Origin of the sequence: Variovorax sp. WDL1, from assembly GCF_001541225.1 — a bacterium.
In the GTDB taxonomy this organism is placed as follows: Bacteria; Pseudomonadota; Gammaproteobacteria; order Burkholderiales; family Burkholderiaceae_C; genus Variovorax.
The window spans coordinates 110,159-167,264 of sequence record NZ_LMTS01000164.1 but is presented as its reverse complement, the minus strand read 5'-3'; the positions used below and the strand labels follow the sequence as shown (position 1 = coordinate 167,264).

Genomic DNA, 57,106 nt, shown 5'->3' with positions numbered 1-57,106 from the left:
GGGCAGGATGCCGCTGCAGTTCTGCTTGGAGCCGACCTGGCCTGTGTAGTCGCGCGCCCAGTAGCGCGGCGCGCAGGGCGGCGCCTGCGCAGGTTGCAGGCAGTCGATGCCGTTGCCCGCATCGAGCAGGCGCGTGCAGGCCGGCGCGCGCTGGTCCAGGGGCTCCTTGGCGCAAGCCTGCTTCGCGTCGTCCACGATGCGCACCGAGAGCCGGAACTTGGCCATGAAGTTGTCGCGGCCGTCGCGGCACAGCAGGTCGCCGGTGCGCAGCAGCTCGGCCGCCAGTTGCGCCGAAGCGCCGCCCGAGGCGCTCGCCTGCAGGCGGGCCCAGCGCTCGGTGAGTTCCTGGAAGGAGCTGTTCTCGGCCTTCTCGGTCTCGGCACGCTGCGCGCGCCAGCTGTCGATGCCCTGCCACGCCGCTACAGCGAAGGTCGCGGCCGTGCCGATGCCCACCGACGCAGTGACCGCGCCCGCCCGCATCACACGCGCCTGCAGGCGGCTCATCGAGCCCACGGCGGCGGCGGTGGCGGCGGCGCTGTCCTTGGCGGACGCCTCGCCGTCGCCCTGCGCGGCGACCTTCGCCAGCGCCTGCGGCTGGCCGTCGTCCGGCACGAACATGCCGGGGGCGCCCTTCGCCACCTCCGCCAGCATCTCGCCTTCCAGTCGCGTGCCGATCTCGGCACCGAGGCGGAAATAGCTCTCCCATTGCGCCTCGTCGAAGAACTGGTCCGTGGTGGGCTGCTGCGGGAACAGCGGGTTGGCGGCCTTGAAGTTGACCAGGTCCACCGGCAGCGCGGCCGATACGTTGGGCTTGACCAGCACGATCTGCCCGGTCGCGCCGCTGGCGTAGCGCACCTGCGCCAGCGCCAGGCAGGCCTGGCTGTGGGTCGAGGCCAGGTCGTTGAGCGAACCGAAGGCGCCCAGGTGCGCCCAGTCGGCGCCGGGCCGCGGCTTCATGAAGGTGATCTCGGCGTTGAGGTCGATGCGGGCGCGGCGGATCAGGATCTCGAGATCGCAGAAGCGGTAGTCCGGATCGGCGCCGCAATCGGCGATCACGATCAGCGAGGCCTCCTGGCGCAGCAGCGCGTAGGCGCCGGTGTTCTCGAAGTGGCCGCCGTCGCTCAGGTACCAGTTGGCGGAGCTGCTGCCGGGAAAGATGCCGAAGCATTCGAGCAGCATGAAGCGCGTCTTCATCAGCAGCGGACTGCCATGCACCGCGGCGCCGCTCTGCACGACGCCGGCCTCGGCGCTGTTCCACCAGTAGCCCAGGCGCAGGCCCGCGAAGACCGACAGTGCCGCGATGCCGCGCTTGGTCAGGCGGCCGAGGCCGGGCGCGAAGGCGGCGCCCGAGATCGCTGTCCATGCGCCGAGGGTGAGCGCACCGTCGCCGTGCGCCTGCGCCCAGCCGGCGCCGCCGGCCTGCATCCAGCCCTGCGGACCGATGGTGAGCGGCAGGCTGCGCCGATCGCGGTTGAAGAGTTTCTGCTTGGTGTCGTGCGTCTGGTTGATGCAGACGTTGGCCAGGTGCACCGGCCCGCCGTGCAGGTGCGGGGCGTACCGCAATTGGGAAATGTCGTCCTCCGGATCGACCTCCCCCACCGGCACCTGCGGCGGCTCCAGCCCCGAGACCTGCTCGGTCGGGCTCGCGCCAAGGCGCCGCGCATTGGCCGCGCCCAGGTAGCCGCGCACGATCCGCGCCTTGTAGAACATGTGCAGCGAGGAAACGTTGAGGAAGCCGAAGTTGCGCCCCGTCACCAGCGCATAGCTGAAGACGATGACGAAGATGGTGCCCAGCCAGACCCAGCCGCGCGAGAAGTCCAGGCCGGCCGGCGTGAACACCGGCAGCAGCGTCGCCGCATACACCACGCCCACCCACCAGGCCGCGAGGCAGAAGGCCAGCAGCAGGCCTGCCAGGCTGGCAAGGCTGAGCGTCAGCGACTTGCCGATGCCGGGTGCCTGCTGCTTCTGCGACAGCAGCATCGGCAACACGCCGCGCAGCGCCGCGGCCACCAGCAGCAAGGCGGCGCCGTAGGAGGCGCGCAGGTCCTGGCTTTCGGCCGCGATCCACCAGCCCACGCGGTCGAGCAGGCCCAGCATCACGATCAGCAGCGCGGTGTTGATCACCGAGGCGAGTCCGTCGGTGAGGTCGTTGCGCAGCTGCGCGGGGGAGCGCTTCCGGCTGCGCCACAGCACCCACAGCAGCGCCAGCACCCAGCACAGCGCGAAGCCGACGAAGACCGGGGCGAGCCACAGCGGCCCGCTGTAGTGGCGCACCAGTTGCGGCCCGACCCAGCAGGCGCCGGCGGCGAGTGCACACCACATCGCCACCTGCAGCAGCATCGAGCCGATGGACTGCCTGTCGCGCACCGACCAGTAGGCGCACGCCAGCACGATCGAGGCGAGGAAGGGCCCCACCAGCGTGAACCACAACGTGGGCCATTGCGTCGCCCACTGGACCAGCAGGCGCAGCGAATGCACGCTGCCCAGGTCGCTGACGCCGACCACGGAATCGGGCGGCACGCTGTTGAGATCGACCGCGCGGAACACCGAGTCCCACAGCAGCAGGTTGATGGCGGCCAGCACCATGCCGATCAGGCTGGCGGCGATCGCGATCTCGATGTGGGTGCCCAGCAGGTTGCGCAGGTAGAGCGCACCCGCGAAAAGGGTGTCGCGCAGGCCGCCCGGAATCAGGTAGCGGCCGTTGCCGCGCAGCCACCAGCCGAAGCGTGCGCGATCGACATCGCCGAAGGCACGCTCGATCTCGCGCACCTCGGCAGCCGATTTCGCGTTGGAGCACAGCCGCCCCAGCGTGGCGCCGATATAGCCGCCGCCGGAGACGGTGGAGACCAGGTCGAATTCGAGCAACTGCCGGCGCGCGGCCAGCGACTTGAGCAGGCCCAGGCAGAAGGTGGCGCTTCGGATGCCTCCGCCCGACAGCGCCAGGCCCCAGGGCCGCCGCCCGTCATCGGCGCCCGAGAGCGCCTCGCGGCGGGCCGTGACCAGCTTGCGGATCGCTTCGTCCATGCGGCTCCTCGTCGTTCGGCATGGAATATTTCATGCATGGCAAGGGGCGGCAATGCCGCGAATGGTCTATGCCGGATCGCAGGTAAGCTCTCGCCGCAATCGCCCTCCCCCCATCCAAGCCCAGATGCCCAACGCCCTCCTCTGCAAGAGCCTCATCCTGGCTGCGACCTTCAGCCTCGCGGCCGGCTGCGCCACCACCGCGAGCAGCGCCTGTGAAACGCCGTACGCGGCTTCCCCGCAGTTCAAGGACTGCAGCTTCCAGAACCTGCCCAACCCGCAGGCCCTGCCCTCGGCCAACTCGTGGAGGATCTGGTCCCGCTTTTTTGCCGGCACCAAGACCGGGACGGTGCCGATCGATCCCATCCCCGTGCAGGAACTGGACGCGGCGCAGCTCGAAGCGCTGGACCCCGAGGGCAACCACGTGATCCGCCTCGGCCATTCCTCGCACCTGCTCAAGCTGCGCGGCAAGTACTGGCTGATCGATCCGGTCTTCGGCAACCGCGCCTCGCCTTTCTCGTTCGTCGGGCCGAAGCGCTTCCACCAGCCACCGATCACGCTCGAGCAACTGCCGCCCATCGAGGGGCTGATCCTCTCGCACGACCACTACGACCACCTCGACGTTCCGACCATCGAGTACCTGGCGCAGCGCGTGCAGCGCTACTTCGTGCCGCTCGGCGTTCGTGCCCGGCTGCTGGAGATGAGCGTTCCGCCCGAGCGCGTGGCCGAGTTCGACTGGTGGCAGGGCACGGAGCACGACGGCGTGCGGCTCACGGCCACGCCGGCCCAGCATTTCTCGGGCCGCACGCTCAACGACCGCAACAAGACGCTGTGGGCTTCGTGGATCGTCGAGAGTGGCGGCAAGCGCATCTTCTACAGCGGCGACTCGGGCTACTTCCAAGGCTTCCGCCAGATCGGCGAACGCTTCGGCGGCTTCGACCTGGCGCTGATGGAGAACGGCGCCTACGACGCGTACTGGCCCTCGGTGCACATGACGCCCGAAGAGAGCGTGCGCGCCTTCGAGGATCTGCGCGGCAAGGTGCTGTACGTGGTGCACAACAGCACCTTCGACCTTGCCTTCCACACGTGGCGCGATCCGCTGGACCGCATCGCCAAGCTGGCGCAGGCGAAGAAGATCGAGCTGGCGACGCCGGTGATCGGGGAGGTGCTGACGATCGGGCGGCCGCGGAGCAATGCGCTGTGGTGGGAGGGCCTGAGGTAATGCCTGCGGGCTACTCCCCGCCCGAAGCCTTGTTCTTCTTCTCCTCGTGCGTCACGAACCCGATGGGTCGCTTGGGCGAGTCGGGTGGTGCCGTCAGTGCCTTGATCGCATCGAACACCTGGCGCAGTTGATTGCGCATGTTGCGGCTGAAAGAGTCATGTCGCATGTCCAGCAACTCCGTTTTCTCCTCCAGCTCGCTCAGGCGCTTCGCCAAGTCCTGGTGCGTAGTGGCCAGCGCTCGAACCCGCACGAAAGTGCGCATGATCTCGATGTTCACTGCGATGGCGCGTGCACTGTTCAACACCGAGGACAGCATCGCCACGCCCTGCTCGGTGAACACATAGGGCGCGGTACGCCTGCCGCCGCGGCCGGTGTTTGAGGTCACAGTTTGTGACCTCAAACCCGTCCATTCCTCGGGGGACAGTTGAAACATGAAATCGGAAGGGAAGCGTTCGGCATTGCGCTTGACTGCCTGCACCAGCACCTTGGTCTGTACGTCGTAGAGCACGGCCAGATCGGCATCGAGCATCACGCGCTGCTCGCGCAGCGCCAGGATGCGGCTCTCGATATGTGGTTGCAGCGGCGGGCCCGAGCATGCGGCGTTCACGGGGCCGATCATCGATCTCGATTCACCTTCCTGCGCTCACGCGCCCGCCGCACCTGGCGGCTTTGCGAGGCCTCCTCGCTGCGCCGCTCGCGCTCGCGCTTCGAATCGCGCCGCCGCTTCGACAGCCAGCGCGCAAGCAGGAAGCTCGCCGCGCTGGTCACGACGAGGACGAAGATGCCGACCGGCCCGAAATCGATCATGCGCCGTCTTCCTCAGAGCACGCGCACGACATCGGTCGGCTTGAAGCCCAGGTCGGCTGCCTTGCCCTTTCGCGCGCGGCTGCCGCGGGCGTTGTTGAGGCTGCGGATCTCCAGCGTCTCCTCGCGTTCCTTGCCGCCGCGGCCGATGCCCACGATCTTCACGCTGCGCGTGTAGGCCGCGGCGCCCGCAAGCGTGTCCTTGGCATCGAGGTCGATCAGCGTGAGCCCGCGGCCGCCCTTGGGCAGCGCCTTCATCTCGAGGATCTCGAAGGTCAGGATGCGCCCGCCCGTCGAGGCGCAGGCCACGTGGGTCGCCGGCGGCATCGGCTCCGCGCCGCTCGCGCCGCCGACCAGCGAGGGCCGGCACAGCTGCTCGCCTTCACCCACGTCGACGAAGGCCTTGCCGCCGCGCTGCCGCGAGATCATGTTCTCGACCGAGGCGATGAAGCCGTAGCCGCCGGTGCTGGACAGCAGCAGCGCCGCACCCGACGGCCCCGCGAAGTAGTGCGCGACGTGCGTGCCGCTCTCGAGGTCGATCAGCGTGGTGACCGGCTGGCCATCGCCGCGCCCGCCGGGCAACGATGCCACGGCTACGCTGTAGACGCGCACGCTCTTGTCCTTGGCGGTGCCGAAGACCAGCAGCGTGTCGACAGAGCGGCACTCGAAGGCGCCGTAGAGCGCATCGCCGGACTTGAAGCTGTACTCGGGCGCTGCCGCGCCCGCGGCGCGCTCGCTGGCCCAGCCCTTTTGCGTGCGCACCCAGCCCTTCTGGGAAACGATCACCGTGACCGGCTCGTCGACCACCCGCACCTCGGCCACCGCGCGCTTCTCGGCCTGGATCAGCGTGCGGCGCGGATCCTCGAAGCTCTTCGCGTCGGCCTCGATCTCCTTCACCAGCAGGCGGCGCAGCGCGGCCGGGCTGGCGAGGATGTCCTCGAGCTTCTTCTGGTCCTCGCGCAGGCCCTTGAGCTCCTGCTCGATCTTGATGGCCTCCAGACGCGCCAGCTGGCGCAGACGGATCTCGAGGATGTCCTCGGCCTGCCGCTCGCTGAGGCTGAAGCGCGCGATCAGCGCAGCCTTCGGGTCCTCGGCGGCGCGGATGATCGCGATCACCTCGTCGATGTTGAGCAGCACCAGCTGCCGGCCCTCGAGGATGTGGATGCGGTCCTGCACCTTGCCGAGCCGGTGCCGCGAGCGGCGCTCGACGGTGATCTCGCGGAAGGCGATCCACTCGTTGAGCATTTGGCGCAGCGACTTCTGCGTCGGCTTGCCGTCGATGCCCACCATCGTGAGATTGATGGGCGCGGAGTTCTCCAGCGAGGTCTGCGCCAGCAGCGTGGTGATGAACTCCTCCTGGCTGATGCGCGAGGTCTTGGGCTCGAAGACCAGGCGCACCGGCGCGTCCTTGCTGGACTCGTCGCGCACGACGTCGAGCACCGCGAGCACGGCCGCCTTGAGCTGGGTCTGCTCGGCCGTGAGCGCCTTCTTTCCGGCGCGGACCTTGGGGTTGGTGAGCTCCTCGATTTCCTCCAGCACCTTCTGCGTGCTGACGCCGGGGGGCAGCTCGTTGACCACCAGTTGCCACTGGCCGCGCGCGAGTTCCTCGATCTTCCAGCGCGCGCGCACCTTCAGAGAGCCGCGGCCGGTGCGGTAGGCCTCCGCGATCTCGGCCGGGCCGCTGATGATCTGCGCGCCGCCGGGGTAGTCGGGGCCGGGCACGAGCGCGAACAGCTCCTCGTCGGAGAACTTGCCGTTGGACTTGATCAGCGCCACGCAGGCGTCGGCGATCTCGCGCAGGTTGTGGCTCGGGATCTCGGTGGCGAGGCCGACCGCGATGCCGCTGGCGCCGTTCAGAAGCGTGAAGGGCAGCCGCGCGGGCAGCAGGCGGGGCTCCTCCGTGGAGCCGTCGTAGTTGGGGATGAAGTCGACCGTGCCCTCGTCGATTTCATCGAGCAGCAGGCTGGTGATGCGCGACAGCCGCGCCTCGGTATAGCGCATGGCCGCGGCGCCGTCGCCGTCGCGGCTGCCGAAGTTGCCCTGGCCGTCGACCAGCGGGTAGCGCTGCGAGAAGTCCTGCGCCATGCGCACGAGTGCGTCGTACGCGGCCTGGTCGCCATGCGGATGGAAGCGGCCCAGCACGTCGCCGACCACGCGGGCACTCTTGACCGGCTTGGCGCCCACGGTGCCGTTGGCGCCGCCGAAGCCGAGGCCCATGCGCGACATCGAGTAGAGGATGCGCCGCTGCACCGGCTTCTGGCCGTCGCTGACATCGGGCAGCGCGCGGCCCTTGACGACCGAAAGCGCGTATTCGAGGTACGCTGTCTGCGCGTAATCGGCCAGTGTGAGGGCCCCGTCCTCTTCGGGGTTCTGGAAATCGAGGGGCGGTTGGGAATCCATTGCGAGAGAGACTGTGTGAGAGCGGCAAGTGTAGTGGCCGTGCCACGCCCTCCGATCAGCTCCCGCCGCGCGTGACCGCTGCCCTCATGGCTTCGTCGAGATCCGATCGGACAGCTTCAGCGGGGCGGCACTGCCATCCTCGGCGGCCTGCGATGCCTCGGCCAGGTCCGCCAACTTCGGCATCGCACCCGATGCCGGGGGCATGTTCCCGCGACCCAGCGCGCCGCCGCGCGGTGCCGCCAGTTCCATGCGCACGCGGCCCGGCGCGTTGCTGCCCCGGCCGGCAGCCACGGAGGGCTTGAGGTAGGCATAGAGCTGCAGCACCGTCTTCACGTAGTTCTGCGTCTCGCGGTAGTTCGGGATCTTGTTGCCCGCGCGCTGGACCGCGCCCTCGCCCGCGTTGTAGGCCGCGAGCGCGAGCCCGATGTCGCCGGGGAACATCGCGATCAGGTCGCGCAGGTAGCGCGCGCCGGCGGCGATGTTGATGTGCGGATCGAAGAGCTTCTTCTCGATCGAGCCGCGCTTGTCGGCCCCGACGCCGTAGCGCTGCGCGGTGGCCGGCATCAGCTGCATCAGCCCGCGCGCGCCCTTGGGCGAGACGGCCTGCGCATCGAAGCCCGACTCGGTGGCGACCAGGGCCTGCAGCAGTTCGTAGTCGATGTCATGGCGCCGCGCCGCCTCGCGCAGCGCCTTCTGTGCGGGCTTGTAGCTGGGCGAAGCCTCGAACAGCGCGAGCAGCGATTGCGAGGCGCGGGGAACCTTGCCGTCGATGCGGCCCGCGCGGCCGCGCGCCGGCGGGCCGAGGCCCTGGGCAGTATCGAAGGCCTGTCCGCCGCGGAAGAAAAGCTGGTAGCGCTCGTCGACCTTCTCGGAGGCGAAGTGGGCCACTCCCTTGTCGTCGACATAGCCGAAGATGTCGGACGCATGGACGAGCGGCTGCCATGAGCACAGTGCCAGCAGCAGGAGCGGGACCCGCCACCAGCGGGCGGGAGCATGTCGGAAGTTCATCGCGGGGCGGATTGTCGTCCGGCCCGCCGATTTACGTCTGGGAACAAGAATCCGTCCCCCTCCCCGCAATGGACAACCTTCTCAGACGTCGACTTCGACGTCGTCGGCGCGCAGCTCCATGAGCTCGCGCCGCGCGGCGGCCTCGCCCTTGCCCATCAGCTTGGTGATCTCGCCCTGCGTGCCCAGGAGGTCGAAGCGGCCCAGGCGCACCTGCAGCAGGCGGCGGGTGTCGGGGTTGAGCGTGGTCTCCCACAACTGCTCGGCGCTCATCTCGCCCAGGCCCTTGAAGCGGCTGATGCTCCAGGCGTTTTCGCGCACGCCGTCCTTGCGCAGCTTGTCGAGAATGGCGGTGAGCTCGCCCTCGTCGAGCGCGTAGACCTTGGACGCCGGCTTCTTGCCGCGCGCCGGCGCATCGACGCGAAACAGCGGCGGCTTGGCCACGTAGACATGGCCGGTGTCGATCAGCTTGGGGAAGTGCCGGAAGAAGAGCGTGAGCAGCAGCACCTGGATGTGCGAGCCGTCGACGTCGGCGTCCGAGAGGATGCAGATCTTGCCGTAGCGCAGGCCGGAGAGGTCGGGCGTGTCTTCCGGACCGTGCGGGTCGACCCCGATGGCGACCGAGATGTCGTGGATCTCGGTGTTGGCGAACAGGCGGTCGCGCTCCACCTCCCAGGTGTTGAGCACCTTGCCGCGCAGCGGCAGGATGGCCTGGCTTTCCTTGTCGCGTCCCATCTTGGCGCTGCCGCCGGCCGAATCGCCTTCGACCAGGAAGACCTCGTTGTGGGCGATGTCCTTGCTCTCGCAGTCGGTCAGCTTGCCCGGAAGCACCGCCACGCCCGAGCCCTTGCGCTTCTCGACCTTCTGGCCGGCGCGCTGGCGGGTCTGCGCAGCCTTGATGGCCAGTTCGGCGAGCTTCCTGCCGTAGTCGACGTGCTGGTTGAGCCACAGCTCCAGCGCAGGGCGCACGAAGCTGGAGACCAGCCGCACCGCATCGCGCGAGTTGAGCCGCTCCTTGATCTGGCCCTGGAACTGCGGATCGAGCACCTTGGCCGAGAGCACGTACGAGGCGCGCGCGAACACGTCCTCCGGCAGCAGCTTCACGCCCTTGGGCAGGAGCGAATGCAGGTCGACGAAGCTCTTGACCGCGTTGAAAAGGCCGTCGCGCAAGCCGCTCTCGTGGGTGCCGCCGGCGCTGGTGGGGATCAGGTTGACGTAGCTCTCGCGCACCGGCTGGCCGTCCTCGGTGAAGGCGACGCACCACTCGGCGCCTTCGCCTTCGGCAAAGTTGTCGGCGTTCTTGTCGGCATGGCCGGCGCCTTCGAACAGCGGGATCACCGGGTCGGCGTTGAGCGTCTGCATCAGGTAGTCGCGCAGGCCGCCCTTGTAGAGCCACTGCTGGGTCTCCTTGGTCTTCTCGACCACCAGCGTGACGGTCACGCCGGGCATCAGCACCGCCTTGCTGCGCAGCAGGTGGGTCAGCTCGTTGACCGGCAGCGCGCCGGACTCGAAATACTTGGCATCGGGCCACGCGCGCACCGTGGTGCCCTGGCGGCGCTCGCCGGTTTCGACCGGACGAATCTGGAGCGGCTCGACCACATCGCCGCCTGCGAACACGATGCGCGCGGCCGAGCCTTCGCGAAAGGACTGGACCTCGAGCCGCTTCGACAGCGCATTGGTGACCGACACGCCGACTCCGTGCAGGCCGCCCGAGAAGCTGTAGGCGCCGCCGGCGCCCTTGTCGAACTTGCCGCCCGCGTGCAGCCGGGTGAAGACCAGCTCGACCACCGGGGCCTTCTCCTCGGGATGCAGGCCGAAGGGGATGCCCCGGCCGTCGTCCTCGACGCTGACCGACGCGTCGGTGTGCAGCGTGACCTTGATCTTCTTGCCATAGCCGGCGAGCGCCTCGTCGGCGGCGTTGTCCAGCACTTCCTGGATGATGTGCAGCGGGTTGTCGGTGCGGGTGTACATGCCCGGACGCTGCTTGACGGGCTCGAGGCCCTTGAGGACGCGGATGGAGCCTTCTGAATAGGCCGGGGGAGTCTTGGTGAGAGTCGCCATGGGGGCGGATTGTATGCGTGGGCCCGCCAAAAACCTGGATGGACATACAGAGCCGCGTTGATGCGCCCGACGCATCAACGCCGCCGGAAATATCAACAATCCGTGCCGCGGCCGCGGCCCATGCGGCCTTTCCCTTTTGGATACAGTCGCCGGATGCACGCTCAATCCCAGCCGCTGTCGCTCAAGCAGGTCCTGTTCTGCGGCGCGATGATCGTCACGCTTTCGATGGGGATCCGCCACGGCTTCGGGCTGTGGCTCCAGCCGATCACGCAGGAGCAGGGCTGGTCGCGGCAGAGCTTTTCGCTGGCGCTCGCCATCCAGAACCTCGCCTGGGGCGTGATCGGCGTCTTCGCCGGCATGCTGGCCGACAAGCTGGGCGCATTCCGCGTGCTGGTGGCGGGCGCCGTGCTGTACGCGGTCGGCCTGGCGGGGATGGCGCTGTCACCCACGCCGCTCATGTTCGCGCTGACGGCCGGCGTTCTGATCGGCGCGGCGCAGGCCGGCACCACCTACGCCGTGATCTACGGCGTGATCGGCCGGCAGATCCCGGTCGAGCGGCGATCCTGGGCCATGGGCGTGGCGGCCGCGGCCGGCTCCTTCGGGCAGTTCCTGATGGTGCCGGTCGAGGGCCAGCTGATCGCGGGCTTCGGCTGGCATACCGCCCTGCTGGTGCTGGCGGTCATGGTGCTGCTGATCGTGCCGCTCTCCTTCGGCCTGCGCGAGCCGCGCCTCGGCCATGCCGCCGTCGCCCACCGCGACCAGACCATCGTTCAGGCCGTGGGCGAGGCTTTCAAGTACCCCAGCTTCGTGCTGTTGATGGCGGGCTATTTCGTCTGCGGCTTCCAATTGGCCTTCATCGGCGTGCACATGCCGAGCTACCTGCGCGACAAGGGCCTCTCGCCGGAAGTGGCGAGCTATGCGCTGGCGCTGGTCGGCCTGTTCAACGTGTTCGGCACCTATGTCGCCGGCTCGCTGGGCGCGCGGCTGGCCAAGCGCAAGTTGCTGGCTGCAATCTACTTCAGTCGCGCGGCGACCATCGCGATCTTCCTGGCGGCGCCGATCACGCCGCTGTCGGTGTACATCTTCGCGAGCGTGATGGGCTTCCTGTGGCTGTCGACTGTGCCGCTCACCAGCGGCATCGTGGCCCAGATCTTCGGCGTGGCGCATCTCTCGATGCTGGGCGGTTTCGTGTTCCTGAGCCACCAGGTCGGCTCCTTCCTCGGCGTCTGGCTGGGCGGCTATCTCTACGACAGCACCGGCAGCTACGGCATCGTCTGGTACCTCGCGATTGCGCTGGGCGTGTTCGCGGCGCTGGTCAATCTGCCGGTCAAGGAAAGCGCGATTGCGCGCTCCGCACCACAGCCGGCCTGATCCTTCTTCACCATGCGCCCTGCCACCCGCCGCCACCTCGTGCAAGCCGCCTGGCTGGGCGCGGCCACGCTGGCGCTGCTGGGCGTGTTCGTCCTCTACACGCGCCCCGATTTCCTCGTGACGCTGGCGGACCAGCTCTGGGCGTGCTTTTGAGCCACAATCTCCCGCCCTCCCCTTGGGTCGCACGCTGGTCGCACCTGCTCGCCACCGGCGCCACCGTGCTCGACGTGGCCTGCGGCGCTGGCCGGCACATGGGCTGGTTCGCGCAACGCGGGCATGCGGTCACGGGTGTCGACCGCGCTCCCGAAGCGATCGCCTCGGCGGCACGATTCGGCCGCGCCTTGCAGGCTGACATCGAGAACGGCCCATGGCCCTTCGCGGGCGAGCTCTTCGGCGCGGTGGTCGTGACCAACTATCTCTGGCGCGCGCGGCTGCCCGACATCGTGGCGGCAGTAGCGCCCGGCGGCGTGCTGCTCTACGAGACCTTCGCCGCCGGCAACGAGAGCGTGGGCAAGCCCTCGCGGCCGGACTTCCTGCTGCAGCCTGGCGAGCTGCTGGCCGCCTGCGCCGGGCTGCGGGTGGTCGCCTACGAAGACGGATTTCTCGCCGACCCGGAGCGCTTCGTGCAGCGGATCGCAGCCGTGCGGCCGCCGGAAGGCCCGGCTCGCAGTCCTTTGCGTTACGCCCTCTGACGTGGCCGCCAAGCCAGTCAGTAGAATGGCTGCCTTTCCGCAACCCGACAAAGAGACCCCCTTGGAGCAACTGACAGGCAGCATCGTCGCGCTCGTCACGCCGATGCATGACGACGGCAGCGTCGACTATCCCGCTTTGCGCCGGCTGATCGACTGGCACATCGACGAAGGCACCGATTGCCTGGGCGTGGTCGGCACCACCGGCGAGTCGCCGACGGTAAACGTCGAGGAACACTGCGAGATCATCCGCGTGTCGGTCGAGCAGGCCCGGGGCCGCGTGCCCGTGATGGCTGGCTGCGGCGCCAATTCCACGCAGGAGGCGATCGAGCTCGCGCGCTTCGCCAAGGGCGTCGGCGCCGATTCGCAGCTGCAGGTGGTGCCCTACTACAACAAGCCGACGCAGGAAGGCCAGTACCGGCACTTCAAGGCCATCGCCGAGGCGGTCGGCGACCTCCCCATCGTGCTCTACAACGTGCCCGGCCGCACGGTCGCCGATATGGCGCACGACACCGTGCTGCGCCTGGCGCAGGTGCCCGGCATCGTGGGCATCAAGGAAGCCACCGGCAACATCGAGCGTGCGCAATGGCTGATCCGCGAGGTGCCGAAGCATTTCGCCGTGTACTCGGGCGACGACCCGACCGCCGTCGCGCTGATGCTGTGCGGCGGCCAAGGCAACATCAGCGTGACGGCCAACGTGGCGCCGCGAAAGATGCACGAGCTGTGCGCAGCGGCCATCGCCGGCGACGCGAAGCGAGCGATGCAGATCCAGTTCGAGCTGATGCCGCTGCACCGCCACCTGTTCGTCGAACCGAACCCGATTCCTGTGAAGTGGGCCATGGCGCGGCTCGGCCTGTGCGGCGGCGCGCTGCGCCTGCCGCTGACGGAACTCGCCGAGCCCGCGCGGCCCGTCGTCGAATCCGCGCTGCGTGCCACCGGCCTCCTCAAGGACTGATCCATCTTTACCTGCCGCATCTCGACGCCGGCAACCTTTTCCGGGGCCGGCGCTCTGACACAGCGGCGCTGCCGCCTGACCCGCCTGACGATTGCGCTAAACATTCCACAAGGAAGATGACGTTGAATACCCTTTCGCGATTCGCACTGCTGGCCCTGGTCGCCAGCCTCGCCGCCTGCTCGGTCCTCGAGAGCGACAAGATCGACTACAAGAGCGCCGGCAAGGCCCCTTCGCTCGAGGTGCCGCCGGACCTCACGCAGCTGTCGCGCGAGAACCGCTACGCCGTGCCCGGCAACGCGGTCTCGGCCAATGCCTACCAGGCCGGCGCCGCAAACGCGCCCAGCATTCCGACGGCGGTCTCCAATCTCGGCGACGTGCGCATGGAGCGCTCGGGCACGCAGCGCTGGATCGTGGTCAACCGCCCGGCCGACCAGCTCTGGGACCCGCTCAAGGACTTCTGGCAGGAGAGCGGCTTCCTCTTGACCACCGAGCAGCGCAACCTCGGGATCATGGAAACCGACTGGGCGGAAAACCGCGCCAAGCTGCCGCAGGACGTGATCCGCGGCGCACTGGGCAAGCTGGTCGACGCGATCTACTCCACCGGCGAGCTCGACCGCTTCCGCACCCGCATCGAACGCGGCCCCAACGGCACCACCGAGATCTTCGTCAGCCATCGCGGCATGCAGGAGGTCTACACCAACATTAGGCAGGACCAGACCGTCTGGCAGCCGCGCCCCAGCGACCCCGAACTCGAGACCGAATTCCTGCGCCGCCTGATGGTGAAGCTGGGCGTGTCGCAGGAGCAGGCAAAGCTCGTCGCGCAAACCAGCGCGCCGGCACGGACGGCAAGCGTGTCCAACGTCGGCGGCCAGCCCGTGGTGCAGATCAACGAGAACTTCGACCGCGCCTGGCGCCGTGTCGGGCTGGCGCTGGACCGCACCGGCTTCACCGTGGAGGACCGCGACCGCGCCGCCGGCGTGTACTTCGTGCGCTACGTTCCGCCGAACCCCGACAAGAAGGAGCCGGGCTTCTTCTCCAAGATCTTCAGCTCGAGCAAGACCGAGGCGCCGCTCAAGTTCCGCATCCTGGTCAAGGGCCAGGGCGAGACGAGCACGGTGTCGGTGCAGAACGATACCGGCGCAGCCGAAACCTCGGCCAACGCGCAGCGCATCGTCCAGGTCATCGCCGACGACCTCAAGTAAGCCGCATGCTGCGCTTCCGCAGCCTGGGCAGCGGCAGCACGGGCAATGCCACGCTGGTCGAGGCGACCAGCGGCGGGCGCCGCTCGCGGCTGCTGATCGATTGCGGCTTCGGGCTCAAGCACCTCGATGCACGGCTGGCGCGCGCCGGCCTCGGGGCTTGCGACATCGACGCCATCTTCATCACCCACGAGCACGGCGATCACATCGGCTGCGCCCGCGCGCTGTCGAGGCGCGAGCGCATTCCCGTCTGGATGAGCGAGGGCACCTGGCTCGCAGCAGGCGGGCACGACTTCGAGGGCCGCCTGCACCTCGCACGGGACGGCACCGACATCGAGATCGGCGACCTCCTGGTGCAGCCCTTCACGGTGCCGCACGATGCGCGAGAACCGCTGCAACTGCGCTGCAGCGATGGCGCGCGCAGCCTCGGCGTGCTGACCGACCTGGGGCATGCGACGCCGCATGTGCTCGCGCGCCTGGCGGGGATCCACGCGCTGATGCTCGAGTTCAACCACGACAGCGACATGCTGGCCCGCTCGGCTTATCCGCCCTTCCTCAAGCTGCGCGTGGGCGGCAACTACGGCCACCTGTCCAACGCCGCCGCGGCAGCCATCGCGCAGGCGCTGCGCCACGACGGCCTGCAGTACATGCTGGGCGCGCACCTCAGCGAACAGAACAACCGGCCCGAGCTCGTGCGCCGCGCGATGGCCGAGGCACTCGGCGCGAGCGAGCACGAGATGCTGACGGCCAACGCCGCCGAAGGCTCGAGCTGGCTCGAACTCCGCACATGAAAAAAGGCCGCCCTCGGGCGGCCTTCTTGGCGAAGCTGAAGCGCAGCATCACTGCTTGGGTGCTTCTTCCTTCTTCTTGGCGGCCTCGGTGGCTGCATTGGCGGCGTCGAGCGCCGACGACGCGCCGGGCGAAGGTGCCGGTGTCGCCGCCGAAGTATCGGGTGTGGTGGGCGCCGGCATAGGGGCTGGAGCGGGTGCCGGCGTGGTTGCGGCAGGCGGCGGGGTCACGACGGCCGGCGCGGTCTCCTCCTTCTTGCCGCAGGCGGCGAGGGCCACCACGACGGTCAACGAGGCGAGCAGGGCGGACTTTCTCATTACAGGGCTCCTTTGGATGAAGGTCTCGAAGAAAAAATTCTAGACCTGTACCCTCTGTGGGCCGCCTATTGCGCCGCGATTCGCGGCATTGGCTTACAAGCCCAGCGTCGTGGCCGGAAACGCGGGTTTCGCATGACGCAAGCATTCGTCGATGTGCTCGCGCAGTGCGCGCCGGCGCTCGGGATCGCGGCCGCAGACGCCGCGCACGCGCTCCACGTCGATACGCGCCAGGAACCAGCCCGGCGTCCAGATGCCGCTCGGCACCTGCGGCAGGCCGGGTCCATCGCAGGCGCGGCAATCGATGATGTGGCTCCACATGCGCCGCCATGTCACGAAGCGCGCATGCTTGCGCTCGAACACGTCGAAGCGCTGCGCCAGCATCACGAAGCTGCGCCCCGCGGCCGACCAGGCCTGCAGGGCCTCGGCCACCGCACGTCCGCCGAGCGGCCAGTCGATGAAGGCCGGAGCGGCGAAAACGATCTCGCGCCAGTTCTCGCGCGCCGCCGCGGCCAACGCAGCGTGCACGTGCGCCTCGAAGGCGCGGCGGCCGTCGAAGGCGCCTTCGGGCAGTGCGTAGTCGATGGGCATTTCATTCGGCATGCAGCCACCCCGCTTCGCACCACTCTCCCAGCAATGCGCGCGCGTCCTCGCTCGCCCTCGCAAGATCGCGCGGCCCCAGCGCGCGCTGGTCCGCCAGGCGACGCATGAGCCGGGCATCGCGACCGGAGGCACGGAAGCTCTCGCCGTTGATGTAGAGATGGCGCGCGTCGTAAAGCATGCGCGTGCGGCGGTCTAACGACACGCCGCTCAAAGCGGCCGGCGACTTGCCTTGCTCGAACCACACCGTGGGCTTGGGCTCGGTCATCGATTCTCCCAGGGCGCGGTCGATGGCATCGGGATCGCGCAGTGCCGCGAACACGGCCTCTCGCGCGAAGGCCTGCAGCGCTGACGGCATTTCGGCCGGAGCGGGCACCGCGGGCTGGGCGGGGTCCTTGTAGTGGACTGCCGATCCGGCAGGCGCGTCTTGCAGCAGCTCTGCTTGCGCCTCCGCGATGCGGGCCAGGAGGTCGGCGCCCAGCGGCGCGGCCGCCGGTGCGCGCAGCCCGATGGAATAGGTCATGCAATCGCCCCCCTCGGCCACGCCGTCGTGCGCATAGCGCGGCGGCAGGTAGAGCATGTCGCCGGGCTCGAGCACGAAGCTTTGCTCGGGCTCGAAATCCGCCAGGATCTTGAGCGGCAGGCCGGGCTCCAGCCGCAGGTCGCGCTGCCTGCCGATGGACCAGCGGCGGCGTCCGTGCGCCTGCAGGAGGAACACGTCGTAGCTGTCGAAGTGCGCGCCGACGCCCCCGGTGTCGCTCGCATAGCTGATCATCAGGTCGTCGAGTCGCGCGTCGGGCACGAAACGAAACTGCTGCAACAGTTCATGCACGCCCTGGTCGTGCTGGTCCACGCCCTGGACCAGCAGGGTCCACGCGGCCTGCTTCGGCGAAGGCAGCGCGCGGCGCGTGAAAGGGCCGTGCTTGAGCGTCCAGCCACTCTTGCCGTGGCGGATCAGCCGCGACTCGACCTCCTCTCGGCCCGCCAGCGAAAAGAGCGCCTCGCGCCCGATCAGTGGCACCATGCCGGGCATGGCCTGGCGCACGAGCAAGGGCTTCTTCTGCCAGTGGCGCCGCATGAATTGCGAGGCGCTGAGGCCTCCGAGCAGGGCCAGGGGTCGTTCAATCTCCATGGGAGAATTCTCGTATGGAAATCTCTGAACAATGCGTGGTCGGCCTGACCTGGACGCTGAAGGACACCCTCGGCGACGTGCTGGACGTGCTCGAGGAACCGGTGGAGTTCCTGGTCGGCGGCGGCGATCTCTTCGACGCGATCGAGTCCGCGCTGCGCGGCCATGAGCCCGGGGCGCGCGTGCAACTGCAGCTCGAGCCCGAGCAGGCCTTTGGCGACTTCAACGACCAGTTGCTCTTCCTCGAGCCGCGCAGCCTCTTTCCCGAAGGCATCGAGGAAGGCATGACCTTCGATGGCGCAGCGCTGCCGGCCGGCGTGAATCCCGACATCCCCAGGGACGCGATCTACACCGTCAGCGAGATCTACCCCGAGCACCTCGTGCTCGACGGCAACCACCCGCTGGCGGGCATTGCGCTGCGTCTCGACCTGGTCGTGCGCTCCGTGCGCGAAGCCACCGAGGAGGAGATCGGCCGCGGCACTGCCGGCACCGGCTTCTTCAAGGTGTCGCCGATCGCGCCGGGCAACGACACGCTGCACTGACGGAATCCAACAGGCGCAAAAAAAGGCCGGGCATTGCCCGGCTTTTCCTTGTGGCTACGCCGCTCAGAGACGCGAGATCTGCCCGCCGTCGATGCGCACGCGGTCGCCGATGCGCAGGTCGCCGGGGCTCGGCACGTCGAAGGAGCGGTAGCCGCCGTGGTCGGTCTGGATAGAGAGACGGTAGCTCTCGTAGACGCGCGGCGCGTTTGCATTGGCTTCGATGCTGTTGCCGAGCAGGGCGCCGCCGACCAGGCCCAGCGCCGTGGCCGCAGCGCGTCCGCTGCCATGGCCGAACTGGTTGCCCACCACGCCGCCGAGGACACCGCCCGCAATGGCACCACCGCCGCTGGGGCCCGCGCCGGAGCTCTGGCTGCGGATCACCTCGATGTTGGCCACGTGCCCGTACTCGACGTAGGCCGATTGCGCCGCGGGATAGGCGGGCTGATAGGGGTAGCGCGAGGTCTGGTAGACCGGCTGCGGCGCCACGCACGCAGTCAACGCTGCGAGCGCAAGCACGGAGGCGGTGACGGAAACAAGGCGAGTTGGGATTTTCATGGTGTGTACTCCTCGAAACAGATCGGCGCGATGCGCTCTCCATGGTCTCCAACGCATCACGCTTCGGCGCGATGACCGTCAACACATGTTGAAACCTTCGACGCGAACGGCATAGTGCCGGTTCCGTTCTTTACCTGTGAGCAACACGGCCCCGGCACCGCAGGCGCCGGCCTACACGCCCTCGCTCAATGCTTGCCGGTCGATCCGTAGCCGCCTTCGCCGCGCTCGCTGGGCGGGAACTCCGCCACCACCCGGAATTGCGCCTGCACCACCGGCACGATCACCAGTTGCGCCAGCCGCTCCATCGGCTGAAGGACGAAGGCCGTGCCGCTGCGATTCCAGGCGCTGATCTTGAGCTCGCCCTGGTAGTCGCTGTCGATCAGGCCGACCAGGTTGCCCAGCACGATGCCATGCTTGTGGCCCAGGCCCGAGCGCGGCAGGATCAGCGCCGCATAGCCGGGGTCGGCCAGGTGGATCGCGATGCCAGTGCCGACCAGTTGCCAGGCGTTGGGCTCGAGGGTGATGGGCGCCTCCAGGCAGGCGCGCAGGTCCAGCCCGGCGCTGCCGGGGGTGGCGTAGGCAGGCAGTTGGTCCTGCATGCGGGGATCGAGGATTCGGACGTCGACGTTCACTTGGAATCGCGCTTTCGTTGCTGCTGCAGTTGCTGTTGTCGCTTGGCGGCTTCTTCAAGCCATTGCTTCCAATTTTCCACGCCGGGCGGCAGCACGTGGTGCTTGAGCTTGTAGCCCAGCCACAGGCCGGCTGCGAACAGGCCCAGGACGATGCCGAAGGGCGCGTCGGCCGCCAGCAGCACCATCAGGGCCAGCAGCCAGGCAAAGCCCAGCGCCTTGAAGAGGTTGCGTCCCAGGCCGGTGCCGGCGCTCGCCGGGCGCGCCTCCACTTCCGGTCGATGGGCCGGCGACGCGTCGGATCGCTGCGTCATGCCGACATCGAGCCCATGCTCGCCCTCCTGTGGCGGGCGGGGCGGCTGCAAGGCCTGCTCCGCGAGGCGCTCGACGTAGCGTGCGAAATCGCCGTCGGGCGGCGTGTTCCATTGCGGATTCATCGCGGGCTCCCTGGCGGCAGGCGTGCCGCAATCTCGGCCACCAGTTCGCGCGCCAGCACCAGCTTGGGCGCACGCGGCAGCTCGCGCACGCCCTTGTCGTCGACCAGCAGCAGGCTGTTGTGGTCCTGGCCGAAGGTCAGCGGGCCGATGTTGCCCACCAGCAGCGGAATCCCCTTGCGCTCGCGCTTGGCCTTGGCATGCGCGACCAGGTTCTCGCTCTCGGCCGCGAAGCCCACGCAGAAGAGCGTGCCAGTCCTGGCGCGCTCGCCTTGCGCGATCGTCAGCAGGATGTCCGGGTTCTCCACGAACTGCAGCGTTGGCGCGCTGCCGCTGCCGTCCTTCTTGATCTTGTGCTCGCTGTGGGACGCGGGCCGCCAGTCGGCCACGGCCGCGGTGGCGACGAACACCGACGCCTGCTGCGTGGCCTGCCGGCTGGCCTCCAGCATCTCCCGGGCGGAAGTGACGTCGATGCGCGCGACGCCGCGCGGCGTGGGCAGATGCACCGGGCCCGCCACCAGCGTGACCACGGCACCCGCCTCGCGCGCGGCCTGCGCGATCGCGAAGCCCATCTTGCCCGAGGAATGGTTGGTGATGCCGCGGATCGGATCGAGCGCCTCGAAGGTCGGCCCCGCCGTGACCACCACCTGCCGCCCGGCCAGCACCTTCGGCTGGAACTGCGCGACGATCTCCTCGAACAGCTGCTGGGGCTCGAGCATGCGGCCGTCGCCGGTCTCGCCGCAGGCCTGCCAGCCATTGCCCACGCCCAGCACACGGGCGCCGTCGGCATCGACCTGGCGCAGGTTGCGCTGGGTCGCCGGATGGACCCACATCTCGCGGTTCATGGCCGGCGCGATCAGCAGCGGCACGCGGTCCGCGGGGCGCGCGAGGCACAGCAGGCTCAGCAGCTCGTCCGAACGCCCCTGCACCAGCCGCGCGATGAAGTCTGCACTGGCAGGCGCCAGCACGATCGCATCGGCCTCGCGGCTCAGGTTGATGTGCGGCATGTTGTTGGGCTCGCGCGCGTCCCACTGCGAGGTGTAGACCGGCCGCCCCGACAGGGCCTGCATCGTGACCGGCGTCATGAACTGGGTCGCGGCCTCGGTCATCACCACCTGCACGACGGCGCCGGACTTGACCAGCAGCCTGCACAGCTCCGCCGACTTATAACAGGCGATGCCCCCGGTGAGGCCCAGGACGATGTGTTTGCCGGCGAGATCTTGCAGAGCTTGCATAAGCCGGCAATGTAGCAGCCCGGCTACGCGTGTGTTCGCCATGTGTCCCCGTGTCTTCGAGGCCATGAGGCGGCACCTATAATCTGCATTTCCCACTGCCCGGACCTGCACGTTCGGAACTGGCATGACCAAATTCGTCTTCGTCACCGGTGGTGTGGTGTCCTCCCTGGGCAAGGGAATCGCCTCCGCCTCGCTGGCCGCACTCCTCGAGTCCCGCGGCCTCAAAGTCACCCTCATCAAGCTGGACCCCTACATCAACGTCGACCCCGGCACGATGTCGCCCTTCCAGCACGGCGAGGTCTTCGTCACCGACGACGGCGCCGAAACCGACCTCGACCTCGGCCACTACGAGCGCTTCATCACGACGCGCATGCGCAAGGCCAACAACTTCACCACCGGCCAGATCTACAAGTCCGTTCTCGAGAAGGAGCGCCGCGGCGACTATCTCGGCAAGACGGTGCAGGTGATCCCGCACATCACCAACGAGATCCAGGAATACGTCAAGCGCGGTGCCGGCATCGGAACGCCGCACGAGGTCGACGTGGCGATCGTCGAGATCGGCGGCACCGTGGGCGACATCGAGTCCCTCCCCTTCCTCGAAGCGGTGCGCCAGATGAGCCTGCGCATGGGCCCCAACAACTCGGCCTTCGTGCACCTGAGCTATGTGCCGTGGATCGCGGCGGCCGGCGAGCTCAAGACCAAACCCACCCAGCACACGGCGCAGAAGCTGCGCGAGATCGGCATCCAGGCCGATGCCCTGCTGTGCCGCGCAGACCGGCCCATCCCCGACGACGAGCGCGCGAAGATCTCGCTCTTCTCCAACGTGCCCGAGTGGGGCGTGATCTCCATGTGGGACGTGGACACCATCTACAAGGTCCCGCGCATGCTGCACGAGCAAGGCCTCGACGGCCTGATCTGCGACAAGCTGCGCATCAACACCCCGCCGGCCAAGCTCAAGCGCTGGGACGACCTGGTCTACGAGGTCGAGCATCCGCAGAAGGAAGTGAGCATCGCGATGGTCGGCAAGTACGTCGACCTGTCCGACAGCTATAAGTCGCTCAACGAGGCGCTGCGCCACGCCGGCATGAAGAACCATGCGCGGGTGAAGATCGACTACGTCGATTCCGAGACCATCTCGCCGCAGGACGTGGCACGGCTCGGCAAGTACGACGCCATCCTGGTGCCCGGCGGCTTCGGCCAGCGCGGCGTCGAGGGCAAGATCGCCGCGGCCCGCTTCGCCCGCGAGACCAAGATCCCCTACCTCGGCATCTGCCTGGGCATGCAGGTCGCGACCATCGAGTACGCGCGCAACGTGGCGGGCCTGAAGAACGCCAACAGCACCGAGTTCGATCCGGACACCAGCTGCCCCGTGATCGCATTGATCACCGAGTGGAAGGACCGCGACGGCACGATCAAGCTGCGCGACGAGAAGTCCGACCTCGGCGGCACCATGCGCCTGGGCGCGCAGAGTTCCGACGTGGCGCCCGGCACGCTGGCCCACAGCATCTACGGCGACGTGGTGACCGAGCGCCATCGCCACCGCTACGAGGCCAACGTCAATTACCTCGACGAACTGCGCCGCGCCGGCCTGGTGATCTCGGCACTGACACAGCGCGAGCACCTGACCGAGATCGTCGAGCTGCCGAGGGATGTGCACCCCTGGTACATGGGTGTGCAGTTCCACCCCGAGTTCAAGTCCACGCCATGGAGCGGCCATCCCCTGTTCAACGCCTTCATCAAGGCAGCGCTGGAACATCAAGGCGTGGACAAGCAGGCCCTGAAGGTGGTCGCATGAAGCTTTGCGGGTTCGACATCGGGCTCGACAAGCCCTTCTTCCTGATCGCGGGACCCTGCGTGGTCGAATCCGAGCAGCTGCAGATGGACACCGCCGGCACGCTGAAGGAAATCACCGGCTCGCTCGGCATCCCCTTCATCTTCAAGAGCAGCTTCGACAAGGCCAACCGCTCCTCGGGCACCAGCTTCCGCGGCCCTGGCCGCGACAAGGGCCTGGAGATCCTGGCCAAGGTCAAGCGCGAACTGGGCCTGCCGGTGCTGACCGACGTGCACACGGAAGAGGACATCACCGCCGCCGCCCTGGTGGTCGACGTGCTGCAGACCCCGGCCTTCCTGTGCCGCCAGACTGACTTCATCCGCGCCGCGGCACAGTCGGGCAAGCCTGTGAACATCAAGAAGGGCCAGTTCCTCGCGCCGCACGACATGAAGAACGTGATCGACAAGGCGCGCGCGGCAGCCAGGGAAAAAGGCCTGCCCGAGGACAGCTTCATGGCCTGCGAGCGCGGCGCGAGCTTCGGCTATAACAACCTCGTGTCCGACATGCGCTCGCTTGCCATCATGCGTGAGACCGGCGCGCCGGTGGTGTTCGACGCCACGCACTCGGTGCAGTTGCCCGGAGGCCAGGGCACCAGCTCCGGGGGCCAGCGCGAGATGGTGCCGGTGCTGTCGCGCGCCGCGGTGGCAGTGGGCGTCGCGGGCCTGTTCATGGAGACGCACCCCGACCCGGCCAAGGCCCTGAGCGACGGCCCGAACGCGGTGCCGCTCAAGCACATGAAAGCTTTGCTCGAGACGCTGCTGGCGCTCGACGGCGTGACCAAGAGGAACCCGTTCCTGGAGAACTCGTTTCAATGAGCGCATACATCATCGCGAACGTCGAAGTCACCAATCCCGCACAGTACGAGGACTACAAGAAGTGGTCCTCCGAGGCCATGAAGGCGCACGGCGCCGAAGTCTGCGTGCGCGGGGGCAAGGTCGAGGTGCTGGAGGGCGACTGGAATCCGCAGCGCCTGGTGCTGCTCAAGTTCCCGAGCGTCGAAGCCGCGAATAAGTTCTATGCCTCGCCGGAATACGGCAAGGCGCGCGAAACGCGTGCCGGAGCTGCCATCATGCGAATGGTCGTCGTCGAAGGTGCGGCCTGACCGTACGCGCAGTCGGCACGACCCCAAAGATCCAGATACTGCAGAAGGAAATTGAATGAGTGCAATCGTTGACATCGTCGGGCGAGAGATCCTCGACAGCCGCGGCAACCCCACCGTCGAGTGCGACGTGCTGCTCGAATCGGGCACCATGGGCCGCGCCGCGGTCCCGTCGGGCGCTTCCACCGGTTCGCGCGAGGCGATCGAGCTGCGTGACGGCGACAAGGGCCGCTACCTGGGCAAGGGCGTACTGAAGGCGGTCGAGAACATCAACACCGAGATCTCGGAGGCCGTGCTGGGCCTGGACGCCAGCGAGCAGGCCTTCCTGGACCGCACGCTCAACGACCTCGACGGCACCGAGAACAAGGGCCGCCTGGGCGCCAACGCGACCCTCGCCGTCTCCATGGCCGTGGCCCGCGCCGCGGCCGAGGAGTCGGGCCTGCCCCTGTACCGCTACTTCGGCGGCATGGGCGGCATGCAGCTGCCGGTGCCGATGATGAACGTCATCAACGGCGGCGCGCACGCCAACAACAGCCTGGACCTGCAGGAGTTCATGATCATTCCCGTGGGCGCAACCAGCCTGCGCGAGGCGGTGCGCTACGGCGCCGAGGTCTTCCACGCACTCAAGAAGATCCTGAACGACCGCGGCATCAGCACGGCCGTGGGCGACGAGGGCGGCTTCGCTCCCAGCGTCGACAACCACGAGGCCGCGATCCAGCTGATCCTCGAAGCCATCGACAAGGCCGGCTATGCCGCCGGCACCCAGATCGCGCTGGGCCTGGACTGCGCCGCCAGCGAGTTCTACAAGGACGGCCAGTACGTGCTGGCCGGCGAGAACCTCACGCTGTCGGCCGGCAGCTGGGTCGACATGCTGGCGACCTGGGTCGACAAGTACCCGATCATCAGCATCGAGGACGGCATGCACGAAGGCGACTGGGACGGCTGGAAACTGCTGACCGAACGCCTCGGCAAGCGCGTGCAGCTGGTGGGCGACGACCTGTTCGTCACCAACACGAAGATCCTGCAGGAAGGCATCGAGAAAGGCATCGCCAACTCGATCCTGATCAAGATCAACCAGATCGGCACGCTGACCGAGACCTTCGCCGCGATCGAGATGGCCAAGCGCGCGGGCTACACCGCCGTGATCAGCCACCGCTCGGGCGAGACCGAGGACTCCACCATCGCCGACATCGCGGTGGGCACCAACGCCGGCCAGATCAAGACCGGCTCGCTGTCGCGCTCGGACCGCATCGCCAAGTACAACCAGCTGCTGCGCATCGAGGAAGACCTCGGCGACGTCGCCAGCTATCCCGGGCGCGCGGCTTTCTACAACCTGCGCTGACCCGCGGGACGGGGCACCATGCGTTCGCGCATCGTTCCGGTCATCCTGGTCCTTCTGCTGCTGGTGCTCCAATGGCAGCTCTGGACCGGGCGCGGCAGCGTGCGCGACGTGGCGCAGCTCAAGGACAAGCTGGCCGAGCAGAAGGAGCACAACGCGAAGGCCTCGCTCGCCAACGAGCGGCTCAACTCCGAGGTCAACGACCTGAAGGAAGGGCTGGAGATGGTCGAGGAGCGGGCGCGCCAGGAGCTCGGCATGGTCAAGCCCAACGAAGTGTTCGTACAGATTACGCGCTGATGATTCTTTCATCACCGGGCACCCCAAGATGAAAGGCGCCCCCTCGGGAGGGCAGCGACCACACGAAGTGAAGGAGCGCGGGGGCCTTTTTTCATGACGCCTGTCCTCCCGGCCGGTTGCGCGATTGCGCTGATCGGCGCAGATGACAGCCGCAAGACCAGGCTCGCCGAGGCGCTCGCGCAACGGCTTGCGCAGCGCGGCATCGCGGCCTCCATCGTGGTCGTGCCGCTGCCCGGGCACTCGATCGTTCCCGGCGCACTCGAGGCGCACCGCGGTGCCCTCATCCTGTTCATCGCAGCTGCCTCGCCGACACCGATCGACGACATGCTGCGCGAGGCGCTGATGGACGCGAAGCTGAGCTTTGCGGTGGTGCACGGCGACGGCGAGGAGCAACTGGCCAACGCGTGGAACGCGATCAACGCCGCAGCCGATCCCGACGCCTGCCGCCCCGCTGCACCGGAAGGCACCGCCGCGTGGTCCTGGGCGTGCGAGAAGTGCTCCGATCCGGTTTGCGAGCATCGCCTCTTCAGTGATCTCGTGGCTGGGCGCTAGATGCGCAGGCAAGCCGGGGCCCGCTTGACGGGACCGCGGCCACGCTGCGGAACCAATAGTCTCTAGCTGTCACACACCCTGCGCGTTGAAAACGTCCTTGCGCACAGCCTTGGACGGCGCGTACACAACAACTCATCCATGCACCGTCGAGGGAGAGCCGACCCATGACCACCCCCAGAACAAACTTGCCGCCGCCATCCGGCCGGACCACGTCCAGAGCAGCCGACACACGCCCACCTCGCATCTCGAAACTGCTGAAACTATCCCCGAATCGCTCGGACAGGCCTGCACAAATCGTGCTCATGGTTGGAGGAACCAATTACATATCTCACGCACTCCTCCACGAATGGGAGACGCACGCCGACATGGCGCAGTACAACTTCTGCGCAATCCAGGTTGGCGACGCGGCAGGGTCCGACGATGGCTTGGCCGAGTTACTGTGTATCCACGTCCCGAGAGGCGCCCGCCCGCATATTCTTCAGTCCGATGCGAGCGTTTCCAGAGAGACGATCGACCAGGTCCGGAGCCTCCTGGCAAAGCTGGAGATCGAGCCCGCATCGAGTGAGCCCTTGATTGCAAATGACCAGAGGGCGTGGGAATTCCTTTCTCTCGTGCCCCTGGCTCCTGTGAGCGCTGGCGGGTCACCCGGCGGTGCGATCGACAACAATCCCCTGGCCGATGCGCCCCGGCGTGTCGACAACTCCGGAGCGATCGAGGCCACGTTGAGGCGTATGAAGGAAATTGGCGGCAAGACGTTCAAGCTGCACCAGGAACAGCAAACGTTGCACGCACTCCTGGCCAGGCTGGAGGGCATGAGACCCGCGCCCCGTAGAGTCGAACCCCAAATCCGCGCGGCCATTCGCCATGCATTCAACGAACTCCAGGTCGAGCCGCATTGGCAGAAGGTAGCAGGCACACAAGGCGCAAAGCGCTTGTGTGAAGTGCTGGACCGCATCCGCACGAACGAAGAAGGCGTGGACGAACAGGTCCAGGAAAAGGTCGAGCTTCTTCTGCAGATTCTTCTTTTCGCAATGCGTGGCGACGCCGCAATGCTCCAATCGGTGCTGAATGCGGCATCCCGGTTGCCGGCCGGCGTTGACAGCAAGATCGCGGTATCGAAGATGTACGTTGCCTACATGGAACACAGCGTGGCCGTCGGGGAACTGGACGCCAAGCCGCTGGTGGCGCTTCAATATGCCCGCGGCGTGCAGCGGTACACATTGCTGAAAGCAATTTGCCAGGAACTGCTCGCTTCGGTACGCGTTGCAGCGGGGTACAGCGCGCTCCACAAGTTCGAGCTTTGCACACTCTTCGACAATGCCATGATCGACGTGTTGCTGGATGGTGGTAAACAAGCGCCATCGTTTGAGCAAGATTCCAATCCAGCCGCCGATGACTTGCGGACTGCCTGGTACGAGATGATTCAACGCGGTAGCGAGGGTTTCAGGGATTTCCTCGCCGAATGGGCGCCTTGGCAGGCACTCATGCGCCGCCGTTCAAGACCACCGTCGTCCAAGCGCATGTTCGAGCCAATAATGAACTGATGGACCGCAGCAACCTATTCCGCAATGCCGGCAACGGCGCGCGGCGCCACGCCGCACTTCTGTCACTCGCAGGCTTTCTCGCCTCTGCCACGGCGACGGCCGCGCCGGTGCAAGTCACCGTGAGCAACGACACCCATGCGACTGCCTGCGCCGAGGAGGACAACGTGTCCCTCAACCTCGACGGCGCCGGCATCCGCCGCTTCCGCGTGGAGGCGCTGCCGCCCGTCTACCTGGCCACCATCGAGCAGGACCGCACGGCGCCGGACTTCTCCGGCTGCAACTTCGACGGCAGCACGCACCCGACCGATCCGCGCTACACCTTCAAGGAACGTCGCGCGGTGCTGCACGACGGTCCGAAATGGCAGATCGTGGGCATCACCCTCCCCTCCTTCTGGCGGCCCGAGCGCGTGCCGGTGCGCGTGGACGGCCGGCCCGATCGCGGCTTCCACATGATCCAGGTCTTCGCCAAGACCGGCGCCAAGCCGCTGGAGGCGCTGGTCATGTACCCATCCGACGGCTACTGGCGCATCAAGCCGCTGCCCCCGGCACGATTCGGCGATGGCGTGTACGGCTCCTCTTTCGTGATGGGCCCGGTCGAGCAGGCAGGCCGACCGGTGGCGCGCATCGCATCGATCGCGATCGAGACCCGGCCCCTCGCCTTCAAGCTCCGGTTCTCCAACGGCGGCGAGGCGAAGGTCGACGTACGCGAGATCAGCGAGGCGCGCACCACGCTCGATGTGACCATGAAGCCGGGCCGCAGGCAGGGGCCGCGCTTTGCGGTGCTGCGCTCGATGTACGTGGCGCCGGACAACGCAGACATGAGCGAAGTGGCCTGGCGAGCCAGGCCGGACAGCGCCGAGCAGCGCAAGCCGCTGCCCGAGGTCAGGACGCTGGAAGCGGCCGACGTACGCTTCGGCCGCAGCGTCCCTTCGCGTCACAACACCAGCGCCCCGGACATCCGCTTCGGCGGCTTCGAGACCGGCGTGCGCTGAAGCCGCGTTACTGCATCACCGGACTCGCCGGCAACTGGTCGCCCGGCGCGGTGAAGATCTGGGCCGTATCGACCGCGTCGAAACGGTACTGCTTGCCGCAGAAATCGCATCCGACCTCGATGTCGCCGCGCTCCACGAGGATCGACTCGGCCTCCTCCTGGCCGAGCCCGCGGATCATCTGCGCCACGCGGTCCCGCCCGCAGGTGCAGGCGAAGTGCGGGCCCAGCATGCCGGTCTGGGGCTCGAAGCGCAGCAGCTTCTCTTCCCAGAACAGGCGGCGCAGGATGGTCTCGACATCGAGCGTGAGCAGTTCCTCGCGCGTCAAGCTCGCGGCGAGGATGGCGATGCGGTTGTAGTCCTCGTTGTGGCCGATCTGGTCCACGCTGATCGGATCGCGCGAGGCGCCGGTGCCTTCTAGGTTGGCCTCGCCCTTGACGGGCAGGCGCTGGATCAGCAGCCCCGCCGCCACCTGGTCGTCGGCGGCGAGCACGAGCGTGGTGTCGAGCTGCTCGCTCTGCAGCATGTAGTGCTGCAGCACATCGCTGAGGCGCTCGAGCTTGCGGCCGTCCGCGTCGACCAGCGGCACCACGCCCTGGTAGGGCTGCTGGCCCGGGAGCTTGTCCTTGGGATCGAGCGTGATCGCGCAACGGCCCTTGCCGTTCGCATTCACCATGTCGGAAAGATGCGCATCGGCATCGAGCTCGCCCAGCACCTTGGCGGTGGCGCGCAGGCTGAGGTCGGGCTTGACCTCCGCCACCACCACCTTGAGGGGCCCGTCGCCGAAGATCTGCAGGATCAGCGCGCCGTTGAACTTGATGTTGGCCTGCATCAACGTGGCCGCCGCGGTCATCTCGCCGAGCAGCTCGGTCACGGGCACGGGGTAGGCACCCGTGGCGGTGTTGGAGGCGCGCCGCGACAGGATCTCCCGCCAGGCGTCGGTCAGGCGCACGATCATGCCGCGCACGGGCAGGCCATCGAACAGGAACTTGTGCAACTCGCTCAAGGCAGTTTCTCCGGAACGGCGTTCAGCCGATCTTCTTCAGGCCCTTCGCGAAGCGGCGGGCGTTTTCCACATAGTGATCGGCATTCTTCCGAAGCCGCTCGGCGGCGGCCTCGTCGAGCGTGCGCACCACCTTGGCCGGCGCGCCGATGATCAGCGAGTTGTCCGGAAACTCCTTGCCCTCGGTGACGACGCTGCCGGCGCCGACGATGCAATTGCGGCCGATCCTCGCGTTATTCAAGACCACCGCGCCGATGCCGATCAGCGAGTTGTCGCCCACCGTGCAGCCGTGCAGCACGACGTGGTGGCCCACCGTGACGTTCTCGCCGATGGTCAGCGGCACGCCGGCATCTGCGTGCAGCATCGAGAGGTCCTGGATGTTGCTGTTGCGGCCGATGGTCAGCGTGTCGCTGTCGCCGCGCGCCACCACGCCGAACCAGAGGCTGGCGTTGTCGCCCATGACGACGCGGCCGATGGCCTGCGCGCTGTCTGCCACATAGGCGCCCTGCCCCAGTTGCGGCGCCACGCCATCGAGTTCGTAGAGGGCCATCGCGGAGTCTCCAGAGTGCAAAACTAGAATTGTAGGGATGCAGCACCCCCGCCTCGACGCCCTGGCCGCGCTGCGCCTCACCGCCCCCGGGCAGAAGGTGGCCGCGGCCCATGCCGCCGCGGCGCGCATGCGGGCACACCCGGCGCCCGCCGTCCCGGTGCGCACCGAAGGCGATGAAGCCGGGGTGCCCGGCCGCCCGGAACGGCCGTTGCGCGTGGCCGCTACCGCGGTGGAGAAGCGATCGCCCTTCACGCCGGAGGGCCGGGCAGCGCTGATCCACTCCATCTGTCACATCGAGTTCAACGCCATCAACCTCGCCCTCGACGCCGCCTGGCGCTTCGACGGCATGCCCGAGGCCTACTACCGCGACTGGATGCGCGTGGCCGACGAGGAGGCCCTGCACTTCACCCTGCTGCACGAGCACCTGCGCGGCATGGGCTGGCGCTACGGCGACTTCACCGGCCACGACGGCCTGTGGGCCATGTGCGAGAAGACCCGGCACGACGTGCTCGCCCGTATGGCACTGGTGCCGCGCACGCTCGAGGCGCGCGGGCTCGATGCCACCCCGCTGATCCAGGCCAAGCTGCGGCGCGTGAACACGCCGGACGCGATCGAGGCCTGCGAGATCCTGGACATCATCCTGCGCGACGAGATCGGCCACGTCGCCATCGGCAACCGCTGGTATCGCTGGCTGTGCGAACGCGAGGGGCTGGACCCGATCGCGCACTACCGCGTGCTCTACCGCCGCCACGATGCGCCTCGCCTGCGCCCGCCCTTCAACCTGCAGGCGCGGGCGGGCGCCGGTTTCACGAACGAAGAACTCGAAGAGCTGCGGAAAGAGTAGCTTCATTCCGGCCGCCCCCAAAGCTCCGGCCGGGCGCGTGGAACCGTGAGGCCCTGTCGGTTACGAAAGGGTTGTCGTGCGTAGCGGCCACAGGCTGTCGCGGCATGTGCGCCGAGACACGCATCTGGTGAGCCTGCGCGTGGCGCCGATCGGGCCGTTGCGACCACGATCTTCGACCAGCCCGGATGTCATTCATGCGACCACCGCACATCTCTTATTCCAGTTCCGCGACCGGCAACCGGGGATTGAAGCGCCCGAGCACCACTCAACTTCAAACAACTCGACACCCTCCCATCTCGCTGGTGATGCCGGGGAATGCGATGCGGCAGTCCTTGGAGAGCGTCTGTTCGGAACTGGCGCGGGCGATCGAGCATCCCGAGTTGTTCGCACTGCTGGGAGACCCGTTCCGGCACCAGATCATTCAGTTGGTGGCAGACGGCCGCGTCAGTCTGGCCATGCCCAAGAACCATTCGATCGGGGCGGATCCCCGGTGGTCCGTGATCACCCCCATCCGCCCCGAAGGACTGGCAGCGCTGGTGCGCCTCGGCACATTGCTGATCAGTGTCGATGCGCCTACCGCCGCTGCCAGGTATGGCGTTGCTCTGTTGATGAACCTGATGCACGCCGGGCTCGCCGAGGCGGACAGGGTCATGGTGCGCCGGTGCCTCGTCGAGGTGACGCTGGGCCGCCTGCCCTCCGCAACCGGGCTGCTGAGTTCCCCGCTGTGGCTGCCGGTGCTTTGCGAGGCCGTGTCGCAGCCAATCCCGCAGCCCGTCGATCGACTCGCTTGCCAAACCATGCTGAGGCACTGGATACAGGCTTGGCGCAATGACGAGGAAACGTGCATCGAGCCCCGCCTGGTGGTAGAGCAACTGCGCCAAGTGCTCGTGGCGCAGACAGACGTGCAGCGGAGCGAGCAGGACGACGCGACGCTCGTGTTCCTTGTGGAAGAGCTGTTCAAGGGCGCCCTCAAGCGCGAGGCAAGCGCCGAGGCGGAATGGGCATTGCGTGCCTTGCAGCAGTGGACCGGGGACGCCGCCCGCCTGGCATTCGCGCGTTGCGTCCCTCAAATGCCGATCTCCGAGGAACTCAGGAACGTCGAGATTCTGGATGGGCAGTGCCGCTTCAAGGGAGGAGATCTCAAGGCTTCGCTCGCGTTCGGTGTGAACTCTCCCGAGTTCCTCTTGAAGTTGCTGCACTTGGCCAACTTTCGGCTGCGCACGCGTGCCCTGCTTCGAGTGGCCCGGCAGCAGGGGCAAGAAGGCCCTCCTGTTCGCCCACGACAGGGCGAGAGCCGTGCGGGCGTCGTGCCACCCCGCTTCTGTCATGAAATGGCGCTGCTGCTGCTGCGCGAAGCGGTCGAGCTGTTGCGCGCTCCTTTGCCGCCGCTGGACGATGTGAGCGCGCTGGTGCACGCGGGCCTGGCGCATCTGCTTCGCAGCGATGAGCTATCGCCCATGAATCCCAAGGGATCGAAGTACCTGAAAGACTTGATGCCGCTGCTGGTGGGGCTTCTGGAACGATTGCCCGCCACCGCAACCGCCGCGATCGATTTCCAGCTGATGTGTCTGAAGGTGCTCGGCCGTTGGCAGGCAGATGTGCTGCGTCTGGAGCCCGACCAGGTCCTGCGCATCCTGCGATCGCTGGATGTGTCGGAAACGGCGGGCGTGCCCACCTTCGTCGTGCGGACGCAGTTAAGGACGGCGCTGCACCGCCTTTATGACACGGTCGCAGCGCGCTCTGGGACTCGACCGGACTTGCTGGAGATGCTTGAGAAGGTCGCGCGATTGCACGAGGAACGATTCGGGCCGGACAGCTTCGACCGGGAGCGAATCATGTCCGGCTGGGCGCGCAAGCAGCTCGAGGCAAGGAACTGGGAGCCGCTATCGTTCGACGATCCAGGCTTGTTGACCGATCTCATTGCCACTCCAGAGGAGCAGAGCCGAGTCATCGACCATCTGTTGCACTACGCACAACAGCCTTCATCCCTTGAACCCGAGGCTTGCCTGCAAGCAGCCGCGCTTCTGTGCCATTACACGGCGCGAAGCCCCGACACGCTGGAGTCGACCGGATCTGCGCCGGCGCCGGCACTGGACAGGGCGCTCGAACTGGCCAGGGCTTGCGCCGGCCTGCTGTTGCGCGTTGGGCCACCCGAGCGCCACGCCGACGACCTGTTCGGCGGCGTGGCGCTGGTCCTGGGTAATCCGCTCCTTGGGGCCGGGCTTGCGCGCCAGCAGTGGGAAGGCGTCGGCGACCGCTTGCTGCAAGGCGTCGAGGAGCGGGCCTACAGCGTTGCGAGCGACATACTGCTTCAGCTGATCGAAGCGCACTCTGGCGCCGCACGCCTTGGTCAGCGGACCGGCGACGCCCTCATCCAGCTCTACCTCCAGCAACCCGAATGCCGCCGAACCATTGTGAAGGTCCTGGAGATCCACGCAGACCGGGAGCCCGAACGGTCCAAGGCGCTGCTGAGGGAATGCCGTGAAGCCCACCAGGACAGTCAGCGCGATCGGCAGGCGCAAGCGCTGAAGGAGACTCTGTGCGAGCTCGGTTTCGACTACGACTGGCGCGATATGTCGGGTGGATCTGCCGATGCCTCCACGTTCAACCTCCTCTTGAAGTCAGGGCCGAGGTCGTACGTGGAACAGCATCATCGCCAGTACCTGCAAGAGATCGTCAAGGTGACGCCACATCCGGAAGAGTGCTGGCGCCTTCTGGCATTTCTTGCCTCCCACGACTTCAGGATCGGCAACTTCAGCGCGCGCGCCGGCGGGCTTTCCATTTCGGTGCAATACGGCAGCCGGCTGACGATCTGTTGCTTGGCCGGCAGCACGCCCGGCATCACGCCCGACGAGAAGGCCCTGAAGCATCTTGCGGAGTTCCTGGCACGCCACTTCCAGCTCGATGTCGGCTCTGCGATGCGGCTGCAAGGCAATGTCCTCGAAGTCGACGCCATGAAGGTCAACGCGTTCGAGGTGGGGCAATGCATCAACCTCCTGCTCGGCGTTCTGCAGGTACTTCATGAGATGGGGGGAGAGCCCGACCTGCTCTTGGGGCAAGCGGGCTTCCTCCACCGATTCCTGCCTTCATTGGCCAACGCAACGGCCAGCCTGAATCCACAAGGAGTCGTGCGCCTGCTGCTGGACATGGAGGGCGATTCAAAGACACCGTCTTCAACCCTGGACGACTTCTTCCTGAAGAACTTCGAGTGGCTCCCCTGTGACCGGGCCGATCGCGTCCTCAAGCTGGCGACCAACACCAGGACTTCGACGACTGCGCCTCAACGCCTGCAGTTGGGCGAGCGCATCATCGCAGCGCTGATGGCGGCCGGGTTGCCGGAGCGAGCGCGGGACGCGGCCAAGAGCCTTCTCGCAGTGTGCTCGGAGGGCGATTTGACCGCGCCCTCGCAGCAGTCGACCGCCGGGTTGCCGCCTTGGCAACTGCGCGCAAGATCGCTGTTGCTGTGCACGGCGTGGGATCGGCTCGATCGGAAAGACTTGCATATGGAATCGTTCGGGATGACGCTCCGAGCCATCGCCCTCTCGGCGGCGACAGACGAGTCCGTGCACGACTACCTCGACTGGGCCCAATCCATCACCCTCGCGGAACCCGCAACGATGGGCTCGCTCCTGGACGGCCTGCCGGCGCCGCGGACGTGGCATGACATCTTGCGACGACGCGAGATGCAGTGGAGACATATCGATGAGCTTTCCTGGCGCTTCGTGACGTGGTCGCCGGCGCCTGTCGGCTGGCATGTCGAGCAAGAGTCTCCCCCCCTGAACGGCAAGCGCGTGCGGTTTCGCATGCCGTTCCATTCGGCACTCGCGGCAAAAGTCGGCAATCGCCTCAACGAAGCGGAAGTGATCTACGTGTGCATCGTGAACTCGCGCCACCTCGAGCCTGCGGAAGTTCCTCGCGTGGGTGCGGCTGTGCGGACCTTGTTCGAAAAGCTGCTTTCAATGCGTCGTTCCGGGGCGGAACTGCAAAGTCCGAGCGACTTGCTCTCTGAAGACATTCTTCGAGGCCTCCTGAACGAGCCATCCGTTCCGGCAGACGCACGAGAGAAGCTCGAGCGAATGCTCGCCGAGCTCCAAGACCTGACCGGGTCACCCCATGAAGACCTTCTTCGGGGATTGCCATACCTCGTTGCGCCGTTCTTCCAGGCAAACGCGCGAGAAGCCCTCGAATGGACGCTTGCCATGGCGCGGTTGCTGGCCGACGGGTATCCCGACGTGGCCGCGAAGCTGCTGGACCAGGTTCCCTTCGATGCGCGCGAGATGCAACCTGAATGGCAGGCCCTCACCATGCGCGTTCAGAGTCTTGCGTCGAAGGCGTCCCCAGCCACTGTCCGGCTCGTGCCCCCGGTGAAGGACGTGCTGACGCCCGCGGATTCGTTCCAGATTCCGCGGGTATCCGTCGGTCTGGCCGTCGATTCGCTGGGCGAGCTCACGCTGACCGATGACGGCACACCGTCGCCCGTTGAGTACGGCAATCTGCTGCGGGAGTACGTCGAGCAGATTCAACCGCCCAAGCCATTCGGCACTGCTTCGACCGACGGCGAACCGGCCACCCTCGCCCGGAAATGTCTGCGAGACCTGGAGACGGCTGTCGGCCTGCTTCAGCAAGTGCAGTGCCGAGATCCCTTGAGCCTCATCCGCGGCATCGTGCGATCGAAGGGAGCGGCCATCCTGCAACTGATCGGCAGCGGGCGCATAGGCTGTCGGGTGAATCCCCGCGATGCCCCGGACTTTGGCGGGGTCCGGGCGCGCTGGCAGTTGCCTCTCGATCTGAACCAGTACGAAGCGGACTGCGTCAATGCGTTCGTCACGAGCCTGGTTCGATCCTTCGAACCTGCGGGCATGTCACTGTTCCAGGTGCTGGTGTGTCAGGAAAGCCTCGACGGGCCCCAGTGCAGCAGGATCATCGACGGAATGTTCAAGCTTTGGGACGCAAACAATGCTGCGCCAAACCGCACCGATGGCGCCTGGGCGGGAATGCTGCTCGTACTTGAACACCGCGGCCTCATCGGCGACGGGACGAGCCAGCGCGCAAAGGGAATGCGCACGACACTGATGCAGAGGTGGCGCGCCCGCAGCGACATGCCGCTTCTCGCCGCCATGGCGGTGATCAAGCCGCATGACAATACCTTTTACCCGCACCCGGAGACCTTGCCGACCCTCGAAGTCTTGTTCAACAGATCCCGCGGCGAGCCGGACGCGGATCGCATCGCGATGTGGATCATGAGAAGGCTGCACTACCTGGATGGCAAGGAAGTTCGAGATATTGAAAGCAGGCTTCGAAGAATGGGGGCATTGCCACTCCTTGACGACACGAAGTCGATCGTCGAAGAGCAGCTTCGCGCGCTCGGGATCGACGATCCGGTGAAAGACGAGCTGGACAAGTCGAAACACAAAAAGACGAGCCGTCTGGTGAATTTGTGGGCATGGTGCGCGAGCAATCCCGAGGATGGAAGCACGGCCTTGCTTCGCTCGGGCAGAGGCAAACGAGGCATCGCCGAAATGACGATGTTCGCGAGGCTTGGCTTGGCTTTGCCGGGCGAGAATCCTGATTCGCGGCGACTCGCGCGAGAATGGCTGAATTCGCACGGTTTGCCTCGCGGAACCTGTGCCGGTATTGCCCGGGCATTCCTCGTCAAGTTTGCACAGGGGCGGCTGCCATTGGTCTCGTCCAATGACTGGGAAAATGAGTGGTGGATGGCAAGCACCCTGGCAGCACTCGCGACTTTGCCGTCACACTCGCAGTACCCATCGCTTCAGGTGATCAAATACCTCGCCGAGACCCTTGATCAATTTTCACTGCATAGCGGGTACCGAGCGTTTCTCCCTGGCATGAATAGCGCAATCCACCTGTGTCAACTGTGGAAAACGCAGTATCCGGCCGGGTGCCAGGTCCTGCTTCCCGCTACGAGGACCGCGGCGCAGCGCGCGAGCGAGATGACCGTATCGCCGGACTACTATCCCAACCTGGTCTCCGAATTGGAGCGGCATTCATGACGGCTGGGGCTCGCAAGGACCACGAGGGCGGCTCAATCGGACTTGATGCCCGCCGCCCTCACGATCCGCGCATTGCTCTCGTACTCGGCCTCGATCTCGTCGGCAAAGGCCTCAGCCCCGCCGCCGGTGGGCACGTTGTCGGTGGCCAGCAGCCGCGCACGCAGCTCGGGACTTTCCAGCGCCTTGTTGATCTCGGCGTTGTACTTGGCAACCAGGATGGCGGGCGTGTTGCCGGGCGCGAACACGCCGAACAGGGAGCTCAGGTTGGCCGACGGAAAGCCCAGCTCGGCCAGCGTCGGCACCTTGGGCAGGCTCTGCAGCCGGTCCGGCGCGCCCACCGCGAGCGGGCGCAGCTTGCCCGAACGGATGTGGGGCGCCACCGCCGGCCCGGCGTTGATCGACAGGATCTCGAACTGGGCACCGAGCGCATCGTTCATCTGCTGCGCGCCGCCCCGGTAGGGCACATGGAGGATGTCCACCCGCGCCGCACTGCGCAGTTGCTCCAGCACGATGTGACCCAACGAGGCCTGGCCCGAGGTGGCCCAGCGCACCGCACCCGGCCGGGCCCGGGCATCCTCCATCAGCGTGCGGAAGTCGCGCGTGCCCGTGGCCTCCGTGGCCAGCAGCAGCACCGGTGAGTACATGACACTCGCCACCGGCGCGATGTCCTTGAACGGGTCGAAGGGCAACTTGGCGAGGTGCGGGCTCAGCACCAGCGGGCTGATGGCCGCGAAGCCCAGCGTGGCGCCGTCCGGCGCGGCCTTGGCGACCGCGTCCATGCCGATGGTGCCGCTGGCGCCCGCCTTGTTCTCGACCACCACCGTGCTGCCCAGCTGCGCGGCCAGCTTCTCCGCCAATGCGCGCGCGACGACGTCGCTGACGCCGCCGGTCGGGTAGGCCACGACGAGGCGGATGGTCTTGGGCACGGCCTGCGCGTATGCAACGGGAATGAAGGCGCAGCAGGCCAGGGTCAGCGCCACCGCTCGGGCAGCAAAGCAGGGTTTCCAGTTCATCGATGTGCTTCCTTGCGAGCCTGCCATTCTGGCGCGGCATCGATCGTCACCGCGAGCGTCAGGGCATTGGCGACAGCCGCGCCACTGGCCGTGTTGTCGAACACGCACCAGCACTGCGCGCCCTCCTCCCGCGCCCTGTCCAGGCGCTGGGCGAGCTGCTGCAGCACGGCGTCGGAGTACGAAGACCAATAGCGCCGCGGCGAACCGTGCAGCCGCAGGTAGACCAGCCCCGGCCATCCGCCCGGCGCTGCAGCATCGTCGTGGAGCACCGGATCGGCGAGCACCCGCGCGGCCCGGAAGCGCGCCAGGAGCCGCTCGGCCTGCGGCACGAACCAGCTCGGGTGCCGGGGCTCCAGCGCCACCGCGCCCTGGTGGCGCCGCCGCAGCGCGCCGAGAAAGCGCGACACCGCGGGCGCTTCGAACGTCAGGCTGGGCGGCAGCTGGACGACAAGGCAGCCCAGCTTGTTGCCCAGGCCGCCGACCTGCAGGCGAAAAGCCTCGAACTCCGGCATCGCGTCGACCAGCCGCTTTTCGTGCGTGATGCTCTTCGGCAGCTTGACCGCGAAGCGGAAGTGGGCTGGCGTGCTCGCGGCCCAGCGCGCGTAGGTCTCGCGCCGGTGAGGCCGGTAGAAGGAAGTGTTGATCTCGGCAATGTCGAGGCGCGCCGCATAGCGCTCCAGGTGTGATCCCGCGCCGGGAAAATGCGGCCACTGCGCGCGCGGCAGGCTCCAGCCGGCGCAGCCCACATGCAACGCGGCCGGCTGGCCTTCAGCCACGGGGATGGTGCTTCGCATGCAACTGCTTCAGGCGCTCGCGCGCCACATGCGTGTAGATGGTGGTGGTCGAGATGTCCGCATGGCCCAGCAGCAGCTGCACCGCCCGCAGGTCGGCACCGTGGTTCAGCAGGTGCGTGGCAAAGGCGTGGCGCAGCGTGTGGGGCGACAGCGGCACATCGATGCCGGCCGCCTGCGCATGCTTCTTGACGATGATCCAGAACATCACGCGCGTCATCCCCGCGCCGCGCGCGGTGACGAACAGGTCCGGCGTCTGCTGGCCATCGAGGATGGCCGGCCGGGACTCGCGCATGTAGCGTTCGATCCAGCGCCGCGCCTCGCCGCCGAAGGGGACCAGCCGCTCCTTGCTGCCCTTGCCCAGCACGCGCAGCACGCCGTCGTTGAGGCTCAGCTCGAAGACCCTGAGCGCCACCAGCTCGCTCACGCGCAGCCCGCTCGCGTACATCAACTCGAGCATCGCACGGTCGCGCAGGCCTAGCGGCGTGTCGACCTCGGGCGCGGAAAGCAGGTCGTCCACCTGCTTCTCCGACAGCGTCTTGATCGCGCGCGGCGCCTGGCGGGCAGGCACGAGCCGGAGGCTCGGATCGGCGCCGATGCGCCGCTCGCGCACCGCCCAGCGGAAATAGCGCTTGAACACCGTGAGCCGCCGGTTGGCGGAAGTCGCCTTGCCCCGGGCCGTGAGCCGGGCGCCCATGTAGGCCTGCAGATCGCTTTCACGCGCGGCGTCCAGGGCCCGGCCGCACTGCGCATGGAGCCATTGCGCGAACAGCGCGAGATCGCGCCTGTAGGCTGCCAGCGTGTTCTTCGACAGCCCGTCCTCGAGCCAGAGCGCGTCGATGAAATCGTCGATCTCCGGCGTGGCGGTGAGCGTGTCGAGGGCCGCGGTCATGGGACGGCAAGATAGCAAAAAACAAAGCCGCCCGGGGTCGCGGGCGGCTTGGGGAAACGCCGGGGTCCAGCCGGCTTCAGTTGTCCAGCGTGAGCTTCTGCTTGACCACCACCTGCTTGTAGACCGCGAACTCGGCCTTGATCTGCTCGGCGAACTGCTCCGGCGAGTTGGCGACGATCAGCGAGCCCGTGTCCTCGATGCGCTTGCGCACCGCCGGGTCCTCGACCGCCTTCTTCACGCCCGCATTGATCTTGTCGACCACTTCCTTCGGCAGGCCCTTGGGCCCGAGGATGCCGTAGTAGGCCATGCGGTTGACGGGCTCCAGGCCGACTTCCTTGAAGGTCGGCACGTTGGGCAGGTCCTTCAGGCGCTGCGGCGCTGCGACGACGATCGGCACCAGCTGCTTGTTCTTGATGAAGGGAAGGGCCGAAGGGATGTTGTCGAAAATGATCGGGACTTGGCCGCCCACCACATCGTTGAGCGCCGGGCCGGCGCCCCGATAGGGGATGTGGGTCACGAATGTGTTGCTCAGGCTCTTGTAGAGCTCCATCAGCAGGTGGCCGATGCCGCCGGTCCCCGACGACGCGTAGGAGTACTTGCCCGGGTTCTTCTTGATCTCGGCCACGAACTCGGCGTAGTTCTTGGCAGGGAAGCTCGGGTGCACCGCGATCAGGTTGGGCGTGGCCGCGATGTTGACGATGGGCGTGAAGTCGTTGACGGGGTCGTAGGGCACCTTCGGGTTGATCGCCGGGTTGGCGGCCGTGCTCGAAACGGTGGCAACGCCCAGCTTGTAGCCATCCGGCGCGGCGCGCGCGGTCTCGGCCGCACCGACGATGCCGCCGCCGCCTGCCTTGTTGATCACCACCACGCTCTGGCCGAGTTGCTTGCCCAGAGGCTCGGAGATCACGCGGGCGATGATGTCGGTGGTTCCGCCGGGCGCAAAGGGCACCTGCAGTTCGATGGGCTTGTTGGGATAGTTCTGTGCCCAGGCCGGGGCGGCGACCAGCGCCAGCGCGGCGGCGCCGGCGAGTGCGTTCCATTGACGACGTTGCATGAAGGAGGCTCCTGGAAATCTGAGAGTCGAAACCCGCGATGCTAACGGCTTGGCCCGCCCGCCAGTTGGTGGATAACCCATGGAAAGGCACCGCTTATCCTCGGCCGGTGAACTATGCCCAGCTGCTCTTCCCCGATTTCTCCCTCATTGCCTGCGGCTGGCTGTTGTGCCGCTACACGCCGCTGGACCGGCGCGTCTGGGACCAGGTCGAGAGCCTGGTCTATTATTTTCTCTTCCCGGTGCTGCTGTTCCACTCGATCGTGCGCAGCCCATTCGACCTCGGCGCCACGTCGCACCTGCTGACCGCCGGCGTCGGCGTCGGCCTCTCCGGCATCGCGCTCGCCTACGCCCTGCCCTTCCTGCCGGGGCTGCGCACGCACATCGACCGCAGCGACCACGCCGCGAGCGCGCAGATCGCCTTCCGCTTCAATTCCTTCATCTGCCTTGCCATGGCCGATCGCCTGGCGGGACCGGCCGGCCTGCTGATGATTGCGGTGCTGATCGGCGTGTGCGTGCCTCTCTTCAACATCGCTGCGGTCTGGCCCATGGCGCGGCACGCGCAAACCGGCTTCGCGCGGCAGTTGCTGCGCAATCCGCTGATCATCGCGACGCTGAGCGGGCTGGTGGCCAACCTGCTCGGGTTCAGCGTGCCGACCTGGCTGGAGCCCACGCTCACGCGCATCGGCGCCGCTTCGCTGGCGCTGGGACTGATGGCCGCGGGCGCGGGCATGCAGTTCGCGACCCTGGCGCGCGGCAAGGCGCTGGCCGTCTCGGTGCTGGCAATCCGGCATCTGGTGCTGCCGCTGATCGCCTGGGGCCTGGCGCTGGCCCTGCAGCTCGCTCCAGCCCAGGCCGCCGTCCTGATGATCTTCTCCGCCGTGCCCACCGCTTCCAGCGCCTACGTGCTGGCTGCAAGGATGGGCTACAACGGCGCCTACGTCGCCGGGCTCGTGACGCTCTCCACCCTGCTGGGCGTTGCCAGTCTTCCCTTCGCGCTCTCGCTGGTCCGCCAGGGATGACTACCATCTCGCCATGCGCACCCTGCTGGTTCTCGCCGCGGCATTGCTCGCCCCGTCGGCGCAGGCGCAGGAATACACCCGCTACCACGGCGGGTGGCAGGGACCGTTCCTGCTGTACGTGACGCAGCACGACACCGGCGCGCAGGGCCCTCCGGCGGTCCATGACGGCAGCCTGCACATCGCCGCGGACGGCAGCGTGCGCGGCCAGTTGCCCGACGCGGCCTGCGTCCTGAGCGGCTCCAGCACCGACTTCGTCTCGACGGCCAACGCCTCGCTCGAGCTCGACCTGAGCGGCTGCAAGGACGAGCGCTTCAACGGCCACTTCGCCGGCAAGCTGATCAGCAACCCGATCCTCAAGTACGCCTCGCTGCGGCTGAGCTCGATGCGCTCGCTCGATGCCGATACCGCCCAGGTCTCGGCCATCCTGCGCCGCTGAGCCTCACTCGCCCTGGCCGAGTGCCCATTCGACATGCTCGCGCACCAGCGCGCTGGGATCGCCGCGCCGCCTGGCCAGGGCGGCGCGCGCCTCCTGGCGGCCGGCGCGCAGCGCGTTGCCCAGCGCGACCGCGATGTTGCGCAGCCAGCGCTCGTGGCCGATGCGGCGGATCGCGCTGCCCTCGGTGTAGCGCAGGAAGTCTTCCTCGCTCCACGCGAAGAGCTCGCCGAGCTCGCGCCCGCCCAGCCCCTCGCGCGCATCGAAATCCGGCAAGGCGCTCTTCTTCGCGAACTTGTTCCAGGGGCAGATCAGCTGGCAGTCGTCGCAGCCGTAGATGCGATTGCCGACCAGCGGCCGCAGCTCGAGCGGGATCGGCCCCGCATGCTCGATCGTCAGGTAGGAGATGCAGCGCCGTGCATCGAGCCGATAGGGCGCCACGATGGCGCGCGTCGGGCAGACCTCGATGCAGGCGCTGCAACTTCCGCAATGCGCGCTGACCGGCGCGCTCGCAGGCAGGGCCATGTCGACGTAGATCTCGCCGAGGAAGAACATCGAGCCCGCCTCGCGGTCGAGCACCAGCGTGTGCTTGCCGCGCCAGCCTTGCCCGCTGCGCGAGGCGAGCTCGGCCTCGAGCACGGGCGCCGAATCGGTGAACACGCGATGACCGAAAGACCCCACGGTCTCGGCGATGCGGTCGGCCAGCCGCTGCAGGCGCCCGCGCATCACCTTGTGGTAGTCGCGGCCGCGGGCGTAGACGGAGACGATGGCTTCTCCCGGGCGCCGCAGCCGGTCGAACTCGACGGCCTGCCAGTCGTCCGCCGTGCCACGCGGCAGGTAGTCCATGCGCGCGGTGATCACCGACACCGTGCCCGGCACCAGCTCGGCCGGCCGGGCTCGCCGCGTGCCGTGCGCGGCCATGTAGTGCATCTCGCCGTGGAAGCCCTGCGCCAGCCACTGCGCGAGTCCTTCCTCCGCGCTCGACAGATCGACACCCGCGATCCCGATTTGGGAGAATCCGAGCTCCCGGGCCTCTGCCCGAATCCGACTCACGAGTTGATGGCTGCCGATCACCTGCCGATTGTAGAAACCCGAACCCTGGTGCAGCGCTGGCTGAGCGAGGACGACTGCGACGCGCTCGCGGTCAAGCTCGCGTCATCGCAAGCGCTGGGCGACGCGTTCATCGCACTGCATGGAGACCTCGGCGCCGGCAAGACCACCTTCGTTCGCCACCTGTTGCGGGCGCTGGGGATCGGCTCGCGCATCAAGAGCCCGACCTACGCGGTCGTCGAGCCGCACGAGGCACCCGGCGGGCTCGCCATCTTCCATTTCGACTTCTACCGCTTCAGCGACCCCCACGAATGGGACGACGCCGGCTTCCGCGACATCTTCGCGGGCCCCGGCCTCAAGCTCGCGGAGTGGCCCGATAACGCTGCAGGGCGCATTCCCCTTGCCGACCTTGCTATTAAAATCGAAGCAATGACCGACGACACCCGCACCGTGACCCTGCAAGCGAACACCGCGCTCGGCAGCCGCCTGATCGACGCCGCCGCCGCATGAACCGTTGGGCCGCTCCCCATGCGAACAGCACCGTAGCCGCAGGCGACGGTACTCCAGCGAACCGCGACGTCGTCATGAACCGACGCTCACTGCTGCTGCAAGGCGGCAGCCTCGCCCTGCTGCTCGGCGTGCACGAGATCGCGCGCGGCGCCACCATCGTGGCGGTGCGTGTCTGGCCGGCGAACGACTACACGCGCGTCACCATCGAATCCGACGGCCGCCTGCACTCGCAGCAGTTGGTGGTCGGCAATCCGCCGAGGCTGGCGGTCGACATCGAAGGCATCGATCTCAACCCGGCCCTGCGCGAGCTGGTCGGCAAGATCAAGCCCGGGGACCCCTACATCAACGGCCTGCGTGTCGGCCAGTTCGCGCCGGGCGTGGTGCGCATCGTGTTCGACCTGAAGCAGACAGTGGCGCCGCAGGTCTTCTCGCTGGCCCCGGTGGCGGCCTACCAGCACCGGCTGGTGCTGGACCTGTACCCGCAGCAGGCCATCGATCCCATGGAAGCGCTGATCGCCGAGCGCCTGCGCGATGCCCCCAAGGCACAGGGCCGCGACAGCACCGTTGCCGGCATCGCGCCGCGCAACGCGGGCGCGCCCGGCGACACGCCCGCGCCGCTGCGGCCGGCGCCGCCCGCGGCGGACCCGCTGGGCGACCTCATGGCGCAGCAATCGATGCGCCCCGTCACGCCGCCCGGCGGCAGCGCGGCCGCCCCCGCGCTGGTCGCGCCCGCGCCGCTGCCGCCGGTCGTGGGCACCGCACCGGTGATGCCCCCCGTGCCGCCATCGGCGACGGCACGCGGTAACAACGGCAACGGCAACACGGCCACCGCCAGCCGCACCGACCGCATCATCATCGTCGCCCTCGATCCCGGCCACGGCGGCGAGGACCCCGGCGCCATCGGTCCCAACGGCACGCGCGAGAAGGACATCGTGCTGCAGGTCGCGCACCGGCTGCGCGACCGCATCAACGCCAGCAGCGTCAACGGCAACCCGATGCGCGCCTTTCTCACGCGCGACGCCGACTTCTTCGTCCCGCTGGGCACGCGCGTGCAGAAGGCCCGCCGCGTGCAGGCCGACCTGTTCGTGAGCATCCATGCCGATGCCTTCACCAATCCCGATGCGCGCGGCGCCAGCGTGTTCGCGCTGAGCCGCAGCGGCGCCTCCAGCAGCGCCGCGCGCTGGCTCGCCAACAAGGAGAACCAGGCCGACCGGGTCGGCGGCGTGAACGTCGGCTCGCACGAGGCCCAGGTGCAGCGCGCCATGCTCGACATGAGCACCACGGCGCAGATCAACGACAGCCTCAAGCTCGGCGGCGCAATGCTCGGCGAGATCCGCAGCATCGGCGCCCGGCTGCACAAGCCGCGCGTCGAACAAGCCGGCTTTGCGGTGCTCAAGGCGCCTGACATTCCCAGCGTGCTGGTAGAGACAGCCTTCATCAGCAACCCCGAGGAAGAGGCCAAGCTGCGCAGCGTGGCCTACCAGGAAGACCTGGCCGATGCCCTGATGCGCGGCATCCACCGCTACTTCGCGCAGAACCCGCCGCTGGCGCGCAGCCGCGAGCTGTAGGCCTTTCGACCTGCCCCACCACATGCCGTCCCGCACGGCATGCGGGCTTCGGCGAATTCCTGCATCCTTCGTCATCATCCAGCGTTAGTCTCGCGAGGTACAACCAACGCCATGGCCGACACCACTGTCCCCACGCCCCTCGCCCGCCCCGACTACCGCCTGAGCGACAGCCTCTGGGCCAGCGGCGGGTCCGTCTTCTTGACCGGTACCCAGGCGCTGGTGCGGCTGATGCTGATGCAGCGCCAGCGCGATGCGGCCGCCGGCCTGGACACGCGCGGCTTCATCAGCGGCTACCGGGGCTCGCCGCTGGGCATGGTGGACCTGGCGCTGTGGAAGACCGGCAAGAAGCTCGACGAAAGCGGCATCCGCTTCCTGCCCGCCATCAACGAGGAACTCGGCGCCACCGCAGTGCTCGGCACCCAGCGCGTCGAGGCCGACCCCGAGCGCACCTGCGCCGGCGTGTTCGCGATGTGGTACGGCAAGGGGCCGGGCGTGGACCGCGCGGGCGACGCGCTCAAGCACGGCAACGCCTACGGCGCATCGGCCCATGGCGGCGTGCTGATGGTCGCCGGCGACGACCATGGTTGCGTGTCCTCCTCGATGCCGCACCAGAGCGACCAGGCCTTCCAGTCCTGGCACGCGCCGGTGGTCTCGCCGGGCTGCGTTGCCGAGTACCTGGAGTACGGGCTGTACGGCTGGGCGCTGTCGCGCTTCTCGGGCAACTGGGTCGGCTTCACGGCGCTGTCGGAAATCGTGGAAAGCGGCTCCACGGTCGACCTCGACCTGGTCAACGCCCGCGCCGCGACCTGGCAGGACGGCGACACCGTGCGCCGCATCACCGGCTACGCACCGCCGGCCGACGGCCTGCACTACCGCTGGCCCGACCTGCCCTCGCTCAAGATCGAGCAGCGCCTGCACGCCAAGCTCGACGCGGTGCGCGCCTTCGCCCGCGTCAACAGCATCGACCGCCTGATCGTCGAGAGCGCCAAAGCGACCGTGGGCATCGTCACCGCCGGCAAGGCGCACTACGACCTCATGGAGGTGCTGCGCCGGCTGGACGTGACCACCGAAGCCCTGGCCCGCCACGGCCTGCGCATCTACAAGCTGGGCCTGACCTATCCCGTCGAGCCGACCCGCATGCACTGCTTCGTGCAGGGCCTCACGGAAGTGCTGGTGATCGAGGAGAAGGGCCCGGTGGTCGAGGAGCAGCTGCGCTCCATGTTCTACAACGCCGCGGAGCGCCCGGCGATCGTCGGCAAGCAGGACGCGCAAGGCCGGCCGCTGGTGAGCGCCGTCGGCGAGCTGCGGCCCTCGCGCCTGATCCAGGTCGTCGCCGACTGGCTGGCCACTCATTTCCCCGACCTCGACCGGCGCCACCTGGTGCGCGACTTCACCCCGCCCGAGCTGCTCTCCAATGACAGCGACAGCGTCAAGCGCCTGCCCTACTTCTGCGCCGGCTGCCCGCACAACACCAGCACCCGCGTGCCGGAGGGCTCGCACGCGCAGGCGGGCATCGGCTGCCATTTCATGGCCAGTTGGATGGACCGCGAGACCGAGGGGCTGATCCAGATGGGCGGCGAAGGCGTCGACTGGGTCTCGCACGCGATGTTCACCCGCGTGCCGCACGTGTTCCAGAACCTCGGCGACGGCACCTACTACCACTCGGGCTACCTCGCGATCCGCCAGGCGGTCGCGGCGCGGGCCACCCTCACCTACAAGATCCTCTTCAACGACGCGGTGGCCATGACCGGCGGCCAGCCGGTGGACGGCGTCATCAGCGTCGACGGCATCGCCCGCCAGGTGGAGGCCGAAGGCGTGAAGCAGGTGGTGGTGGTGTCGGACGACATCGGCAAGTACAAGGGCATCCGGCAGCGCTTCCCCGCCGGCACGGAATTCCACGACCGCGCCGAGCTCGACGCGGTGCAGCGCCGCCTGCGCGACATCCCCGGCGTCACCGTGCTGATCTACGAGCAGACCTGCGCCGCCGAGAAGCGCCGCCGCCGCAAGAAGGGCGAGCTGGTCGATCCCGCACGGCGCCTCTACATCAACGACCGCGTCTGCGAGGGCTGCGGCGACTGCTCGGTGCAGAGCAACTGCGTGGCCGTGCTGCCGACGGAGACGCCGCTGGGCCGCAAGCGCAAGATCGACCAGAGCAGCTGCAACAAGGACTATTCCTGCGCCCAGGGCTTCTGCCCCAGCTTCGTCGGCGTGCTGGGCGGCGGCATGCGCAAGAAGACCGGTGCACTGGCCAACGGCGCCGACGCCTTCATGCAGCGCGTGAACGCGCTGCCGCGTCCGGCGCCGCACGACTGGACCGGCCCCTACGATTTGCTGGTGACGGGCGTCGGCGGCACCGGCGTCGTCACGGTCGGCGCGCTGGTCGCGATGGCCGCGCACCTGGAGGGCAAGAGCGCCAGCGTGCTCGACTTCATGGGCTTCGCGCAAAAGGGCGGCTCTGTGCTCAGCTTCGTGCGCCTGGCCGACATCCATTGGCGCCTGAACCAGGTGCGCATCGACACGCAGCAGGCCGATGCGCTGCTGGCCTGCGACCTGGTGGTGGGCGCCTCGGCGGACGCGCTTGCGACCGTGCGCCACGGCCGCACCCGCATCCTCGCCAACACCCACGAAACGCCGGTGGCCGAGAGCCTGCACAACCCCGACGCCAGCCTCAAGGCGCCGCAGCTGCTCGACAAGCTGCGCTTCGCCGCCGGCGCCGATCGCGTCGAAACGCTCGATGCGCAAGCGCTCGCCGACGCCTTCCTCGGCGATTCGATCGTCTCCAACATCCTCGCGCTCGGCTACGCATGGCAGCGCGGTCTGGTGCCGGTGGGCCTCGAGGCCGTGCTGCGCGCCATCGAGCTCAATGGCGTGGCGGTGGACAACAACAAGCTCGCCTTTTCGCTGGGCCGGTTGGCCGCGGGCGATCCGGATGCCGCAGCCTCGCTGCTGCGCGGCACGTCGGCCGAGCCGGCACAGCCCGAGCCTTTGGACGCGCTCATCGAACGCGCCATGTCCCACCTCGCGGCGTACCAGAACGCCGCCTACGCCGAGCGCTATGCCGGCACGGTGGCCGCGGTGCGGCAGCGCGAGGCCGCACTCCAGGCCGACCCCGCGCTGCCCTTCACGCGCGCGGTGGCACAGGGGCTGCTCAAGCTCATGGCCTACAAGGACGAATACGAAGTGGCCCGCCTCTACACCGACGGCGAATTCGCTCACTCGCTGCAGCAGCAGTTCGAAGGAGAGCTCCGGCTCGAGTTCTACATGGCCCCGCCCGGCCTGAGCCGCGCCCGCAACGGCCGGCCGCCGCGCAAGCTGCGCCTGGGCGGCTGGATGATGCCGATGCTGAAGCTGCTGGCCCACGGCCGCCGGCTGCGCGGCACTGCGCTCGATCCCTTCGGCTACACGGACGAGCGGCGCATGGAGCGTGCGTTGATCGAGGACTACCGTCACCGCATCGAGTCGCTGCTGCCTTCGCTGAATGCCGAGCGCCTGAAGGTCGCGACCGAGATCGCGCTGCTGCCGATGCAGATGCGCGGCTTCGGCCACGTGAAGCAGGCCAACGTCGCGCTCGCGCGGGTGCGCGAGGCCGAGCTGCTGTACCGCTTCGATTCGAAAGCCTTCCCGCGGCCCGCGCCTTCGCGCGCCGCCGGGCAGATCCGCGGCATCGCGGTGACCGCCTCGGGGCGCTGACGCGGGTCGCGCGGACGACTCCGCGGTTGCTTCTTGTTGCACACCCCCTCCGCGCACTCTCGGGCAAGGGGGTGCGGCAGGCTCCTACAAGCGGCGCGCGGCGGGTTTCGACAATGTCTTCATCACTCATCGAAAGGTGGACAACATGAAGACACGTCTCTGGATCACGGCCGGTTCGGCCACGGCAATCATGGCGCTGGCGGGCTGCGCAGCAGGACCCAACGAGCAATGGGGCACGGCGGGCGGCGCGGTCGGCGGTGCGGTGATCGGCAATGCCATTGGCGGCAACACCGCCAGCACCGTGGGCGGCGCCGCCATCGGCGGTGTCATCGGCAACCAGGTGGGTCGTCGCGCCGACGAGCGCAACTATGACCGCAACTACTACCGCGGCCAGCGCAGCGGCGGCTACTACCCGTACAACGGGCCGACCTACTGAGCCCGACCTGCGTTCGACGCATGGACGAAAAGGCGTGCCGATGGCACGCCTTTTTCGTGCACGCTACCCCTGCGGTCAGCGCACCGAAGACGGCGTGCGGCTCGCGCGCCAGGCGCCGAAGATCGCGATCAGGCCGGGGACGATGATCAGCGCCCAGATGATCTTGTCCAGGTGTTCCTTCACGAAAGCCAGGTTGCCGAACAGGTAGCCGGCCGTGCACAGGCCCACCACCCACAGCAGCGCGCCGCCGATGTTGTAGAGGGTGAACTTGCCACGGGTCATCTCGGCGACGCCGGCCACGAAGGGCGCGAAGGTGCGGATGAAGGGCATGAAGCGCGCCAGCACGATCGTGATGCCGCCGTAGCGCTCGTAGAAGGCATGCGCCTGGTCGAACGCCCTGCGGTTGAAGAAGCGCGAGCTCTCCCACTGGAACACCTTCGGCCCGAAGTAGCGGCCGATGCTGTAGTTGCACTGGTCGCCCAAAATGGCCGCGGCGATGAGGACCGGCACCGCGATCCCGAAGCTCATGAGCCCCGCGCCGCACAACGCGCCCACGATGAAGAGCAGCGAGTCGCCGGGCAGGAAGGGCATGACCACCAGCCCCGTTTCGACGAACACGATGAGAAACAGCAGCGCATACACCCAGGGACCGTAGGCGATGACGAAGGTCTCCAGGTGTTTGTCGACATGAAGGATGAAGTCGACCAAGAAGCTGATGATTTCCATGCGGCGCATTATCCCGATTCAGCGGATGCGCCCTGCGTGCGTCGCGGGTGGCCGCACAGCGCCATGGAACTCGAGACTTAAAGCTTCAGCAGCGGATCAGACGCTCTCAGGGGGCTGAGATCCGCCGCACGTGCCAGCCTCGGCGCCTTTGCAATGTTCTGCAGCATCCAGTCGATTTGCTTGCCCCAGTTGATCCGGAGCTCGAAGTTTTCGCTGACACGGTCGGGATCGAACACCATCGAGCCGCATGTATACGTGCATCGAGGCGCGTCCGGCCGGTACGAGTAGGAAACGTCCCAATGAGCGGCCGTGTAATGGTTCTGATCGGCGTATTGCGCGCGCGATAGCAACTGGCTGTCGTGGTTGCGCTGCGACAAGTCATCCAGACGCTTAAGGATGTCCGGGTGCACCACCCGCTTCCGTGCGGTGAGATCGCTGCCTGCCTCATACCGGTCCAGCACATCATGGATCTTGTAGTCCCCATCCTCGAACGGGTGCACCATGGGATACAGCACCCAACTATCCAGCATCAGTTGTTTTCCGGATCCGTTTCCGAATGTCAACACGAGGTATTGATGACCATCGTCTCCACTGCCACCCTCCAGACGATCACCGGCATTCTCGTCGGTTGCCACGAAAACGTCGGGTAGGTACGGCCTGAGCTCTGGATGCTCTTCGTGCACCTGGCGGATTTTTGCGGCCAGCATCGCAAAGTTCCAATCGGCGTGGCCGTAGCAGTTCTCCCCGCCCTGGCGGACGATGGAATCAGCCATCTGTGCCAGGTCCGGCGGGGGAAAGCCCTCTTGCGCCTTCCTGCCTTGTCTCACCTCCCTCTCGCGCGCAGCCAGATCTTCAGTGAACATGTACCTTTGGTTGAACGCCTTCAGCAGCAGGCTGTGTTGCAGCGCCCAGGTGGCAAGGTCCAGTCCGATCATCGTGGCGAGATCGACTTCGACATTTTGCGGCGGCTCTTGGGGTGGCAGGTGCAGGCGTTCCGAACGTGACACGGTGCTCGCTGGCAGCAGCGATTCGCGGCAAGCCTGCCAAGTGGCAATGGCTTCCGATGAGACCCGCGCAGCCACGGTGGATGCCTCTCCAACTTGGAGAGTGGCGGACTGACGCATCCCTCCGAGAAATATCAACTCGCTCTTCGAAAGGGCGTCCGACAGGATGGAACAGGCGACATCGCTCAAGTAGGCGCCATCGACCAGCATCCGCTTCAGGAACCCGCTGCGGAACAGCTTGTCGGCAATACTCGTCGCCGCTTCGTCACTGATCGAGTTTGCGCACAGGTCCAGCGAAGCCACAGGCCTGTCGACCAGCGCATCGAAAATCTCCAGCAATTCCGCAGAACCGAGAGAGGCGCCCGAGAGGTTCAGTCCGAACGGCACCGTGAACACAGGAAGCTTTCGCAGGCAGGTGACGATCGTGTTCACGTCCTCCGTCTCGAGTTCCTTGTCATTCGGTGAAAACCAGAACGGCTGTTGCATCCTGGCCGCCTCATGGATCAGCAATGTCAGGGCGTCCACCGCGCGCGAAGACAGGTACTGTCTGACCAGGTACTGGGTATCCTTGGCGCTCGACAAGGCGTCATAGAGGTCGAGGAGATCATTGCCCGACACGTCAAGGTGGGTGCCGTCGTCCAGCAAGACGCCGTTGTTCGTCAGTACCACCTGCGGCTTGGCTTCGGCCCGCGTCGCCAGGCCTGGGGCAGGATCCAGCTGGGCGCCAGGCTTGCAGATCGAGCACTTGTTCAACTCCAGCCGCTGCAGCGAGGAGTTCAGGAACGATTGACACAGCCTCGTTCCGTCTGTGATGTTGATGGGATTGCCGGACAGATCAAGCTGCGTCACCAGCAGACCTGTCAACGCTGCGATGATTTCAATTGCATCGCCGGACGTGATACCCGTACTCGCAAGATTTATCCCAAAGGGCATCGTGGACGCCGGCAGCTTGCGCAAGCACTCGAAAAGTGTGCCCACATTCTTGTCGTCAATCTCCACGCCATGCAGGGACAGACAAAATCCTTGCTGCGTCATGGCCGCTTCATGGACCAACCATGTCAGGGCTTCGCAATTTTTGGACTGCATGTAATGCTCGATCAGCAACTGGATCTGATCGCCGCTGGAGAGCGCATCTTGGATCGCACGCAAATCCTCGACGGACACGTGCAGCTTGGTTCCGTCGCTCAGCGCGGCCCCATCGTTCGTCAGCACCACCAGCGGTATCGAGGCGGCTCCTTGAAAGGATCGGAGGCTTACCTCAAGCGCTTCGATGCCTGACTCGTCGATCTCGCATCGACTCAGGTCCAGTCTTTGCAAGCAGGGGGAATGCAATACCTCGGCCAGGCATTTTGCGGCCTCAGCGCCCAGCGGGTTGTTCGACAGGTTCAGGGACACTACAGCTTGGCTCTTGCTCAGGGCTGGGGCCAGGATCTCGATTTCTCTGTCGCCAATTCGATTGGAGTTCAGATCGATCGTCAACACGAGTCCCTCGCTCGAAGCTGTCTCCAGGAATTCCTTCAGGGTGGTAGCCACCGGTTCACCGTCCAGCCCTTGACCGCCCAGATCCAGGTGCACCGGCTGGTCGCGGCCCGCCGCCTCCACCAGCGCTGCCAGGGCTTCGGCTTGGCCGTTGCGCACCAAAACCGCGGCGATTTTGTTGAGCGAGCATGAATCGGGAACAGTCCCATCCTGGACGAAAACGTCCCATTCCTTCGGCAGGGCATCTTTGCCGCAACCCTTGCGAACCTGCCTGGCCAAGCCTGCAGGCACGTTAGGCGCGTGCGGCCCGGTGATCCGACTCAAACGCGGTTGGCCCAAATGCATCTACGGCTCCAGAAGGCAAGTCAGCTGCTGTCGGAATTGTCCTATCCCGAAGGATCAGGGGGACGCTTGCTGAACATATGCAGATGCGAAGCAAACCAATCTTTCACGGTCTGCATCGGTGTTTTTGCTTTTCAACGCTGACTGCATGCCCCGGCCGAGCAATTGAAGTCGCTCGATCAAGTGCGCCGGCCTCCTAGAATGGCTGGGTGAGCGCCCTTCCCTCTGCCATCCCCTCGGCCGTGCGCCGCCCCATCCGCGAACTCCCCGACGAACTGATCAGCCAGATCGCGGCTGGCGAGGTCGTCGAGCGCCCGGCCTCGGTGGTGCGCGAGCTGCTCGACAACGCCCTCGACGCCGGCGCGCGCCAGATCACGGTGCGGCTCGCGGCCGGCGGCGTGCGCCTGATCTCGGTCGAGGACGACGGCCAGGGCTTGCCGCGCGACGAACTGCCGCTGGCGCTGCGCCGCCACGCGACCAGCAAGATCGCAAGCCTCGGCGAGCTGGAAACCGTGGGCACCATGGGCTTCCGCGGCGAGGCGCTGGCCGCCATCAATGCCATCGCAGAGTTGAGCCTGCTCTCGCGCGCGGCCGGTGCCGATGGCGCCTTTGCGCTCGACGGCCGCACCGGCGAGCTGCGCCCTGTGGCACGCGCCACCGGCACCACGGTCGAGGTGCGCGAGCTCTTCTTCGCCACCCCGGCGCGCCGCAAGTTCCTGAAAACCGACGCTACAGAACTGGCCCACTGCGTCGAGGCCGTACGGCGCCATGCGCTGGCACGCCCGGAAGTGGGCTTCGCGGTCTGGCACGAAGGCAAGCTGGTCGAGCAATGGCGCGCCGCCGAAGCGCGCGACCCGCGCCTCGCCGATGCGCTGGGCGAAGATTTCGTGGCGCAGAGCGTGGCGGTCGAGCATGCCGCCGGGCCGGTGCGCGTGACGGGCCGCGCCGGCATCCCCGATGCGGCGCGCTCGCGCGGCGACCAGCAGTTCTTCTACGTCAACGGCCGCTTCGTGCGCGACAAGGTGCTGGCCCATGCGGTGCGCAGCGCCTACGAAGACGTGCTGCACGGCCAGCGCCAGCCGGTCTATGCGCTGTACCTCGACATCGATCCAGCGCGGGTCGACGTCAACGTGCATCCCACCAAGATCGAGGTGCGCTTCCGCGACGGGCGCGAGGTGCACCAGGCGGTACGCCATGCAATCGAGAACGCGTTGGCGGCGCCGCGTGCCGGCGATGCGGTCTCGGTGCCGGCTGCGCCCTTCTTCAAGCCGCGCAGCGCGCCGGCCGTACCGGCATGGACCCAGCCGGCCATGCATTTCGCCGCCGAGCGCGGCTTGGGCGATGCTGCCGCGATGTGGCCCGGCGAGCGGCGCGAGCCGGTCGTCGCGCCCCTGCCATCGTTCGGCTCCGCGGCAGCGCAGGAGGCGCCCCCCGCCGCCTCTTTCGAGCAGGCGCCCTCCGCCAAATCCGCCGCCCACGGCGATGACGCATGGCCCCTCGGCCGCGCCCTGGCCCAGCTGCAAGGCGTCTACATCTTGGCCGAGAACAGCCAGGGCCTGGTGATCGTGGACATGCATGCCGCCCACGAGCGCATCGTCTACGAGCGCCTGAAGACCCAGCTCGACGGCGCGGCCATCGCCAGCCAGCCGCTGCTGATTCCCGCCACCTTCGCCGCCACGCCCCAGGAAGTCGCGACCGCCGAGGCCTGCGCCGCGGTGCTGCCGGCGCTGGGGCTGGAGATCACGCCCTTCTCCCCCCGCACGCTGGCGGTGCGCGCGGTGCCCGGCACCCTGGCCGATGGCGACCCGGTGGAGCTGGCCCGCGGCGTGCTGGCCGAACTCGCCCAGCACGACGCCAGCACCGTCGTGCAGCGCGCGCAGAACGAGCTGCTCTCGACCATGGCGTGCCACGGCGCGGTGCGCGCCAACCGCCGGCTGACCATCGACGAGATGAACGCCTTGTTGCGCCAGATGGAGGCCACCGAGCGCTCGGACCAGTGCAACCATGGCCGGCCGACCTGGCGCCAGCTCTCCGTCAGGGAACTGGACGGCTTGTTCATGCGCGGCCGCTGAGGTACTTTTTCAAGGTCCGCCTCGCGCCAACTTCCGCACATTTGTCGCAAGTTGGCCGCGCCACCAAGGGTTTTCACGCGTCATCGAGAAGCCGGGCACAGCCGTTGCATGCAGTCTTGAGTGAACTTTTCTCTCAAACTTCTGTCATTCAGCCTTCCGATGAAGTCCTGGTACCTCTTCGCCTCCGCTACCGCCCTGGTCGCCTTGCTGGCCGGGGGTTGTTCCACTCTCGACGAGCGCCAGCGCGAATGGATCTTCCAGCCCAGCGACCGCAGCTGGGGTAACTCCGAGGCGATGAGCGAGGGCATGGAGCATGTCTGGATCGACTTCGAATCCAAGGTCACGGGGCAGCCGGCCCGGCTGCACGGCCTCTGGCTGGGCGGCGCGCCGGCATCGGCCGACACCCCGGTGCTGCTGTACCTGCACGGCGCCAAGTACAACGTGGCCGGCTCGGCCCCGCGCATGCGGCGCATGCACGAGCTGGGCTTTGCGGTGCTGGCCATCGACTACCGCGGCTTCGGCAAGAGCAGCAAGGCCCTGCCGTCCGAGGATTCGGCCCGCGAGGACGCGCGTGCCGCCTGGATCTGGCTGGCGGCGCGGCACCCGAAGCAGCACCGCTACATCTTCGGCCACTCGCTCGGCGGCGCGATCGGCATCGACCTGGCCTCGCACGTGAACGACGAGAGCGGCACCATCGTCGAGAGCACCTTCACCTCGATCGCCGACGTGGTCAGCAGCTTCAAGTGGGGCTGGCTGCCGTTCGGACCGCTCATCACGCAGCGCTTCGAGGCGATCTCCAAGGTCAGGAGCATCGGCGCCCCGTTGCTGGTGGTGCATGGCAGCGCCGACAGCCTGATCAACCCGACGCTCGGGCGCAAGCTCTACGAAGCCGCCACGGTGCCCAAGCAATTCGTGCTGGTCGAAGGGGGCTCGCACCACAGCACCGGCTCCATCGGCGAGGCGCAATACCGAGCTGCCCTGGGCCAGCTGTTTCGCATGAAGCCGCCGACCGTGCTGGCGGTGCAGGAGGAAGCGACAACGTCGCACGAAACGCCTGCTGCACGCCCGGCGATGCCCGTCCATCAGCGCGACGCTGCCTCGGCGCTGCCGCACAAGATCTGAAGCCCGCCGCGGCCCTTCGCCGGGGCGCATGGCATTTGTTACCCTCGGGCGCATGCCCCCCACCGCAGCGCCTGCTGCCGCCCCTGCCCTCGCCCCCGCCGCCGAGCCGCCCGCCTCGCGCATGTCTCCCGGCCTCGTGGTCCTGCTGCTGGCGCTGCTGCTCGGCATCCAGCCCGTCACCACCGACCTCTACCTGCCGGCCCTGCCCGCATTGACCGCAGGCTTCGGCGCCCCCATGGGCCAGGCCCAGCTCACGCTCAGTGCGCTGCTGCTGGCCTTCGGCTGCTCGCAGCTGGTGCTCGGTCCGCTGTCGGACCGCTTCGGCCGCCGGCCGGTGCTGCTGTGGGGCCTCGCGGCCTACGTGATCGCAAGCATCGGCGGCGCCGTCGCGGCCTCGATCGAGCTGCTCATCGTCTGGCGCACGCTGCAAGGCGCGGCCATGGGCGCCGCGGTGATGGCGGGGCGCGCGATCGTGCGCGACCTGTACCAGCCGGCCGACGGCGCACGCATGATGTCGCGCGCCCTCACCGGCCTCGGCCTGATCGCCTGCGCGTGCGCACCGGTGGGCGGCCTGGTGTCCGACCTGTTCGGCTGGCGCATGGCGCTGGCGGTTCCGGCCCTGTTCGGCGCCCTGGCGCTGGCGCTGGTCTGGCTGCGCTTCGACGAGTCGCTGGTGCGGCGCAACCCCGACGCGCTGCGCCTCCCGGCGCTCGCTGCGACCTGGGCCATGGTGCTGCGCCATCCCACCTTCCGGGCCTTCTCCGCGCTCACGACGGCCGCCTACGGCCTGCTCTTCACCTTCCTCGCCGCCTCCTCATTCGTCTTCATCCAGGTGCTCGGCCTCTCCAAGACCCAGTACGGCCTGGTGATGCTCTGGAACTCGGTGGCC

General features: G+C 67.5%; 49 protein-coding genes (1 of these 49 only partly in view). 27 read left to right on the top strand and 22 right to left on the bottom strand.

Features of this window, described 5'->3' with window-relative positions:
• Positions 1-3,024, bottom strand: the 5' portion of a protein-coding gene (locus APY03_RS42645; protein WP_068680647.1) for a patatin-like phospholipase family protein. The gene continues 558 nt to the left of window position 1, outside the view; the window shows 3,024 of its 3,582 coding nt (coding positions 1-3,024); its start codon is at positions 3,022-3,024; its stop codon lies off the left edge, out of view.
• 124 nt (positions 3,025-3,148) lie between these two features.
• Here APY03_RS42645 and APY03_RS23635 point away from each other — a divergent pair, with 124 nt between their 5' ends.
• Positions 3,149-4,243, top strand: coding sequence for an MBL fold metallo-hydrolase (locus APY03_RS23635; protein WP_068680646.1), 1,095 nt, complete (start codon positions 3,149-3,151; stop codon positions 4,241-4,243).
• A 10-nt stretch (positions 4,244-4,253) separates the two neighbouring features.
• On the opposite strand, the gene APY03_RS23630 is transcribed toward APY03_RS23635, so the two are convergent.
• The 5 genes from APY03_RS23630 to APY03_RS23610 form a co-directional block, all read right to left on the bottom strand.
• Complete coding sequence (locus tag APY03_RS23630) at positions 4,254-4,862, bottom strand: ORF6N domain-containing protein (RefSeq protein WP_068680645.1); 609 nt, start codon at positions 4,860-4,862, stop codon at positions 4,254-4,256.
• The gene (locus tag APY03_RS23625; RefSeq protein ID WP_068680643.1) at positions 4,859-5,050 is read right to left on the bottom strand and encodes a hypothetical protein; all 192 of its coding nucleotides are present in this window, start codon (positions 5,048-5,050) and stop codon (positions 4,859-4,861) included. Before APY03_RS23625 ends, APY03_RS23630 begins: the two co-directional genes overlap by 4 nt.
• Positions 5,051-5,062: 12 nt before the next feature.
• The gene (parC, locus tag APY03_RS23620; RefSeq protein ID WP_068680641.1) at positions 5,063-7,447 is read right to left on the bottom strand and encodes a DNA topoisomerase IV subunit A; all 2,385 of its coding nucleotides are present in this window, start codon (positions 7,445-7,447) and stop codon (positions 5,063-5,065) included.
• Between the two features lie 84 nt (positions 7,448-7,531).
• Positions 7,532-8,455: a lytic transglycosylase domain-containing protein gene (locus APY03_RS23615; RefSeq protein WP_068680639.1), complete on the bottom strand. Its 924-nt coding sequence runs from the start codon at positions 8,453-8,455 to the stop codon at positions 7,532-7,534.
• An 81-nt stretch (positions 8,456-8,536) separates the two neighbouring features.
• Positions 8,537-10,513, bottom strand: a complete 1,977-nt coding sequence (locus APY03_RS23610; RefSeq protein ID WP_068680634.1) for a DNA topoisomerase IV subunit B — start codon at positions 10,511-10,513, stop codon at positions 8,537-8,539.
• A 153-nt stretch (positions 10,514-10,666) separates the two neighbouring features.
• On the opposite strand from APY03_RS23610, the gene APY03_RS23605 reads away from it, so the two are divergent.
• The 6 genes from APY03_RS23605 (at position 10,667) to APY03_RS23585 (ending at position 15,518) form a co-directional block, all read left to right on the top strand.
• The gene (locus APY03_RS23605; protein WP_068680631.1) at positions 10,667-11,884 is read left to right on the top strand and encodes an MFS transporter; all 1,218 of its coding nucleotides are present in this window, start codon (positions 10,667-10,669) and stop codon (positions 11,882-11,884) included.
• A gap of 12 nt (positions 11,885-11,896) precedes the next feature.
• Complete coding sequence (locus tag APY03_RS42640; protein WP_174262800.1) at positions 11,897-12,037, top strand: hypothetical protein; 141 nt, start codon at positions 11,897-11,899, stop codon at positions 12,035-12,037.
• Positions 12,034-12,576 carry a class I SAM-dependent methyltransferase gene (locus APY03_RS23600; protein WP_068680624.1) on the top strand — a complete coding sequence of 181 codons (543 nt, stop codon included), beginning with the start codon at positions 12,034-12,036 and terminating at the stop codon, positions 12,574-12,576. Before APY03_RS42640 ends, APY03_RS23600 begins: the two co-directional genes overlap by 4 nt.
• Before the next feature lie 25 nt (positions 12,577-12,601).
• Positions 12,602-13,528 (top strand): 4-hydroxy-tetrahydrodipicolinate synthase, encoded by a 927-nt coding sequence (gene dapA / locus APY03_RS23595; protein ID WP_068680623.1) that lies wholly within the window; start codon positions 12,602-12,604, stop codon positions 13,526-13,528.
• Positions 13,529-13,644: 116 nt separating this feature from the next.
• On the top strand, positions 13,645-14,730 hold the full coding sequence (gene bamC / locus APY03_RS23590) for an outer membrane protein assembly factor BamC (protein ID WP_068680622.1): 1,086 nt from the start codon (positions 13,645-13,647) through the stop codon (positions 14,728-14,730).
• 5 nt (positions 14,731-14,735) lie between these two features.
• Complete coding sequence (locus tag APY03_RS23585; RefSeq protein ID WP_068680621.1) at positions 14,736-15,518, top strand: MBL fold metallo-hydrolase; 783 nt, start codon at positions 14,736-14,738, stop codon at positions 15,516-15,518.
• A gap of 48 nt (positions 15,519-15,566) precedes the next feature.
• Here the strand turns inward: APY03_RS23585 and APY03_RS23580 are convergent, their stop codons facing one another.
• From APY03_RS23580 to APY03_RS23570, 3 genes are all read right to left on the bottom strand, one after another.
• Entirely contained in the window at positions 15,567-15,833 is a 267-nt protein-coding gene (locus APY03_RS23580; protein ID WP_068680619.1) for a hypothetical protein, read from the bottom strand.
• A gap of 93 nt (positions 15,834-15,926) precedes the next feature.
• Entirely contained in the window at positions 15,927-16,421 is a 495-nt protein-coding gene (locus APY03_RS23575; protein ID WP_102905724.1) for a hypothetical protein, read from the bottom strand.
• A 1-nt stretch (position 16,422) separates the two neighbouring features.
• The gene (locus tag APY03_RS23570; RefSeq protein ID WP_068680615.1) at positions 16,423-17,562 is read right to left on the bottom strand and encodes a JmjC domain-containing protein; all 1,140 of its coding nucleotides are present in this window, start codon (positions 17,560-17,562) and stop codon (positions 16,423-16,425) included.
• Between the two features lie 14 nt (positions 17,563-17,576).
• Between APY03_RS23570 and APY03_RS23565 the strand changes: the two genes are divergently transcribed.
• Positions 17,577-18,101 (top strand): FKBP-type peptidyl-prolyl cis-trans isomerase, encoded by a 525-nt coding sequence (locus APY03_RS23565; RefSeq protein ID WP_068680614.1) that lies wholly within the window; start codon positions 17,577-17,579, stop codon positions 18,099-18,101.
• A 63-nt stretch (positions 18,102-18,164) separates the two neighbouring features.
• On the opposite strand, the gene APY03_RS23560 is transcribed toward APY03_RS23565, so the two are convergent.
• The 4 genes from APY03_RS23560 to coaBC form a co-directional block, all read right to left on the bottom strand.
• Entirely contained in the window at positions 18,165-18,656 is a 492-nt protein-coding gene (locus APY03_RS23560) for a glycine zipper 2TM domain-containing protein (RefSeq protein WP_068680613.1), read from the bottom strand.
• 185 nt (positions 18,657-18,841) lie between these two features.
• Positions 18,842-19,288, bottom strand: a complete 447-nt coding sequence (dut, locus tag APY03_RS23555) for a dUTP diphosphatase (protein ID WP_068680612.1) — start codon at positions 19,286-19,288, stop codon at positions 18,842-18,844.
• Positions 19,285-19,722 carry a hypothetical protein gene (locus APY03_RS23550; RefSeq protein ID WP_068680611.1) on the bottom strand — a complete coding sequence of 146 codons (438 nt, stop codon included), beginning with the start codon at positions 19,720-19,722 and terminating at the stop codon, positions 19,285-19,287. Before APY03_RS23550 ends, dut begins: the two co-directional genes overlap by 4 nt.
• A complete protein-coding gene (coaBC, locus tag APY03_RS23545) occupies positions 19,719-20,945 on the bottom strand; it encodes a bifunctional phosphopantothenoylcysteine decarboxylase/phosphopantothenate--cysteine ligase CoaBC (RefSeq protein WP_068680677.1) in 1,227 nt (408 codons plus the stop codon). Before coaBC ends, APY03_RS23550 begins: the two co-directional genes overlap by 4 nt.
• 133 nt (positions 20,946-21,078) lie before the next feature.
• Here coaBC and APY03_RS23540 point away from each other — a divergent pair, with 133 nt between their 5' ends.
• From APY03_RS23540 to APY03_RS23505, 8 genes are all read left to right on the top strand, one after another.
• Complete coding sequence (locus APY03_RS23540; protein WP_068680609.1) at positions 21,079-22,749, top strand: CTP synthase; 1,671 nt, start codon at positions 21,079-21,081, stop codon at positions 22,747-22,749.
• Positions 22,746-23,600, top strand: a complete 855-nt coding sequence (gene kdsA / locus APY03_RS23535) for a 3-deoxy-8-phosphooctulonate synthase (protein ID WP_068680607.1) — start codon at positions 22,746-22,748, stop codon at positions 23,598-23,600. Before APY03_RS23540 ends, kdsA begins: the two co-directional genes overlap by 4 nt.
• A complete protein-coding gene (locus tag APY03_RS23530) occupies positions 23,597-23,887 on the top strand; it encodes a DUF1330 domain-containing protein (RefSeq protein ID WP_068680605.1) in 291 nt (96 codons plus the stop codon). The genes kdsA and APY03_RS23530 overlap by 4 nt, the downstream gene beginning before the upstream one ends.
• A gap of 55 nt (positions 23,888-23,942) precedes the next feature.
• Positions 23,943-25,226: a phosphopyruvate hydratase gene (gene eno, locus APY03_RS23525; protein ID WP_068680600.1), complete on the top strand. Its 1,284-nt coding sequence runs from the start codon at positions 23,943-23,945 to the stop codon at positions 25,224-25,226.
• A gap of 18 nt (positions 25,227-25,244) precedes the next feature.
• On the top strand, positions 25,245-25,520 hold the full coding sequence (gene ftsB / locus APY03_RS23520; RefSeq protein WP_068680598.1) for a cell division protein FtsB: 276 nt from the start codon (positions 25,245-25,247) through the stop codon (positions 25,518-25,520).
• 93 nt (positions 25,521-25,613) lie between these two features.
• A complete protein-coding gene (locus tag APY03_RS23515) occupies positions 25,614-26,072 on the top strand; it encodes a hypothetical protein (protein WP_068680596.1) in 459 nt (152 codons plus the stop codon).
• A 365-nt stretch (positions 26,073-26,437) separates the two neighbouring features.
• Positions 26,438-27,616: an NEL-type E3 ubiquitin ligase domain-containing protein gene (locus tag APY03_RS23510; RefSeq protein WP_068680594.1), complete on the top strand. Its 1,179-nt coding sequence runs from the start codon at positions 26,438-26,440 to the stop codon at positions 27,614-27,616.
• A complete protein-coding gene (locus APY03_RS23505) occupies positions 27,616-28,608 on the top strand; it encodes a hypothetical protein (protein ID WP_068680592.1) in 993 nt (330 codons plus the stop codon). The genes APY03_RS23510 and APY03_RS23505 overlap by 1 nt, the downstream gene beginning before the upstream one ends.
• Before the next feature lie 7 nt (positions 28,609-28,615).
• On the opposite strand, the gene hslO is transcribed toward APY03_RS23505, so the two are convergent.
• On the bottom strand, positions 28,616-29,611 hold the full coding sequence (hslO, locus tag APY03_RS23500) for an Hsp33 family molecular chaperone HslO (protein ID WP_068680589.1): 996 nt from the start codon (positions 29,609-29,611) through the stop codon (positions 28,616-28,618).
• Positions 29,612-29,633: 22 nt separating this feature from the next.
• On the bottom strand, positions 29,634-30,158 hold the full coding sequence (locus tag APY03_RS23495; protein WP_068680588.1) for a gamma carbonic anhydrase family protein: 525 nt from the start codon (positions 30,156-30,158) through the stop codon (positions 29,634-29,636).
• Positions 30,159-30,195: 37 nt separating this feature from the next.
• Here APY03_RS23495 and APY03_RS23490 point away from each other — a divergent pair, with 37 nt between their 5' ends.
• Both APY03_RS23490 and APY03_RS23485 read left to right on the top strand, forming a co-directional pair.
• Positions 30,196-31,002 carry a ferritin-like domain-containing protein gene (locus APY03_RS23490; protein ID WP_068680587.1) on the top strand — a complete coding sequence of 269 codons (807 nt, stop codon included), beginning with the start codon at positions 30,196-30,198 and terminating at the stop codon, positions 31,000-31,002.
• A gap of 194 nt (positions 31,003-31,196) precedes the next feature.
• On the top strand, positions 31,197-37,016 hold the full coding sequence (locus tag APY03_RS23485) for a hypothetical protein (protein WP_146039355.1): 5,820 nt from the start codon (positions 31,197-31,199) through the stop codon (positions 37,014-37,016).
• 32 nt (positions 37,017-37,048) lie between these two features.
• On the opposite strand, the gene APY03_RS23480 is transcribed toward APY03_RS23485, so the two are convergent.
• The 4 genes from APY03_RS23480 to APY03_RS23465 form a co-directional block, all read right to left on the bottom strand.
• Positions 37,049-38,029, bottom strand: a complete 981-nt coding sequence (locus tag APY03_RS23480; protein WP_068680581.1) for a Bug family tripartite tricarboxylate transporter substrate binding protein — start codon at positions 38,027-38,029, stop codon at positions 37,049-37,051.
• Positions 38,026-38,823, bottom strand: a complete 798-nt coding sequence (locus APY03_RS23475; RefSeq protein WP_068680578.1) for a DUF72 domain-containing protein — start codon at positions 38,821-38,823, stop codon at positions 38,026-38,028. The genes APY03_RS23480 and APY03_RS23475 overlap by 4 nt, the downstream gene beginning before the upstream one ends.
• A complete protein-coding gene (xerD, locus tag APY03_RS23470; RefSeq protein WP_068680574.1) occupies positions 38,798-39,712 on the bottom strand; it encodes a site-specific tyrosine recombinase XerD in 915 nt (304 codons plus the stop codon). Before xerD ends, APY03_RS23475 begins: the two co-directional genes overlap by 26 nt.
• A gap of 76 nt (positions 39,713-39,788) precedes the next feature.
• Positions 39,789-40,766: a tripartite tricarboxylate transporter substrate binding protein BugE gene (locus APY03_RS23465; protein ID WP_068680572.1), complete on the bottom strand. Its 978-nt coding sequence runs from the start codon at positions 40,764-40,766 to the stop codon at positions 39,789-39,791.
• Between the two features lie 107 nt (positions 40,767-40,873).
• Between APY03_RS23465 and APY03_RS23460 the strand changes: the two genes are divergently transcribed.
• The gene (locus tag APY03_RS23460; RefSeq protein ID WP_068680568.1) at positions 40,874-41,785 is read left to right on the top strand and encodes an AEC family transporter; all 912 of its coding nucleotides are present in this window, start codon (positions 40,874-40,876) and stop codon (positions 41,783-41,785) included.
• 13 nt (positions 41,786-41,798) lie between these two features.
• Positions 41,799-42,221 (top strand): hypothetical protein, encoded by a 423-nt coding sequence (locus APY03_RS23455; RefSeq protein WP_068680564.1) that lies wholly within the window; start codon positions 41,799-41,801, stop codon positions 42,219-42,221.
• Between the two features lie 3 nt (positions 42,222-42,224).
• Here APY03_RS23455 and queG read toward each other — a convergent pair whose 3' ends face one another.
• Positions 42,225-43,292, bottom strand: a complete 1,068-nt coding sequence (gene queG / locus APY03_RS23450; protein WP_068680561.1) for a tRNA epoxyqueuosine(34) reductase QueG — start codon at positions 43,290-43,292, stop codon at positions 42,225-42,227.
• Between queG and tsaE the strand changes: the two genes are divergently transcribed.
• From tsaE to APY03_RS23430, 4 genes are all read left to right on the top strand, one after another.
• A complete protein-coding gene (gene tsaE, locus APY03_RS23445) occupies positions 43,278-43,778 on the top strand; it encodes a tRNA (adenosine(37)-N6)-threonylcarbamoyltransferase complex ATPase subunit type 1 TsaE (RefSeq protein ID WP_068680559.1) in 501 nt (166 codons plus the stop codon). The two genes, queG and tsaE, sit on opposite strands and share 15 nt — an antisense overlap.
• A 74-nt stretch (positions 43,779-43,852) precedes the next feature.
• Positions 43,853-45,346, top strand: coding sequence for an N-acetylmuramoyl-L-alanine amidase (locus tag APY03_RS23440; RefSeq protein ID WP_068680557.1), 1,494 nt, complete (start codon positions 43,853-43,855; stop codon positions 45,344-45,346).
• A 111-nt stretch (positions 45,347-45,457) separates the two neighbouring features.
• Complete coding sequence (locus tag APY03_RS23435) at positions 45,458-49,036, top strand: indolepyruvate ferredoxin oxidoreductase family protein (RefSeq protein WP_068680555.1); 3,579 nt, start codon at positions 45,458-45,460, stop codon at positions 49,034-49,036.
• Positions 49,037-49,181: 145 nt separating this feature from the next.
• Entirely contained in the window at positions 49,182-49,472 is a 291-nt protein-coding gene (locus APY03_RS23430; protein ID WP_068680554.1) for a glycine zipper domain-containing protein, read from the top strand.
• Between the two features lie 75 nt (positions 49,473-49,547).
• Here APY03_RS23430 and APY03_RS23425 read toward each other — a convergent pair whose 3' ends face one another.
• Positions 49,548-50,198: a DedA family protein gene (locus tag APY03_RS23425; RefSeq protein ID WP_068680550.1), complete on the bottom strand. Its 651-nt coding sequence runs from the start codon at positions 50,196-50,198 to the stop codon at positions 49,548-49,550.
• 77 nt (positions 50,199-50,275) lie between these two features.
• On the bottom strand, positions 50,276-53,026 hold the full coding sequence (locus APY03_RS23420) for a hypothetical protein (protein WP_068680549.1): 2,751 nt from the start codon (positions 53,024-53,026) through the stop codon (positions 50,276-50,278).
• A gap of 206 nt (positions 53,027-53,232) precedes the next feature.
• Here APY03_RS23420 and mutL point away from each other — a divergent pair, with 206 nt between their 5' ends.
• From mutL to APY03_RS42635, 3 genes are all read left to right on the top strand, one after another.
• A complete protein-coding gene (gene mutL, locus APY03_RS23415; protein WP_068680548.1) occupies positions 53,233-55,095 on the top strand; it encodes a DNA mismatch repair endonuclease MutL in 1,863 nt (620 codons plus the stop codon).
• A gap of 159 nt (positions 55,096-55,254) precedes the next feature.
• Positions 55,255-56,217: an alpha/beta hydrolase gene (locus tag APY03_RS23410; protein ID WP_083944528.1), complete on the top strand. Its 963-nt coding sequence runs from the start codon at positions 55,255-55,257 to the stop codon at positions 56,215-56,217.
• A gap of 52 nt (positions 56,218-56,269) precedes the next feature.
• Positions 56,270-57,106, top strand: an 837-nt coding sequence (locus APY03_RS42635) for an MFS transporter (RefSeq protein WP_232324376.1), incomplete at its 3' end; no start/stop codon positions are given.

Excerpts from the sequence above, each read along its gene's own strand:
- APY03_RS23575 (WP_102905724.1), bottom strand. The coding sequence starts at position 16,421 with ATGCCCATCGACTACGCACTGCCCGAAGGCGCCTTCGACGGCCGCCGC.
- APY03_RS23550 (WP_068680611.1), bottom strand. The coding sequence starts at position 19,722 with ATGAATCCGCAATGGAACACGCCGCCCGACGGCGATTTCGCACGCTAC.
- APY03_RS23580 (WP_068680619.1), bottom strand. The coding sequence starts at position 15,833 with ATGAGAAAGTCCGCCCTGCTCGCCTCGTTGACCGTCGTGGTGGCCCTC.
- dapA (WP_068680623.1), top strand. The coding sequence starts at position 12,602 with ATGGCTGCCTTTCCGCAACCCGACAAAGAGACCCCCTTGGAGCAACTG.
- xerD (WP_068680574.1), bottom strand. The coding sequence starts at position 39,712 with ATGACCGCGGCCCTCGACACGCTCACCGCCACGCCGGAGATCGACGAT.
- eno (WP_068680600.1), top strand. The coding sequence starts at position 23,943 with ATGAGTGCAATCGTTGACATCGTCGGGCGAGAGATCCTCGACAGCCGC.
- parC (WP_068680641.1), bottom strand. The coding sequence starts at position 7,447 with ATGGATTCCCAACCGCCCCTCGATTTCCAGAACCCCGAAGAGGACGGG.
- APY03_RS23560 (WP_068680613.1), bottom strand. The coding sequence starts at position 18,656 with ATGAAAATCCCAACTCGCCTTGTTTCCGTCACCGCCTCCGTGCTTGCG.
- APY03_RS23515 (WP_068680596.1), top strand. The coding sequence starts at position 25,614 with ATGACGCCTGTCCTCCCGGCCGGTTGCGCGATTGCGCTGATCGGCGCA.
- APY03_RS23570 (WP_068680615.1), bottom strand. The coding sequence starts at position 17,562 with ATGGAGATTGAACGACCCCTGGCCCTGCTCGGAGGCCTCAGCGCCTCG.
- APY03_RS23465 (WP_068680572.1), bottom strand. The coding sequence starts at position 40,766 with ATGCAACGTCGTCAATGGAACGCACTCGCCGGCGCCGCCGCGCTGGCG.
- APY03_RS23605 (WP_068680631.1), top strand. The coding sequence starts at position 10,667 with ATGCACGCTCAATCCCAGCCGCTGTCGCTCAAGCAGGTCCTGTTCTGC.
- APY03_RS23435 (WP_068680555.1), top strand. The coding sequence starts at position 45,458 with ATGGCCGACACCACTGTCCCCACGCCCCTCGCCCGCCCCGACTACCGC.
- APY03_RS23480 (WP_068680581.1), bottom strand. The coding sequence starts at position 38,029 with ATGAACTGGAAACCCTGCTTTGCTGCCCGAGCGGTGGCGCTGACCCTG.
- APY03_RS23615 (WP_068680639.1), bottom strand. The coding sequence starts at position 8,455 with ATGAACTTCCGACATGCTCCCGCCCGCTGGTGGCGGGTCCCGCTCCTG.
- APY03_RS23505 (WP_068680592.1), top strand. The coding sequence starts at position 27,616 with ATGGACCGCAGCAACCTATTCCGCAATGCCGGCAACGGCGCGCGGCGC.
- APY03_RS23530 (WP_068680605.1), top strand. The coding sequence starts at position 23,597 with ATGAGCGCATACATCATCGCGAACGTCGAAGTCACCAATCCCGCACAG.
- kdsA (WP_068680607.1), top strand. The coding sequence starts at position 22,746 with ATGAAGCTTTGCGGGTTCGACATCGGGCTCGACAAGCCCTTCTTCCTG.
- APY03_RS23485 (WP_146039355.1), top strand. The coding sequence starts at position 31,197 with ATGCGACCACCGCACATCTCTTATTCCAGTTCCGCGACCGGCAACCGG.
- APY03_RS23425 (WP_068680550.1), bottom strand. The coding sequence starts at position 50,198 with ATGGAAATCATCAGCTTCTTGGTCGACTTCATCCTTCATGTCGACAAA.
- APY03_RS23475 (WP_068680578.1), bottom strand. The coding sequence starts at position 38,823 with ATGCGAAGCACCATCCCCGTGGCTGAAGGCCAGCCGGCCGCGTTGCAT.
- APY03_RS23430 (WP_068680554.1), top strand. The coding sequence starts at position 49,182 with ATGAAGACACGTCTCTGGATCACGGCCGGTTCGGCCACGGCAATCATG.
- APY03_RS23455 (WP_068680564.1), top strand. The coding sequence starts at position 41,799 with ATGCGCACCCTGCTGGTTCTCGCCGCGGCATTGCTCGCCCCGTCGGCG.
- APY03_RS23410 (WP_083944528.1), top strand. The coding sequence starts at position 55,255 with ATGAAGTCCTGGTACCTCTTCGCCTCCGCTACCGCCCTGGTCGCCTTG.
- APY03_RS23490 (WP_068680587.1), top strand. The coding sequence starts at position 30,196 with ATGCAGCACCCCCGCCTCGACGCCCTGGCCGCGCTGCGCCTCACCGCC.
- APY03_RS23440 (WP_068680557.1), top strand. The coding sequence starts at position 43,853 with ATGAACCGACGCTCACTGCTGCTGCAAGGCGGCAGCCTCGCCCTGCTG.
- APY03_RS23630 (WP_068680645.1), bottom strand. The coding sequence starts at position 4,862 with ATGATCGGCCCCGTGAACGCCGCATGCTCGGGCCCGCCGCTGCAACCA.
- tsaE (WP_068680559.1), top strand. The coding sequence starts at position 43,278 with ATGGCTGCCGATCACCTGCCGATTGTAGAAACCCGAACCCTGGTGCAG.
- APY03_RS23625 (WP_068680643.1), bottom strand. The coding sequence starts at position 5,050 with ATGATCGATTTCGGGCCGGTCGGCATCTTCGTCCTCGTCGTGACCAGC.
- APY03_RS23585 (WP_068680621.1), top strand. The coding sequence starts at position 14,736 with ATGCTGCGCTTCCGCAGCCTGGGCAGCGGCAGCACGGGCAATGCCACG.
- bamC (WP_068680622.1), top strand. The coding sequence starts at position 13,645 with ATGACGTTGAATACCCTTTCGCGATTCGCACTGCTGGCCCTGGTCGCC.
- APY03_RS23565 (WP_068680614.1), top strand. The coding sequence starts at position 17,577 with ATGGAAATCTCTGAACAATGCGTGGTCGGCCTGACCTGGACGCTGAAG.
- APY03_RS23610 (WP_068680634.1), bottom strand. The coding sequence starts at position 10,513 with ATGGCGACTCTCACCAAGACTCCCCCGGCCTATTCAGAAGGCTCCATC.
- APY03_RS23510 (WP_068680594.1), top strand. The coding sequence starts at position 26,438 with ATGGCGCAGTACAACTTCTGCGCAATCCAGGTTGGCGACGCGGCAGGG.
- APY03_RS23420 (WP_068680549.1), bottom strand. The coding sequence starts at position 53,026 with ATGCATTTGGGCCAACCGCGTTTGAGTCGGATCACCGGGCCGCACGCG.
- APY03_RS23495 (WP_068680588.1), bottom strand. The coding sequence starts at position 30,158 with ATGGCCCTCTACGAACTCGATGGCGTGGCGCCGCAACTGGGGCAGGGC.
- ftsB (WP_068680598.1), top strand. The coding sequence starts at position 25,245 with ATGCGTTCGCGCATCGTTCCGGTCATCCTGGTCCTTCTGCTGCTGGTG.
- APY03_RS23540 (WP_068680609.1), top strand. The coding sequence starts at position 21,079 with ATGACCAAATTCGTCTTCGTCACCGGTGGTGTGGTGTCCTCCCTGGGC.
- APY03_RS42640 (WP_174262800.1), top strand. The coding sequence starts at position 11,897 with ATGCGCCCTGCCACCCGCCGCCACCTCGTGCAAGCCGCCTGGCTGGGC.
- APY03_RS23635 (WP_068680646.1), top strand. The coding sequence starts at position 3,149 with ATGCCCAACGCCCTCCTCTGCAAGAGCCTCATCCTGGCTGCGACCTTC.